Annotated in this window: 38 protein-coding genes and 1 pseudogene (1 of these 39 running past the window's edge); 11 read left to right on the top strand and 28 right to left on the bottom strand. The window is 73.3% G+C overall.

The window, feature by feature from the left end; translation table 11 throughout:
- The 5 genes in view from clpB to dnaK are tightly spaced (at most 47 nt apart) and all read right to left on the bottom strand, a layout consistent with a single transcriptional unit that may run on beyond the window.
- Window positions 1–210, bottom strand: partial view of an ATP-dependent chaperone ClpB gene (gene clpB, locus ACLE50_RS15305; protein ID WP_410944216.1) — the start only. Its footprint begins 2,424 nt before the window's first position; only the first 210 of its 2,634 coding nucleotides appear in the window; it begins with the start codon at window positions 208–210; its stop codon lies beyond the left edge, outside the window.
- A 1-nt stretch (window position 211) separates the two neighbouring features.
- Window positions 212–520: a chaperone modulator CbpM gene (locus tag ACLE50_RS15300; RefSeq protein ID WP_410944215.1), complete on the bottom strand. Its 309-nt coding sequence runs from the start codon at window positions 518–520 to the stop codon at window positions 212–214.
- A gap of 10 nt (window positions 521–530) precedes the next feature.
- Window positions 531–1,514 carry a DnaJ C-terminal domain-containing protein gene (locus ACLE50_RS15295; protein WP_410944214.1) on the bottom strand — a complete coding sequence of 328 codons (984 nt, stop codon included), beginning with the start codon at window positions 1,512–1,514 and terminating at the stop codon, window positions 531–533.
- Entirely contained in the window at window positions 1,514–2,083 is a 570-nt protein-coding gene (locus ACLE50_RS15290) for a nucleotide exchange factor GrpE (RefSeq protein WP_410944213.1), read from the bottom strand. The genes ACLE50_RS15295 and ACLE50_RS15290 overlap by 1 nt, the downstream gene beginning before the upstream one ends.
- Window positions 2,084–2,130: 47 nt before the next feature.
- Window positions 2,131–4,041 (bottom strand): molecular chaperone DnaK, encoded by a 1,911-nt coding sequence (gene dnaK / locus ACLE50_RS15285; protein ID WP_410944212.1) that lies wholly within the window; start codon window positions 4,039–4,041, stop codon window positions 2,131–2,133.
- Window positions 4,042–4,423: 382 nt separating this feature from the next.
- On the opposite strand from dnaK, the gene ACLE50_RS15280 reads away from it, so the two are divergent.
- Window positions 4,424–4,825 (top strand): histone-like nucleoid-structuring protein Lsr2, encoded by a 402-nt coding sequence (locus ACLE50_RS15280; RefSeq protein WP_410944211.1) that lies wholly within the window; start codon window positions 4,424–4,426, stop codon window positions 4,823–4,825.
- A 7-nt stretch (window positions 4,826–4,832) separates the two neighbouring features.
- Here ACLE50_RS15280 and ACLE50_RS15275 read toward each other — a convergent pair whose 3' ends face one another.
- The 4 genes from ACLE50_RS15275 to ACLE50_RS15260 form a co-directional block, all read right to left on the bottom strand.
- On the bottom strand, window positions 4,833–6,323 hold the full coding sequence (locus tag ACLE50_RS15275) for a SulP family inorganic anion transporter (RefSeq protein WP_410944210.1): 1,491 nt from the start codon (window positions 6,321–6,323) through the stop codon (window positions 4,833–4,835).
- A 129-nt stretch (window positions 6,324–6,452) separates the two neighbouring features.
- Window positions 6,453–7,682, bottom strand: a complete 1,230-nt coding sequence (locus ACLE50_RS15270; RefSeq protein ID WP_410944209.1) for an NAD(P)/FAD-dependent oxidoreductase — start codon at window positions 7,680–7,682, stop codon at window positions 6,453–6,455.
- The gene (locus tag ACLE50_RS15265) at window positions 7,682–7,876 is read right to left on the bottom strand and encodes a ferredoxin (RefSeq protein WP_410944208.1); all 195 of its coding nucleotides are present in this window, start codon (window positions 7,874–7,876) and stop codon (window positions 7,682–7,684) included. Before ACLE50_RS15265 ends, ACLE50_RS15270 begins: the two co-directional genes overlap by 1 nt.
- A 153-nt stretch (window positions 7,877–8,029) precedes the next feature.
- Complete coding sequence (locus tag ACLE50_RS15260) at window positions 8,030–8,674, bottom strand: TetR/AcrR family transcriptional regulator (RefSeq protein WP_410944207.1); 645 nt, start codon at window positions 8,672–8,674, stop codon at window positions 8,030–8,032.
- Window positions 8,675–8,869: 195 nt separating this feature from the next.
- Between ACLE50_RS15260 and ACLE50_RS15255 the strand changes: the two genes are divergently transcribed.
- Together ACLE50_RS15255 and ACLE50_RS15250 are read left to right on the top strand one after the other, a co-directional pair.
- Window positions 8,870–10,201: a cytochrome P450 gene (locus ACLE50_RS15255; protein ID WP_410944206.1), complete on the top strand. Its 1,332-nt coding sequence runs from the start codon at window positions 8,870–8,872 to the stop codon at window positions 10,199–10,201.
- A gap of 97 nt (window positions 10,202–10,298) precedes the next feature.
- Window positions 10,299–12,050 carry a GMC family oxidoreductase N-terminal domain-containing protein gene (locus ACLE50_RS15250; RefSeq protein ID WP_410944205.1) on the top strand — a complete coding sequence of 584 codons (1,752 nt, stop codon included), beginning with the start codon at window positions 10,299–10,301 and terminating at the stop codon, window positions 12,048–12,050.
- A 67-nt stretch (window positions 12,051–12,117) separates the two neighbouring features.
- Here ACLE50_RS15250 and ACLE50_RS15245 read toward each other — a convergent pair whose 3' ends face one another.
- On the bottom strand, window positions 12,118–13,323 hold the full coding sequence (locus ACLE50_RS15245) for an MFS transporter (protein WP_410944204.1): 1,206 nt from the start codon (window positions 13,321–13,323) through the stop codon (window positions 12,118–12,120).
- Window positions 13,324–13,487: 164 nt separating this feature from the next.
- Here ACLE50_RS15245 and ACLE50_RS15240 point away from each other — a divergent pair, with 164 nt between their 5' ends.
- Window positions 13,488–14,519 carry a 6-phosphofructokinase gene (locus ACLE50_RS15240; RefSeq protein ID WP_410944203.1) on the top strand — a complete coding sequence of 344 codons (1,032 nt, stop codon included), beginning with the start codon at window positions 13,488–13,490 and terminating at the stop codon, window positions 14,517–14,519.
- A gap of 39 nt (window positions 14,520–14,558) precedes the next feature.
- On the opposite strand, the gene ACLE50_RS15235 is transcribed toward ACLE50_RS15240, so the two are convergent.
- Window positions 14,559–15,662, bottom strand: a complete 1,104-nt coding sequence (locus tag ACLE50_RS15235) for a hypothetical protein (RefSeq protein ID WP_410944202.1) — start codon at window positions 15,660–15,662, stop codon at window positions 14,559–14,561.
- Between the two features lie 62 nt (window positions 15,663–15,724).
- On the opposite strand from ACLE50_RS15235, the gene ACLE50_RS15230 reads away from it, so the two are divergent.
- Window positions 15,725–16,402 (top strand): VOC family protein, encoded by a 678-nt coding sequence (locus tag ACLE50_RS15230; RefSeq protein ID WP_410944201.1) that lies wholly within the window; start codon window positions 15,725–15,727, stop codon window positions 16,400–16,402.
- A gap of 7 nt (window positions 16,403–16,409) precedes the next feature.
- Here ACLE50_RS15230 and ACLE50_RS15225 read toward each other — a convergent pair whose 3' ends face one another.
- The 6 genes from ACLE50_RS15225 to ACLE50_RS15200 form a co-directional block, all read right to left on the bottom strand.
- Entirely contained in the window at window positions 16,410–16,889 is a 480-nt protein-coding gene (locus ACLE50_RS15225; RefSeq protein WP_458788559.1) for an acyl-CoA thioesterase, read from the bottom strand.
- Between the two features lie 129 nt (window positions 16,890–17,018).
- Complete coding sequence (locus tag ACLE50_RS15220; protein WP_410944200.1) at window positions 17,019–17,582, bottom strand: hypothetical protein; 564 nt, start codon at window positions 17,580–17,582, stop codon at window positions 17,019–17,021.
- Window positions 17,583–17,690: 108 nt separating this feature from the next.
- Window positions 17,691–19,601: a serine/threonine-protein kinase gene (locus tag ACLE50_RS15215; RefSeq protein WP_410944199.1), complete on the bottom strand. Its 1,911-nt coding sequence runs from the start codon at window positions 19,599–19,601 to the stop codon at window positions 17,691–17,693.
- Complete coding sequence (locus ACLE50_RS15210; RefSeq protein WP_410944198.1) at window positions 19,598–20,332, bottom strand: FHA domain-containing protein; 735 nt, start codon at window positions 20,330–20,332, stop codon at window positions 19,598–19,600. Before ACLE50_RS15210 ends, ACLE50_RS15215 begins: the two co-directional genes overlap by 4 nt.
- A 124-nt stretch (window positions 20,333–20,456) precedes the next feature.
- Window positions 20,457–21,515 carry a methyltransferase gene (locus tag ACLE50_RS15205; RefSeq protein ID WP_410944197.1) on the bottom strand — a complete coding sequence of 353 codons (1,059 nt, stop codon included), beginning with the start codon at window positions 21,513–21,515 and terminating at the stop codon, window positions 20,457–20,459.
- 325 nt (window positions 21,516–21,840) lie between these two features.
- A complete protein-coding gene (locus ACLE50_RS15200) occupies window positions 21,841–22,272 on the bottom strand; it encodes a MarR family winged helix-turn-helix transcriptional regulator (protein WP_410944196.1) in 432 nt (143 codons plus the stop codon).
- Between the two features lie 80 nt (window positions 22,273–22,352).
- Between ACLE50_RS15200 and ACLE50_RS15195 the strand changes: the two genes are divergently transcribed.
- Window positions 22,353–23,759 (top strand): MFS transporter, encoded by a 1,407-nt coding sequence (locus tag ACLE50_RS15195; protein WP_410944195.1) that lies wholly within the window; start codon window positions 22,353–22,355, stop codon window positions 23,757–23,759.
- Between the two features lie 129 nt (window positions 23,760–23,888).
- Here ACLE50_RS15195 and ACLE50_RS15190 read toward each other — a convergent pair whose 3' ends face one another.
- Window positions 23,889–24,431, bottom strand: coding sequence for a hypothetical protein (locus ACLE50_RS15190; RefSeq protein ID WP_410944194.1), 543 nt, complete (start codon window positions 24,429–24,431; stop codon window positions 23,889–23,891).
- Window positions 24,432–24,574: 143 nt separating this feature from the next.
- Between ACLE50_RS15190 and ACLE50_RS15185 the strand changes: the two genes are divergently transcribed.
- Window positions 24,575–25,210, top strand: a complete 636-nt coding sequence (locus ACLE50_RS15185; protein WP_410944193.1) for a DUF3159 domain-containing protein — start codon at window positions 24,575–24,577, stop codon at window positions 25,208–25,210.
- Window positions 25,207–26,529 (top strand): MFS transporter, encoded by a 1,323-nt coding sequence (locus ACLE50_RS15180; RefSeq protein ID WP_410944192.1) that lies wholly within the window; start codon window positions 25,207–25,209, stop codon window positions 26,527–26,529. The genes ACLE50_RS15185 and ACLE50_RS15180 overlap by 4 nt, the downstream gene beginning before the upstream one ends.
- On the opposite strand, the gene ACLE50_RS15175 is transcribed toward ACLE50_RS15180, so the two are convergent.
- The 5 genes from ACLE50_RS15175 to ACLE50_RS15155 form a co-directional block, all read right to left on the bottom strand.
- Window positions 26,486–26,842 (bottom strand): TraR/DksA family transcriptional regulator, encoded by a 357-nt coding sequence (locus tag ACLE50_RS15175; protein ID WP_410944191.1) that lies wholly within the window; start codon window positions 26,840–26,842, stop codon window positions 26,486–26,488. The genes ACLE50_RS15180 and ACLE50_RS15175 overlap by 44 nt on opposite strands.
- Window positions 26,843–26,983: 141 nt before the next feature.
- The gene (locus ACLE50_RS15170) at window positions 26,984–27,790 is read right to left on the bottom strand and encodes an ABC transporter ATP-binding protein (protein WP_410944190.1); all 807 of its coding nucleotides are present in this window, start codon (window positions 27,788–27,790) and stop codon (window positions 26,984–26,986) included.
- The gene (locus ACLE50_RS15165) at window positions 27,787–28,875 is read right to left on the bottom strand and encodes a FecCD family ABC transporter permease (protein ID WP_410944189.1); all 1,089 of its coding nucleotides are present in this window, start codon (window positions 28,873–28,875) and stop codon (window positions 27,787–27,789) included. Before ACLE50_RS15165 ends, ACLE50_RS15170 begins: the two co-directional genes overlap by 4 nt.
- Window positions 28,872–29,831: an ABC transporter substrate-binding protein gene (locus ACLE50_RS15160; RefSeq protein WP_410944188.1), complete on the bottom strand. Its 960-nt coding sequence runs from the start codon at window positions 29,829–29,831 to the stop codon at window positions 28,872–28,874. Before ACLE50_RS15160 ends, ACLE50_RS15165 begins: the two co-directional genes overlap by 4 nt.
- Before the next feature lie 310 nt (window positions 29,832–30,141).
- On the bottom strand, window positions 30,142–30,579 hold the full coding sequence (locus ACLE50_RS15155) for a hypothetical protein (RefSeq protein ID WP_410944187.1): 438 nt from the start codon (window positions 30,577–30,579) through the stop codon (window positions 30,142–30,144).
- 173 nt (window positions 30,580–30,752) lie between these two features.
- Between ACLE50_RS15155 and ACLE50_RS15150 the strand changes: the two genes are divergently transcribed.
- From ACLE50_RS15150 to ACLE50_RS15140, 3 genes and pseudogenes are all read left to right on the top strand, one after another.
- Window positions 30,753–31,070 (top strand): hypothetical protein, encoded by a 318-nt coding sequence (locus ACLE50_RS15150; RefSeq protein ID WP_410944186.1) that lies wholly within the window; start codon window positions 30,753–30,755, stop codon window positions 31,068–31,070.
- A gap of 641 nt (window positions 31,071–31,711) precedes the next feature.
- A pseudogene (locus ACLE50_RS15145) lies at window positions 31,712–32,970 on the top strand (IS256 family transposase).
- Window positions 32,971–33,073: 103 nt separating this feature from the next.
- The gene (locus ACLE50_RS15140; protein ID WP_410944185.1) at window positions 33,074–33,676 is read left to right on the top strand and encodes a hypothetical protein; all 603 of its coding nucleotides are present in this window, start codon (window positions 33,074–33,076) and stop codon (window positions 33,674–33,676) included.
- A 471-nt stretch (window positions 33,677–34,147) separates the two neighbouring features.
- On the opposite strand, the gene ACLE50_RS15135 is transcribed toward ACLE50_RS15140, so the two are convergent.
- From ACLE50_RS15135 to ACLE50_RS15115, 5 genes are all read right to left on the bottom strand, one after another.
- Window positions 34,148–35,071 carry an iron-siderophore ABC transporter substrate-binding protein gene (locus tag ACLE50_RS15135; RefSeq protein ID WP_410944184.1) on the bottom strand — a complete coding sequence of 308 codons (924 nt, stop codon included), beginning with the start codon at window positions 35,069–35,071 and terminating at the stop codon, window positions 34,148–34,150.
- Between the two features lie 182 nt (window positions 35,072–35,253).
- Complete coding sequence (locus ACLE50_RS15130) at window positions 35,254–36,300, bottom strand: iron-siderophore ABC transporter substrate-binding protein (protein ID WP_410944183.1); 1,047 nt, start codon at window positions 36,298–36,300, stop codon at window positions 35,254–35,256.
- A gap of 58 nt (window positions 36,301–36,358) precedes the next feature.
- Window positions 36,359–55,624 (bottom strand): amino acid adenylation domain-containing protein, encoded by a 19,266-nt coding sequence (locus tag ACLE50_RS15125; protein ID WP_410944182.1) that lies wholly within the window; start codon window positions 55,622–55,624, stop codon window positions 36,359–36,361.
- Between the two features lie 33 nt (window positions 55,625–55,657).
- Complete coding sequence (locus ACLE50_RS15120; RefSeq protein WP_410944181.1) at window positions 55,658–55,873, bottom strand: MbtH family protein; 216 nt, start codon at window positions 55,871–55,873, stop codon at window positions 55,658–55,660.
- 78 nt (window positions 55,874–55,951) lie between these two features.
- Window positions 55,952–57,361 carry a lysine N(6)-hydroxylase/L-ornithine N(5)-oxygenase family protein gene (locus tag ACLE50_RS15115; RefSeq protein WP_410944180.1) on the bottom strand — a complete coding sequence of 470 codons (1,410 nt, stop codon included), beginning with the start codon at window positions 57,359–57,361 and terminating at the stop codon, window positions 55,952–55,954.
- Between the last annotated feature and the right edge of the window lie 310 nt (window positions 57,362–57,671).

Genomic DNA, 57,671 nt, shown 5'->3' with positions numbered 1-57,671 from the left:
GCGGTTCAGCTCGGTCTCGAGGTCGCGGGTCAGCCGTGCCGGGTCGGCCCCGGCCGCGGTCATCAGCCGCGGGACGAGGCCGTCGGGCTGCTCCAGCAGGGCGAGCAGCAGGTGCTCGGCGTCGACCTCGGTGTGGCCGTAGCGCAGCGCCTTGGTCTGCCCGTCGTGCAGCGCTTCCTGGGACTTCTGGGTGAGACGGTTGGGGTCCACGTCAGCCTCCGGTGCGTGGGCGTCGAGCGAGCTCGGCTTCGAGCTCGGAGATCCGGTCCAGCAGCTCGACGACGACGCCGAGTGCCGCGTAGTTGAGGTCGAGCCCGGCCCGCAGCCTGCGCAGCCGCCCGACGGCCGGGAGCTCGGCCATCGGGAACCACGGGTTCCCGGCCGAGTCGGTCACGTAGTCCACGAGGCCCAGCACGGCGAGCCGGCGCAGCAGCTCGGGGTGGACACCGGCCACGCGGGCGAAGGTCTCGAGGTCCAGGCGGTGCGCGCCGAGGTGGCCCAGGACGATCGGGTAGGTCATCGTTCCTCCTTCAGCGCCGGGGCTCGAACGTCGAGGTGGTCGAGAGCTGCTCGTAGAGCTCCCGCTCGGCCTCGGTCGGCTCGGACGGGACGACGATGCGGATCTCGGCGTAGAGGTCACCGGCCGTGCCGCGCGGGTTCGGGATGCCCCGTCCGCGCAGCCGCAGCTTCTTCCCGCTGGACGTCCCGGCCGGGACCTTGACCTTGGCCTCGCCGTCCGGGATCTCCAGGGCGACGGTCGTGCCGAGCACGGCCTCCCACGGGGCGACCGGCACGGTGACGGTGACCTTGCGGTCCTCGACCGTGTAGCGCGGGTGCTTGGCGAACCGCACGACCAGGTAGAGGTCACCGGCCTCGCCGCCGCCGAAGCCCTGCCCGCCCTGGCCGGCCAGCCGGATCCGCTTGCCCTCGGTGACGCCCTTGGGGACGTTCACGTCGATCGTCTTCGCGCCGTCCGGCCCGGAGAGCGTGATCGAGCGCTTCGTGCCCGCGTAGGAGTCCTCGAGGTCGAGCTCGATCTCGGCCTCCTGGTCGGCGCCGGGCATCGGGCCCCGGGAGCGCCGGCGACCGCTGCCGCCGAACATGCCCCCGAGCAGGTCCTCGATGTCGACGTCCTCGCCGCCGTAGTGGAAGGTGCCGTCGGAGAACCCGCCCCCGAAGCCCTGTCCCCCGCCGAAGCCCTGGCCACCACCGAAACCGCCGTAGCCGCCGCCACCGCCGAACCCGCCGCCTGCCTTGGCGCGGCGCCAGGTCTCGGCGTCGACGCCGTCGGGGACCGACCGGAAGTCGGGCCCGAAGTCGTCGTACTTCTTGCGGGTCTCGGGGTCGGACAGCACGTCGTAGGCCCCGGTGATGTCCTTGAAGGTGTCCTCGGCGCCCGGGTCCTTGTTGATGTCCGGGTGGTACTTGCGGGCGAGCTTGCGGTACGCGCGCTGGATCTCGTCCTGGCTCGCGCCCCGGCTGACGCCGAGTGTCTGGTAGTAGTCCTCTGCCATCAGCTCTTCTCCGCCGGCGCGACCGCCACGACGACACCCGGCGGCCGCAGCTGGTGGTCGCCGTCGCCGTAGCCGGTGCGCACGGTCTGGACGATCGTGTTGGGTTCCTGGCCCTCGGCGGCCGGGACGGTACTGACCGCCTCGTGCCGGGCCGGGTCGAACGCGGTGCCCGGCTCGTCCTCCCGGCGCGGGAAGCCGAGCCGGCCCAGCACACCGGACGCCTGGTCACGCACGGCCTGCACGCCCTCGACGATCGCCGTCGGGTCGGAGCCCGCGTGCTGCAGGGCGATGTCGAGGTTGTCCAGGACGGGCAGCCACTCCCGGGCCACCTTCGCCCGCTCCAGCTCACGCGAGCGCTCCGCGTCCCGCGCGGTGCGCTTGCGGAAGTTGTCGAGGTCCGCGGCGGCGGTGCGCCACTTCCCCTCGAGCTCGGCGACGCGGGCGCGCAGCTCACCGACCTCGTCGTGCTGCTCCCCGGTCGTGCCGGTGGTCGTGTCCGTGTGCTCCGCCCCCTCGGCCGGGCCGGGGGCCGGCGTGGCGCCGGCCCCGTCGGTGTTCTGCTCGGTCATGGATCCCGCCTGTCGGTCGTGCCGGTCTCGTGCTGCCGCTGCCGCGGTCAGGAGGTGGTGAACTCGGCGTCGACGACGTCGTCGTCGTCCGGTCCGTCACCGGGCTTGCCCGAGGAGCCACCGGCCGCGCCGTTGTCGGCACCACCCTGGGCACGCTCGGCCGCGGCGGCGGCGAGCCCGTGCAGGATCTGCTGCAGCTCGTCGGTCAGCGACCGGATGCGGGACAGGTCGGCGTCGGCACCCTGCTCCACCAGGGAGCGGGCGTCGGCGACCAGCGACTCGGCGCGGGCCTTCTCGTGCGCCGGGGCGGCGTCACCGAGCTCGCCGATCTCCTTCTCCACCGTGTAGGCGGCGGAGTCGAGCAGGTTGCGGGCGTCGACGTGCTCGCGCAGGCGGGCGTCCTCGGCGCGGTTGGCCTCGGCGTCGGCGACCATCCGGTCGACCTCGGAGGAGTCGAGGTTCGAGCTCTCGGAGATGGTGATGTTCTGCTCGGTGCCGGTGGTCTTCTCCTGCGCCGAGACGTTGAGGATGCCGTTGGCGTCGATGTCGTAGGTGACCTCGATCTGCGGCGTCCCGCGCGGTGCCGGCGGGATGTTCTCCAGCCGGAAGCGGCCCAGCACCCGGTTGTCGGCGGCCTTCTCGCGCTCACCCTGCAGCACGACGACGTCGACGGCGGGCTGGTTGTCCTCGGCGGTCGAGAACGACTCCTTGCGGCGCGCCGGGATCGTCGTGTTCCGCTCGATGACCTTGGTCATCACGCCGCCGAGGGTCTCGATGCCCAGCGACAGCGGGGTGACGTCGAGCAGCAGGACGTCCTTGGCCTCGCCCTTGATGACGGCGGCCTGGACCGCGGCGCCCAGCGCGACGACCTCGTCCGGGTTCACCGTCATGTTCGGCTCCTGGCCGTCGGTGAGCTTGCGGACCAGGTTCTGCACGGCCGGGATACGGGTCGACCCGCCGACGAGGATGACCTCGTCGATGTCCTTCGGGGTCAGCTTGGCGTCGGCGATCGCCTGCTCGACCGGGCCCTTGCAGCGCTCGACGAGGTCGGCGGTGATCTGGTCGAACGTCGACCGCATGAGGGTCACGTTGAGGTGCTTCGGCCCGGAGGCGTCGGCGGTGACGAACGGCAGGTTGATCGTGGTCTGGCTGACCGACGACAGCTCCTCCTTCGCCTTCTCCGCGGCCTCCCAGAGCCGCTGCAGCGACTGCGGGTCCTTCCGCAGGTCGATGCCGGTCTCCTTCTTGAACTCCTCGGCGAGGTGGTCGACGATCCGCTGGTTGAAGTCGTCGCCGCCGAGGTGGGTGTCACCGGCGGTCGCGCGGACCTCGACGACGCCGTCGCCGATGTCGAGGATCGACACGTCGAACGTGCCGCCACCGAGGTCGAAGACCAGCACGGTCTCGGCCTGCTCCTTGTCCAGCCCGTAGGCCAGCGCCGCGGCGGTCGGCTCGTTGACGATGCGCAGGACCTCGAGGCCGGCGATCTTGCCGGCGTCCTTGGTCGCCTGGCGCTGGGCGTCGTTGAAGTACGCCGGGACCGTGATGACGGCCTCGGTGACCTTCTCGCCCAGGTACTTCGACGCGTCGTCGGCCAGCTTGCGCAGGACCTGCGCCGAGACCTCCTCCGGCGAGTACTTCTTGCCCCGGATGTCGAAGCGCACCGTGCCGTCGTCGCCGGGGACGACGTCGTAGGACACGGTGTCGGACTCGGTGCCGACCTCGTCGTGGCGGCGGCCCACGAAGCGCTTCGCCGAGGACACGGTGCCCTTCGGGTTCATGATCGCCTGGCGGCGGGCGAGCTGGCCGACCAGCCGCTCCCCCTGGTCGGTGTAGCCGACCACGGACGGGGTGGTGCGCGCGCCGTCCGCGTTCGCGATGACGACCGGGTGGCCACCCTCCATGGCGGCGATCACCGAGTTCGTCGTACCGAGGTCGATTCCTACGGCCTTGCCCATGTTCCTGTCTCCCTTTCGGTGTCGCGTCCGTCGGCGGTGGGCGCGACCACGGGTCGTACGATTGATGTTCATTCCGGCGCCATCCCGGCGTCGGTGTGCGATGTGTGCGGCGAGGGCGGTTCCGGCAGGACCGTCCCGGATCGCCCCTGATCAGGAGGCGTCCCGGGCGGTGTCCGCACCGGGCGTCCGGCCCTCGCGGATCCCGGTCTACTGGGGTCCGTCATGGTCGTCAAGGCGGAGCGAACGCACCCTGTTCCCATTTCCTGGCATTTTGTCTCCGCAGACAAACCATTCTGTTGGCGCCCACATCGACAGCGTGCGACGCACTGGCGGACACTGGATCGCGAACGCTGCACCGACGGCCGTGGAGGAGGGCGCAGGCATGTGGCTCGCCCTCACCGACGGGACCCGGACCGGGGTCACCGGGCTCCTCGCCACCGCGGCCGGCTCCCCGGTCACCGAGCCGGTCGACGACCTCGACGGGGGGCGCGCGGACGTCGTCGTCGACTTCGCCCTGGACGGGACCTGGTACCGGATCCGGCTCAGCAGCGGCAACGCCGACCGGCTGCGTACCTCGCTCGCGCCGTACGTCGACGCGGGCCGGCACCGACCGGACCGGCCGGGTCCGGGGAGCCCGCGCACCGCGGACCGGCTGCGCGACCACAACCTCGAGGTACGGCGCTGGGCGCGGGTGCGCGGCTACGTCGTGTCGAGCCGCGGGCGGCTGCCGGACGCGGTCGTGCGGGCGTACTACGCCGGCGAAGGGCCCCGCGAGAGCGGGTGAGCACCGCTCAGTGGCCGGTGCCGAGCCTCCCGGCGAGCCGGTCGTGGCGGGACCGGCTGTCGTCGTTCATCCCGGTGACGGTGACCTCGATGCCGCGGGCGGTGTACTTCGTGGTGATCGCGTCGAGCGCGGCCACGGTGGAGGCGTCCCAGACGTGCGCGTCGGCGAGGTCGATGACCACGTGCGCGGGGTCGTGGGCGTAGTCGAAGGAGAAGACCAGGTCGTTGCTGCTGGCGAAGAACAGCTGGCCGCGGACGTGGTAGGTCTTGCGACCGCCGTCGTCGTCGAGCTCGGAGGTGACCTCGACCAGGTGCGCGACGCGGCGGGCGAACAGCACCGTCGCCACCAGCACGCCGACGCCGACGCCGAACGCGAGGTTCGAGGTGCCGACGGTGACCGCGACCGTCGCGAGCATGACGGTGGTCTCGCTCTTGGGCATCCGGCGCAGCACGCCGGGTCGGATGCTGTGCCAGTCGAACGTCCCCACCGACACCATGATCATGACGGCGACGAGCGCGGCCATCGGGATCAGCGCGACGAGGTGACCGAGCGCGACGACCAGGATCAGCAGGAACAGCCCCGCGAGGAACGTCGAGAGGCGGGTCCGCGCCCCGGACGCCTTCACGTTGATCATCGTCTGGCCGATCATCGCGCAGCCGCCCATGCCGCCGAAGAACCCGGTGACGACGTTCGCGACGCCCTGCCCCCACGCCTCGCGGGTCTTGTCGGAGTGGGTGTCGGTGATGTCGTCGACGAGCTTGGCGGTCATCATCGACTCGATCAGCCCGACCACGGCGATCGCGACCGCGTAGGGGGCGATGATCCGCAGGGTCTCCCAGGTGAACGGCACCGTGGGGATCCCGAGCACGGGCAGCGCGTCGGGCAGCGCGCCCTGGTCGCCGACCGTCGGGACGGTGAACCCGGCGGCCACGGTGACCACGGTGAGCAGCAGGATCGCCACCAGCGGCGCGGGCACCGCCGTCGTCAGCCGCGGCAGCCCGACCAGCACGAGGAGCCCGGCGGCGGTCAGCACGTAGACCAGCCACGGCTTGTCGACCAGGTGCGGCAGCTGCGCGACGAAGATCATGATCGCGAGGGCGTTGACGAAGCCGACCATCACGCTGCGTGGCAGGAACCGCATCAGCCGTGCGAACCCGCCGACCGCGAGCAGGACCTGCACGATCCCGCCCAGCACGACCGCGGCGAACAGGTACTCGACGCCGTGCTCGCGTGAGAGCGGCGCGACGACCAGCGCCACCGCGCCGGTCGCGGCGCTGATCATCGCCGGCCGGCCGCCGCAGATCGCGATGACCACGGCCATCGTGAACGACGCGTAGAGCCCGACCTTCGGGTCGACCCCGGCGATGATCGAGAACGAGATCGCCTCGGGGATCAGCGCGAGCGCGACGACGAGACCGGCGAGCACCTCCGTGCGCAGCACGCGGAACCCGGGGGCCCGGAGGCCGGACGGACGGGAGAGCAGGGCGGGGCGCGACATCGTTGCTTTCTGCGGACGGAGGCGGGGTGACGACCGCGGCGGCGGGGTCGCTGTGGCGCCCCAACTCTACCGCTACGTGAGAGATCGTCTCGCAGCGGTGCGTGCCGCAACCGTCACCGCGGTCCGCGCTCAGCCGACCCCGGCGAACTCCAGCGCCTCCTGCCAGGTCGCGCGCTTGTTGATCAGCTTGCGGTACTTCATGACCTGCGACGGCCGGTCGATGCACAGGCAGCCGGTGAAGCGGTCGCCGCGCCGGTAGAGCGCGAGGAACCGGTCGTCGTCGAGCTCCTCGGAGACGACCCGGATCTCGTCCGCGGCCGGGACCCCGACGAACTGGATGCGGCTGCCGTACCAGTCCGACCAGAAGTACGGGACGCCGGAGACCGGCTTCGCCGACTCCGGGTCCAGCGCGTTCTTCGCGGCGAGGGTGCCCTGCTCCTGGGCGTTGGTCCAGTGCTCCAGGCGCAGCACGTCGTCGTCGAACAGGGGGTGCGGGGCGTGCACGACGTCGCCTGCGGCGTAGACCCCGGGCAGCCCGGTCGCGAGCGTGGCGTCGCAGACGATGCCGCCGTCGCGCTCGTGCAGCGTGATGCCGGAGCCCTCGAGCCACTCCGTGCACGGCTTCACCCCGGTCCCGACGACCACCAGGTCGGCCGGGATCTGCTCGCCGTCCTCCAGCCGGACGCCGGTGACCTTGCCGCCGTCCTGCTCGATCCCGGCGACCTTCACGCCGCAGCGCAGGTCGGTGCCGTTGCGGTGGTGCAGCTCGGAGCAGGCGCGGCCGGCGTCCGGGCCGACCGAGCGGGTCAGCGGGACCGGCAGCGCCTCCAGGACCGTCACCGGCAGGCCGCGCTTGCGGGCGCCGGAGGCGACCTCGGAGCCGATGAACCCGGCCCCGACGACGACCGTGCGCGCACCCGCGTCGAGCGCGGCCCGCACGGCGTGGGCGTCGTCGAGGGTGCGCAGCGTGTGCACGCCGGCGACGCCGTCGGTGCCGGGCAGCGTGCGCGCCGCGGCTCCGGTGGCGATCACCAGGTAGGTGTAGGGGATGCGGGACTCGCCGTCCGGGCCCTGCACCAGCAGCTCGCTGCGCTCGGGGTCCAGCCCGGTCGCACGGGTGCCGAGCCGCAGGTCGAGATCCAGCTCGTCGGCCAGCTCCGCCTCGGACTTGAACACCGGGTCCTCGGGAACCTCGTCGCCGCCCTCGAGGAACGCCTTCGACAGCGGCGGGCGGTCGTAGGGCAGGTGCGGTTCGGCGCCGACGAGCGTCAGCGTGCCCTCGAACCCGGCGCGGCGGGCGGCCTGGGCGGCCCGCAACCCGGCGAGGGACGCCCCGACGACGACGAAGGCGTCGCCCATCAGTCGTCCTCGAGCGTCAGGGCGCCGGTCGGGCAGGAGTCGCACGCGGCCTGGGCCTCGTCGCGTGCGTCCTCGGGCGGGGTCTCGTCGAGGACGGTCAGCGAGCCGTCGTCCTGGACCTCGAAGATGTCGGGGGCCTCGGCCTCACACATTCCCAGGCCGGTGCACTTGGACTCGTCGAGAACGATGCGCATCGGGACACCTCCTCGTGTCGTGGCGGTACGCCGGTTCGGAGCCCGTCGGCCCGGGGCGCACGACCTGCGTGCACGCTCACCGTGCCGACTTGCAGTGCACGCACAATACGTGGAATTTGTGCACGGCGTCTACAGCTGAACGAGCGAAAACGGTCAGCTGTGACCGCTCTGCTGCGGCACCCGGGCGCGGACGTCGTCGCCGGACTCGGCAGCCGGGTCCGCGACCCCCGCCAGGTACCCGACCACCAGCTCGGCGATGTCGTGCGCGGCGTCGCCGACCGAGCCGCCGGGCCGGACGATGTGACTCAGCGCGAGCCGGACCGTCGACTCACAGGCCAGCCGGGCCGGCCCGGGCGGGATCTCCGGCCAGCGGCGCAGCACGGTGCCTGCCATCCGCGCGGACGCGTGGTCGACCACCGCGGCGCTGTCGCTGGTCAGCAGGGGCAGGAAGTCCGCGCTCTCCGCCCCGGTCAGCACGGTGACCAGCAGCGGGTCGGTCTCGGCCGCACGCAGCGTGGAGGACACCGCGTCCCGCCAGCCGGTCGCCGGGTCGGACGCGGCCAGGAAGACCTGCTCGACCTCGTCGAGGAAGCGCTCGGTGACCTGCAGGATCAGCGCCTCGGCGAGCTTGGGCTTGCTGCCGAACTCGTTGTAGACCGTCCGCCTGCTCACCCCGACCTCGTCGGCGATGGCCTGCATGCGCAGCCGCGCCCATCCGCCCTCGACGACGATCGCCGCCGCCGCGGCCAGGAGCTCCTGACGCAGCTGTCCGCGGACGCGCTCACCGAATGAGGTCACCCTTACAGAGTGACGACCCGGCGCGGGCTGCGCAACGTACGCACGCCCGAGCCGCTCCGGGAATGATGTGCACCACTTTCGATCTTCGTGCATCGCCGTCGGAAATGAACTCTGTGCACAGATTTCCAATCTTGTGCAGCATGTGCGCCCTGTGCCATCGTAAGTGCATCAGGCGTCGAGCAAGGAGGCACGGCGATGACCGATTCCGAGATGATCAGCAGCGGCACGGGGCTGACCCAGCACGCCAGCGGCAACCCGGACCGCCCGTACGACGAGATCAACATCTCGAGGCGCGAGTTCTGGGCGACCACCGCGGCCGAGCGGGAGAAGACCTTCGCCGTCCTGCGCGAGCAGCGGCCGATCAGCTGGCAGCCGCCCCTGGAGGACAACCTCCTGCCGGTCGAGGACGACTACGGCTACTGGGCGATCACCACCTACCGGCACCTCGTCGAGGTCACCCGGCGCAACGACGACTTCCTCTCCGGGCCCGGCATCGTCGGCGACAACATGCCGACCGAGATGCTCGAGTCGGCGCAGTCGATCATCGCGATGGACCCGCCGCGGCACACCAAGCTGCGCCGGCTGGTGTCGAGCGCGTTCACACCGAAGCAGATGCGCCGCATCGAGGACCGGATCAAGGCCAACGCGAAGCGCTGCGTGGACAACCTGATCGAGAAGGCCGAGGCGTCCCCGGACGGCCGCGTCGACTGGGTCTCCGAGTGCGGCGCGCTGCTGCCGATGCACAACTTCAACGACATGATGGGCGTCCCGGAGGGCGAGCGGGAGAAGACGTCCGCGGAGATGTCCACCCTCATGGCCTGGGGCGACGACGAGATCACCGGCTCGGACATGGAGCAGAAGTTCGGTGCCATGTTCCAGGCGCTGGTGTTCATGCACGAGCTGTCGGCGAAGACCGTCGCCGAGCGCCGGGAGAGCCCGCAGAGCGACCTGTTCACCGCGCTCGCCCAGGCCGAGGTCGACGGCGAGCAGCTCACCGACCACGAGATCGGCTCGTTCTTCGTCCTGCTCACCATCGCCGGCAACGACACCACCCGTCAGTCGCTGGCCCACGGCGTCCGGGCACTGACCACCAACCCCGAGCAGCGGGCGTGGCTGATGGAGGATCTCGAGGGCCGGGTCAACACCGCGGTCGAGGAGATCGTGCGCTGGGCGACGCCGATCATGACCTTCCGCCGCACGGCCGCGCGCGACACCGAGCTCGACGGCGTGCAGATCTCCGCGGGCGACAAGCTGATCATGTTCTACAGCTCGGCGAACCGGGACTCCGACGGCATCGACCGGCCGAACGAGCTGGACCTGTCGCGCAGCCCGAACCCGCACATCTCCTTCGGCGGCGGCGGGATCCACCACTGCCTGGGCAACCAGCTCGCACGCTTCCAGCTCCGGGCGCTGTTCGTGGAGCTGCTGACCCGCTGCCCGGACATCGTCGCCGAGGAGCCCGAGCTCTCGCCGGGCAGCTTCTTCCACGTCGTCAAGCGGATGCAGTGCACGCCGTTCCCCGCGTGAGCACCCACCGGGCGTAGTTCTCCCGCAACTCCGGACCACAGCTCCGGACCAGACCGTTCCGAACCGGACAGCGACCACCACCACGAGGAGCCACGTCATGGCGTTCTCCCCCACCGATGGCAAGCCCGACTACGACGTGCTCGTCGTCGGGTCGGGATTCGGCGGCAGCGTCACCGCGCTGCGCCTGACCGAGAAGGGCTACCGGGTCGGCGTACTCGAGGCCGGCAAGCGCTTCGACAAGGCGACGCTGCCGAAGACCTCCTGGGACGTCCGGAACTTCCTCTGGGCGCCCCGGCTGGGCTGCTACGGCATCCAGCGCATCCATCTGCTGCGCGACGTCGTGATCCTCGCCGGGGCCGGTGTCGGTGGCGGGTCGCTGAACTACGCCAACACCCTCTACCGGCCGCCGGCGGCGTTCTACGCCGACCGCCAGTGGTCCGGGATCACCGACTGGTCCGACGAGCTCGCCCCGCACTACGACCAGGCCGAGCGCATGCTCGGCGTCGTCGAGAACCCGCGGGAGTCCAGCGCCGACCGCGTCATCCGCTCGGTCGCCGAGGACATGGGCTGCGGCGACACCTACCACCGCACCCGGGTGGGTGTGCTGTTCGGTGAGCAAGGCACCCGCCCGGGCTCGACGGTCCCGGACCCGTTCTTCGGCGGTGCAGGCCCGGACCGCACGACGTGCACCGCGTGCGGGTCGTGCATGACCGGCTGCCGGGTGGGCGCGAAGAACACCCTGGACCGCAACTATCTGCACCTGGCCGAGTCCGCGGGCGCCGAGGTGCGGCCGCTGACCACGGTCACCGCGATCCGGCCGCTGCCCGGCGGCGGCTACGCCGTCGACACCCGCACGACCGGCAGCTCGGGACGCAGGGAGCGCGACCGGCACACGTTCACCGCGTCGCAGGTCGTGCTGTCCGCGGGCACCTACAACACCCAGCGGCTGCTGCTGTCCCAGAAGGACAACGGCAACCTGCCGGGGCTGTCGTCGCGGCTCGGGGTGCTGACCCGGACGAACTCCGAGTCGATCCTGTGCGCGAAGACCAAGGCGTCGAAGGGTGTCGACTACACCGACGGCGTCGCGATCACCTCGTCGTTCCACCCGGACGCGCACACCCACATCGAGCCGGTGCGCTACGGCCGCGGCAGCAACCTGATGGGCATGCTGCTGACCGCGCTCACCGACGGCGGCAAGCCGTACCCGCGGTTCCTGACCTGGCTCTGGACGATGATCAGCAAGCCGCGCAACCTCGGCTGGCTCTCGGTCCGCCGCTGGTCGGAGCGGTCGATCATCATGCTGGTGATGCAGACGCTGGACAACAGCATCACCGTCTCCGGCAGGCGCCGTTTCGGGCGGTTCCGGATGACCTCCGGCGGCGGGCACGGCGAGCCGAACCCGACGTGGATCCCGGCCGCGAACGAGGCCACCCGCCGGGTCGCCGACAAGATCGACGGCATCGCGGCGGGCTCGATCGGGGAGATCGCGAACGTCCCGATGACCGCGCACTTCATCGGTGGCTGCGCCATCGGGTCGTCGCCGGAGACCGGGGTCATCGACCCGTACCACCGGGTCTACGGCCACCCCGGCCTGCACGTCGCCGACGGCTCGACGATCTCGGCGAACCTCGGCGTGAACCCGTCGCTGACGATCACCGCGCAGGCCGAGCGGGCGATGTCGTTCTGGCCCAACGCCGGGGAGACCGACGCCCGGCCGCCGCTGGGGTCGGCCTACGAGCGGATCGACGCCGTCGCACCGGCGTCGCCGGTCGTGCCCGACGACGCGCCGGGCGCCCTGCACTCCCCCGTGGCACTGCCGACGCCGGCGGTGCGGGCACCCGCCTCCTGAGCCGCGCCACGCGAACGGCGCCGGGCTCCGACACGGGGTCCGGCGCCGTTCGTCGTTGCGGGGCCGGTCAGGCGCGTACCGGCTGCCGGGTCCTTGCCGCCGCCGTCCCGACGACGATCAGCACGAGCACCGCACCCAGCACCGTGCACAGCGGCACCAGCCAGCCGTGGGTCGCCTCGTACTCCGCGCCCAGTACCAACGGCCCGGTCGCCGCGACGAGGTAGCCGCCGCCCTGCACCAGCGCGGACATCCGGCGGTTCTCCACCAGGTCACGGGCGTGCCGCACGACCAGCGAGAAGATCACCGTGATCCCGCCGCCCTGCGCGGCGCCGCCGCAGACGCACCACAGCGCCCACAGTCCGGGGGCCAGCATCAGGCCGAGCGGCAGCGCCAGCCAGAACGCGCCGACGACCAGCACCACCACCCACGACGGGCAGGCACGCAGCAGGGCGGGCACTGCGAACGCGCCGACGATGGCCGAGATCTGGAAGACCGACGCGCTGACCCCGGCCGCCGCCGTCGTCATGTGCAGGGTCTCTGCGAGCAGCACGGCCAGCCAGGCGGTGACGCCGTAGTAGGCGAAGGCCTGCCCGGCGAACGCGACGGTCAGCCCCCACACCACGGGGCGCCGCCACCAGGCCGGGCCGGGCTCGGCGGTGTCGCCGTCGGCGGCAGGCTGCGGGCGCTGCTCGGGCAGGTTGCGGGTGGCGGTCCACCACACGACCGCGGCGACGACGGCGAGCCCGCTCCACGCGGCCAGCGCGAACCGCCAGTCGGTGACGCCTGCGAGCGGCGCGGTCAGCGACAGCGTCAGCATCGAGCCGATGTTCAGCGTGGCGGTGTAGGCGCCGAGCACCGGGCCGGACCGGTGCGGCAGGTCGCGGCCGATGACCACGGGCACCGCGACGTTGCCGACGGTGATCGCGGCACCGATCAGCAGGGTGCCGGCGATGGCCGTCGGCAGGCCGTCCAGCGAGCGCAGCACGATGCCCGCGACCAGCACCGCGAGCGAGACGAGCACCCCGCGGCCGAGGCCGGCACGGGCGAGCAGCGCCGACGCCGCCGGCGTCGCGAGACCGAAGCAGAGCACCGGCAGGCTGGTGAGCAGGCCGACGGTCGCGGCGTCGGCGCCGAGGGCGTCCTGCAGCTCGCCGGTCACGGCGGACACCGCGACGATCGGGCCGCGCAGGTTCAGGGCGAGCAGCAGGATCGCGGCGATCAGCAGCCCGGGAGCGGCCCGGCGGGCCGGCGGGGAGAGGTGCGTGGTGGACACCGCTGTCATCGTCCCGGCTCGCCCCTCCTCCCGCATCCGGTCGTGAGCAACGCCAACTTCCGACGGCGACCTCCCCCGGCCGCTCCCCCGCAGCGGGGTGATCGGCGTCACGCCGGTGACTAGCGTGAGGGCGTTTCTGCTGCCGCGGTGGGAAGGGGATACCGATGCGCGTCGGAGTACTGACCGGGGGTGGGGACTGCCCCGGGCTGAACGCGGTGATCCGGGCGCTGGTCCGGAAGGGCGTCAAGGAGCACGACGTCGAGTTCGTCGGCTTCCGCGACGGCTGGAAGGGACCGCTGGAGGGGCTCACGATGCCGCTCGGGATCGAGGAGTGCCGCGGCATCCTCCCCCGCGGCGGGACGATCCTCGGGTCGTCGCGGACCAACCCGTTCTCCGTCGACGGCGGCGTCGAGCGGATCACCGACAACCTCGCCGCAGCCGGCGTCGACGCGCTCGTCGCGATCGGCGGCGAGGACACCCTCGGGGTGGCGACGAAGCTCGCCGACCTCGGCGTGCACGTCGTCGGGGTGCCGAAGACGATCGACAACGACCTGTCCGGCACCGACTTCACGTTCGGCTTCGACACCGCGGTCAACATCGCGACCGAGGCGATCGACCGGCTGCACACCACCGCCGAGTCGCACCACCGCGCGCTCGTCGTCGAGGTCATGGGTCGCCACGCCGGCTGGATCGCGCTGCACTCCGGGATCGCCGGCGGTGCGAGCACGGTGCTCATCCCCGAGCAGCCCTTCGACATCGACGAGGTCTGCGAGCTGGTCAAGCAGCGCTTCGAGTCGCAGTTCGCGCCGGTCCTGGTCGTGTCCGAGGGCGCCGTCCCGGCCGACGGGACCGGGATGACGCTGCAGTCCGGCGAGCTCGACGCGTTCGGCCACGTCCGGCTCGGTGGCATCGGCGACCGGCTCGCCGCGGAGATCGAGCACCGCACCGGGGCCGAGGCCCGCGCCGTGGTGCTCGGGCACGTGCAGCGCGGCGGGACGCCGACGGCGTTCGACCGCTGGCTCGCGACCCGGTTCGGGCTGGAGGCGATCGACGCCGTCGCCGACGGCGAGTTCGGGGTGATGGTGGCGCTGCGCGGCGCCGACGTCGTGCGGGTGCCGCTGGTCGAGGGGACCGGTGAGCTCAAGCTCGTCGGGCCGCGGGAGTACGCGGCGGCGCAGGTGTTCTTCGGCGGCTAGCGCGGTCAGCGGTCGGGCAGGCTGGACCGGGCGGAGCACTCAGACCGGCGGCAGCGGCGGGGCGCCCTCGGCGCCGGCCGCCCGCCGGGCCACCGCCCGGAAGTCCGCGCGGACCGCACCGACCCGCGCGGGGTCGCCGACCAGCAGGGCGGCGAGCTCGTCGACCGTCCAGTGGACGACGACGCCGTGCCGGGCCAGGTAGAAGGCGACGTGCCGGATGCCCCACCGGTCGCCGTCGTCGAGCCAGGCGTAGCCGAGCAGCTGGCACAGCCACTGCGCGCTGCGCTGTTTCTGGTCCGCGCGCAGCACCGTCTTGACCTCGACGAGTGTGTCGCCGACGAGCAGGTCGGCCTCGGCCCAGCGCGGCCACAGCACGGGCGCGGCGTAGCCGAGTGCCTGCCCGGGCGGCGGGTCACCGGCCCAGGATCGCCACTGCGCCAGCGTGTCCGAGGTCGCGACGCGGCCGACGACGGCGGCCGCGTCGTCGACCACGGCGCGGGGTGCGAGCCCGCGCAGCTGCTCGACGCCCGGACTCCCGGTGCGGTCGGCGTAGGCCGCCAGCGGCCGCGGGACCGCGCCGGAGCGGTAGCAGTCCTCGCCGAGGGTCCACACGTGGTGGTCGCGGGCCAGGCCACGTTCGGTGTCGTCGTCGCCGACGGTGCCGGTCGGGGCGTCGCGGCGGCGCCGGTCGCGCTCGCTCGCCGCGAGGTCGGCGAGCACGGCGTCGCCCCACCAGCGCTCCGGCGGCGCGTGCCGCGGGACGGGCAGCGCGACCACGTCGCTCGGGGTCGGGTGCACGCCGAGCGCGACCGGGACCAGCTCGGGTTCCTCGGCGAGCACCGCGGCCTGCGCCGGGTAGCCGCCGGAGATCCGGTTCAGCGCCTGCGGCGAGGCGAGCCCGCTCGCGCCGAACCCGAGCAACGACGCGTACGGCGCGGCGTCCTGGACCAGCGCGGACAGCCGGCTGCTGACGACCTCCCCGACCTGCGCCCAGTGCCGGGCGCCGGTGGCGCCGTCGGGCCGCAGTGGCGTGACGCCCGCGGTGGCCCGCCCGAGTGCACGCACCGCGTCGCCGGTGCCGGGCAGGTGCTCCGCGCACCAGGCCGCGAGCACGCCGTCGCGCAGCTGTCCGGTGAACGACATGCTGCTACCTCTACCGGTTTTCCCGGCGACACGTGCGGCGGGCCGCCTCTAGGGTCGGCTTCGTGGCGCCGCTGATCAGCTTCCGGGGACTCGTCCTCGACGTGATCGACCCGGTGACGGCGGCGCCGTTCTGGGCCGGGACGCTCGGTCTGGAGATCGGCGCCGTCGACGCGCGCGGGGCCGTCCTGCACGGTGCGACACCGCAGCACACGCTGCGCCTGCTCGGCGGGGCCGCGCCGAAGACCGTCAAGAACCGGACGCATCTCGACGTGCGGGCGCCGTCGCTCGAGCCCTTCGCCGGGCTGCACCGGGTCACCGAGCCCGGCGCGCTGCCGTGGACGGTGCTGCAGAGCCCGGAGGGCGACGAGTTCTGTGTGTTCGTCTCCCCCGATGTCACGTCGCCGCAGCTCAAGGACCTCGAGGTCGACGCCGTCGACCATCACCGCATCGCCACGTGGTGGGCCGGGGTGTTCGGTGCCGAGGCGTACGCCGACGACGACGGCACCCAGGTCTACACCTACGTCCACGGGGTGCCCGGGGCGCCGTTCGAGGACATCGACGTCGCCCCGGTGCCCGAGCCGCGGTCCGCGCCGAACCGGCTGCGCTGGGATGTCTCGCCGGTCGGTGGCGCCGGCGCCGACGACCTCGTCGCCCGCGGCGCCACGGTGCTGGGGCGGACCCCGGACGGCACCCTGCTCGCCGACCCGGAGGGCAACGGCTTCCGGCTGCTCGACGGCTGAGCGGCGCTCAGCCCTCCGACTGCTCCGCCTCCTTGCGCAGCTGACGCCGGCGCTCCGCGTCCTTCCAGCGGCGCTTCTCCTCGTCGGTCTGCGGGTCGAGCTTGCGCACCTCGACCGGGCGCCCGTCCTCGTCGACGCCGATCATCGTGAAGTAGCAGCTGTTGGTGTGCCGCACGTGGTTGCGCTGGATGTCCTCGGCAGTCACCCGGATCCCGACCTCCATCGACGACCGTCCGGTGTAGTTCACCGAGGCCTGGAACGTGACGAGCTCCCCGATCCCGATCGGCTCGCGGAACACGACACGGTCCACCGACAGCGTCACCACGTAGGTCTGGGCCCAGCGGCTCGCGCAGGTGTAGGCGACCTGGTCGAGGAGCTTGAGGATCGCTCCACCGTGCACGTGGCCGGAGAAGTTCGACATGTCCGGCGTCATGAGCACCGTCATGGACAGGCGCTGGCGGTTGGCGTCGAGCACGGGGGTCCTCACAGTCGATGGTCTGGACCATGATCGTGCCTGATGAGCCACCGGGGGCGCGCCCCATACGCCGTTGTTCGAACGAGCCGGCTCCGGGCACACGCTCGGAGCCGGCTCGGCTCGCCTCGTCGTTCCGGGGCGCTACGCCTTGTGTGTGAGTGGGCCCGAACAGTCGGCGCCCTTACACAACTCGACGGTGATGGACTGCGGGCGGATTCCGCTGAAAGGCTCCCCGCTGAAGCCTCGCCTCTGGGACGCTACATTTCCGGTGTCACCGGAGAAGTTCGTGACGACCGGCCGGCCCGGCTTCTTGGGCTGGCTGCTCACCGTCCCGCGGAACGAGCACGAGACCAGCGGGGCGTCCTTCGGAGCGCCCGGAGGCTTCGCCGGATCGATCTTGAGAATCCAGTTGTTGCTGTAGCCCTGCGAATCGATCCCGCCGATCGTTCCCGTGCTGAGGACGAAGGCACAGCCTGCGTGATACGCCCACATCTTTCCCTCGAAGGTCGTGGTCACCCCGGTGCCTGGACCACCGGCAGCCGGCGCCGCAGTCGCCGTACCGTGCGTTACACCGCTCAGCAGCGCGACACCCGCCATCACCGCGGCCGCGGCCGCGCCCGCAGATCGTCTACGTAGTCTCATCATCATGATCTCCTCGATGCCCCTGTACCGGGGCTCGTTGCCCGGGTATCGCCAGGTGATCACGGCACGTCCGGGAGGGTTCCCGGACGACCACCGGCACGCTCCCCACCGCGGTCGCGGCCGCGGGGCGCGCGGGGTGCCCCGCCGCCGCGACCGGACCGTCTCTGCAGTTCAGAGGCGCTTCTGCGCGGTCGTCGCCAGCTTCGACGCGATCGCGCACAGCTGAGTCGCCGACCGGCCGCCGCCCTCGGCCTTCACCCGCAGCACCTCGGCGAGCTGGCGGCCGTTGGTGCCGTCGAAGTCCCGTTGCGGCACCTCGGCGTTGCAGGAGCTGCCGTCGTCGTCGGTGCGGACGTAGGCGACCCCGTCCGGCTTCTGCCCCTGGTCGGGGTGGTCGTAGCGGTCGAAGGAGACCTTCACCTGCACGCTGTCGTCGGTGCCCCAGTCGCACGACCAGCCGCCGAAGTCGCGGAACGGCTTCTTCCCGGCGGCGGGGATGTCGGTCAGGTCGGCGGGCTTCAGCAGGTCACAGGCGTCGGTGTTCCACAACGGGCTCGCGCCGGGCGGCGGTTGGCGACGCAGGATGCCGCCGCCGGCGAGCCGGGACGTCGCCGACGCGACGCCCGCGTCGGCCATCGCGCACGGGTCGAGCTGCTCGGCGGCCTTCTTCCCGTCGCGCTCGCCGGTGACGGTGATCTTCGCGCCGCCGGAGAGGTGGAGGTCGCGGTCGCAACTGTTGTCGTCGCGCGGCTTGCGCTCCAGGGTGGCCGCACCGAGCCGGGTGATGTCCCCGTCGCGCGGGACGTCGTTCTCGGAGTGGTAGCGGCTCACCACCGAGCCGATGTCGGCCCCCTGGGACTGGAGCGCCACCTCGCAGGACGCGAGGTTGCCGTAGTCGGGCAGCGGGACCGGGGTACCGAACCGGGCGAGCGACGCCGGATCGACCAGGCAGGGGTCGGCCGAGCGCTGGTCGCCGACGGTCAGCACGGGCAGCGGCACGGGCTCGCCGCCGGAGCCCGGTGGCGACGGCGCCGCGGCCTGCTGCTCACCCGGACGCCCGGCGCTCAGTGCCGCCACCACACCCCCGAGGACGACGAGCACGGCCACGACGGCGGCGAGCACCACCCACCTGCGCCGGCCCCCGGCCTGCGGGGTGGGCCGCTCACCCTGCTCACCCTGCGACGGCGGCACGGTGGCCTGGTCCGGTGCCGGCGGGTTCCGCGGCGGGGCCGGGGCGGGCTCGTCGTGGTCGGCGAGTGCCCACAGCCGCCGGGCGACCTCCGCCGCGGACGGCCGGGCCGCCGGGTCGGCCGCGGTCATCTCCGCGACGAGCTCGCCGAAGGACCCGCGGTCCTGCGGGTAGGGCACCGCGTCCTCGCCGGCGATCCGGCGGATCAGCGCGAGCGGCCGGTCGTCGCCCCAGCCGAACGGCGGTTCGCCCTCGGTGAGCACCCGCAGCGTCGCCCCGAGGGCGTAGACGTCGGCGGCCTCGCCGGGTTCGTCGCCGCGCGCCACCTCCGGTGCGAAGTACGCGGGTGTGCCCAGCGCGGAGCCGGTCAGCGAGTGGTGCCCGGCGAAGGAGGAGATCCCGAAGTCGGTCAGCTTGATCGGGCCGGAGTCGGAGACCAGGACGTTGCCCGGCTTGACGTCGCGGTGCACCACGCCGGCGTCGTGCAGGGCGGCGAGGGCCTCGGCGACCTGCGCCCCGATCCGCGCGGCGGCCGCCGGGACCATCGGGAACGACTCCTGGAGCACCGCGTCGAGGCTGCGGGCCGGGACGTACTCCATGACCAGCAGCGGCCCGGCCGGTCCCTCCACGACGTCGAACACCGACACGATCCGCCCGTGGTGGAGCCGCGCGGCCAGCCTGCCCTCGCGCCGCAGCCGTTCGGCCGGGTCGCGGCCCGCCGTGACGGCGGCGGACTCGACGCGGAGCTGCTTGAGCGCGACGTCCCGGTCCAGCAGGGTGTCCCGTGCCCGGAACACGATGCCCATCCCGCCGACGCCCAGGCACTCGCCGACGCGGTAGCGGCCGGCGACGGTCATGCCCTCGGCCAGGCCGGCGGGCGCGGCACCGGTCACGGGTGTTCGGTGTCCAGACGCTCGAGGTCGTCGGGCCGGATGCTCAGCGTGGCGATCAGCTCGGCGACGAGGTTGTCGTTGAGCTGGGTGCCCACCGGCGGCTCGACGTCGTCGGCCAGCAGCCCCCGCACGCCCGCGGCGGCCAGCCGCTCGCGCACGGCGCGGACGGTGTGCTCGGCGCGGCGCCGGGTCCACCCCGCACCGGGCTGGATGTGCTGCATCTCCTCGCCGATCTGGGTCCACGACTGCGGCACCGGGTTCGGGTCGTTCTGCAGGTACCGGCGGGCGAGGACGACACAGACGGTGTGCTCGGTGTCGTCGAGCGGCCAGCTGCGGACCAGCGTCTCCTGGTTCGGCGCGGGCGCGGCGACGTGGTCGGGGCCGCTGATCCGCAGCTCCAGGACGTGTTCGCGGTCGGCCGAGCCGAGAGCGAGCAGCTGGAGGTAGCCGGGCTGCAGCGGCACGGGGTCCTGACCAGCGTAGAGCAGGCGGCCGTCGGCGGCGAAGCGGATCGGGCGCTGCCCGGTCGCCTCGAGGTGCCACCTGCCGTCGGAGAACACCAGCCGGCCGTGGGTGCGGCTGACCCGCGGGTCGTCCTCACCGACACCGACGTGGACGTCGGGCCGGTTGCGCCCGAACAGCAGGACCCGCCCCTCCTTCGGAGGCATGGTGATGTCGCTCGTCAGCGTCTGCAGGTAGAGCGTGTGCTCCGCCGACCGACGATCGTCCACCCTGCTCCCTCCGGCACCCGGACCTGCGATCATCGGGAACAGTATCGGCTCGGCGCACCCCGGAGAACCACGATCCCGTTACGGCGCAGCGGCCGCCTATCTGACCGGCTGACCGGCGAGTGGCTCACCTCTCGGGCGGGGGCCCAAGCCGCCACAGCTGCAACCGTTCCCGCCGACGAGCGGCAGCAATCGGATCGTTGCGACTGACCCGCTCGTCCGATCGTGCTGCTGTGCATGGAGTTGCCTCGTCCAGACCGACGACGTGCAGACCTGTCTCCGCTACGAGTCCCGAGAGCTCCCCCTGCCTGCGAAGCCCCAGATGTTCGGCCAACGTGGACTGGAGAAGCCATGCTTCGCCGCCCGGCTTCAAGTGATCGCGGACCCCACGCAGGAACCGCCTGGACATGCCGCCGTGCCGGTCGTAAACGCCTGTCTCCACGGCGCTCCTGGGCGTCCCCGGGATCCACGGTGGGTTCATGACGACCAGGTCCGCTTTTCCCCGGGGGAACAGGTCACGTTGCTCGATGACGACCTGCCGGGACAGATCGAGCCGCTCGACATTGTCGCGGGCGCATTCGACAGCTCGTGACTGACAGTCCGTGGCGACGACCATACCCACCCCGCGAGCGATGAGAAGCGCGCTCAGGACGCCGGTCCCGGTGCCGATATCGAAGGCTGTCCCGTTCCCGTTCCCGATTCCAGGAGGCAGCGGCGCTCGGCCGACGAGGTCGATATAGTCCTGACGCGTCGGCGCGAAGACCCCGTAGTGCGGGCGGATGTGCGCGCCACCCAGCGACTTGATAGGAATGCCCTCGCGTCTCTGACGATGGACGTTCAGCACGCCGAGAAGTTCTTGAAGCGGGACCAGGACTCGCTCGTCGAGCTCGCCGTAGACCTCGCGAACAGCATCAGCGGTGTCCGGAGCCCGACGCAGCCGCAGATCGCCGCCAGGTTGGAGCTCGACGAGCAACGACCCCAGGATCTGCGCGGTATGGGCACGATGCTGCCGTCGCCGGTTGAATTCTTGCGCCACAGGCAGTGGCCGGTGTGATCTCCGCGATCGCCGTCGCCGTCGCATCGCGTCGAGCACCTGTAGTGCGACGTTGTAGTCGTCCCGCCACAGCATTCCGCACCGTCGTAGTCCGAACTCCACGGCCTGATCAGCGGTGAGTTCGGCGTCCACGACTCGGACGGAACGAGGATGAGGCCGGCCGTCAGCGGTGAGCCATCGGGCATGACGGACGGTTTCGGCTTCTGTCCAGGCCAGCATCGGCCCGGCGTGGTGCGCCATATTCGGGTTCCCCAAGCGGAGGGAGCCGCCTGTCCCGGGGCGCATCAGCAGCAAGAACTCGCTGCTCGAAAGAGGAGAACTACGCGACGCCGCCGGTCAGACGGCTCGCGAGCGGGTGTACGCGGCCGTCAGAACGACGACGCTCGCCAGACCACCGCTCCCATCACGCGGACGATGTTAGCGGAGCCGAGGTCGGCGCAGACTGTCGACTCGGCGCCTACCCGTCGGCGCGAGCCGCGAGCGCCTCCAGCGCCGGCAGCGCCTCCACCAGTGCCCCGGCGACGCCGTCGCCCAGGTCCTCCATCAGCTCGGCGACCCGCTCGGCGCGCCGGGTGCGGATCCGCTCACTGCGCTCCCGCCCCGCGGGCGTGGACTCCACCACGGCGGTGCGCTGGTCGTCGCAGCCCTGGCTGCGCACCACCAGCCCCTGGTCGGTCAGCTTGCCGACGATCCGCGACACCATGCTCGGGTTCATCCCCTCCAGCGCCGTGAGCTGCGACAACGACACGGTGCCGCGGGCGGAGACGATGTTGAGCACCGACGCCTGGGCGGGGCTGAAGCCCTCGGCCGTCGCGGCCTCGTTCAGCAGCCGGCCGATCTTGGAGATGGCGCGCCGCAGCCGTCCCAGGGTTTCGGCGTCCAGCTCCACGTCCTGCTCCTCATTTGATTGCTTGTTGGCAAGCAAGTAGCCTGCCGGGTACGCAGACACCCCGAGAGTAGGTCGCCCCCGTGCTTCGCCAGGGAACCCCCGTCCCCACCACCCCGGCGGATCCACCGCACGGACTGCACCGGCGGATCGTGTTCGCCGTCGTCGCCGCGACGCTGCTGATGGGGTCGATCGACCAGACCGCGGTCGCCGCGGCGCTGCCCGCGCTGCAGGCCGATCTCGCCGCGCCGCTGTCGTGGACCGGCTGGACGGTGTCGATCTACATGGTCGGCCAGATCATCGCCCTGCCGCTCGCGGGACGGATGAGCGACCAGTTCGGCCGGCGGCCGGTCTTCCTGACCGCGGTCGCGGTGTTCACGGTGATGTCGGTGCTGATCGGCCTCGCCCCGTCGATCGGGTGGCTCGTGGCCGCGCGGCTGCTCCAGGGGCTCGCCGCGGGCGCGTTCCTACCCTCGGTGACCGGCATCGTCTCCGACCTCTTCGGGCCCGACCGCGACCGGGCGATCGCGTCGTTCACCAGCATCCTCCCGATCGGCGCGATCATCGGGCCGACCCTCGGCGGCGTGCTGGTCAGCACGTCCGGCTGGCGGTCGATCTTCCTGGTCAACGTGCCGGTCGGCGTCGTCGTGTTCGTCGCAGCCTGGTTTCTCGTGCCGCGGTCCGCACCGACGCCCGGGGAGCGGGTCGACGGCGTCGGCGCAGGCCTGGTGGTCGCGCTGCTGCTCGGCGGCATGGTCGCGGTCAGCATCACCGGCAGCGGGTTCGGCGTGACGACCGAGCTGTCGCTGGCGGTGGCCGCCGGTGCGGTCGCGGTGCTCGCCGGGTGGCTGCTGCTGCGGCACCTCGGCCGCACCGCGAACCCGCTGATTCCGCTCGGGCTGCTGCGGGGGCCGACGTTCACCGCGCTCAACGTCGTCAACTTCTTCTTCGGCGTCGCCGCACTCGGGCAGGCCTCGCTCGTCCCCTGGTACGCGATCACCCGCTACCACCTGGACCCGCTGGTCGCGGGTGGACTGCTGACGTTCCGCGCCCTCGGGATGATCTCCGCGTCGACGCTGAGCGTGGTGGTGATCCGCCGGCTCGGGTTCCGCCCGCTGCTCGTCGCGGGCTCGTTGCTGGTCGCCGCGGGGCTCGTCGTCCTGGCCCTGCCCGCACCCGAGTGGCTCTCCCCCGCCGTGTGGATCGCAGTCTCCACCACCCTGACCGGGCTCGGGATGGGGCTCGGCGCGCCGGCGTCGAGCAACGCCGGGCTGCACCTGGCACCCGAACACGTCTCCGCGGTGTCCGGGCTGCGCGGGATGTTCCGCCAGTCCGGCGGGATCGCCGGGATCACCGTGCTGACGGCGGTGGTGTCGAGCAGCGGGGACCCGGCCGGGACGCAGGCGATCGGCTACCTGGTCCTCGCGGCGATCCTGCTGGCGTCGGTGCCGGTGATGCTGCGGCTGCCGAACATGACCGGCCGGTGGTGACGGCGGCTCCTGCCCGACCGGCTCTCACACCCCTCCGCCGCGGCGCACACCCCCGCGGGGGTTCGCACACCTGATATTTCGAGTGTGGGAACGGGCGGAGGGGTGTGCGGTCACCGGGCCGGGTGCGAGTCAGCTCGCGTTCTCCAGCAACGCCTGCATGCGCACCAGAACATCGCGCTGGGCCGGGTTGTACAGCTCCCGCGCCGCCGCGGCCGTCGTCTCGGCGAGCACCCGGGCCCCGCGCGGCGCGTCGTCGTCGGGATCGCGCAGACCCGGGTACGCACCGAGGACCCGGCGCACGTGCGGCGCCATCCGCTCGGCGAGGTCGCGCCGGACGTCCTCGCCGGCGTCGCCGGGCAGGTTGTCGAACTCGTCGTCGGTCGGGTCGCTCGGCCGGTGGCGCAGCAGCTCGCCGTAGACCGCGAGCTTGCGCGGCCCCATCAGGCGGGTCATGAGCAGCGCGAGCGACCGGTCCGCCTCCGACAACGACGCTCCCGACGCGGGCACCATGTCGGCCGGGAGCTCCGGCGTCGCACGGCGGTCGAGGATCGCGGTGAGCTCGACGCGCGCCCTCTGCAGCCGTTCGACGGTGGCGGCGAGCTCGGCGTCGAGGGCGCGCAGGGCGCCCGCAGGCTGGTGCCGGCCAGCTCGGCGATCTCCCGCGTGCTCCACGTCATGGGCGCGAGCCCACACCGTGCCGTCGCGGCACGGTCAAGCGAGTGGTGAGCTGGGCCACAGAACGGCGTCTCTCGCTTGAGTGTGCCGCAACGGCACGGCCTTACCTCGTGGCCATCACAGCAACGAGGGAGGACGAGATGACCATGACCGAGCCGAAGCCGAAGACCGACGACACCCCCACCGACCCGACCGTGCTCGACCAGATGGGCGGGGTCTCCGGGTTCGTCTACTCCACGGTCCCGGTGATCGTGTTCGCGATCGCCAACGCGTTCCTGTCGCTGCCGCTGACCATCGGCCTGGCGGTCGCGACGGGGCTGGCGCTGTTCGGTTTCCGGCTGCTGCGCCGGGAGCGGTTCAGCTCGGCGATCGGGAGCCTGGTCGGGGTCCTGCTGGCCTCCGGGCTCGTCGCCTGGACCGGGTCCGCACGCGACTTCTTCGCGATCGGGATCTGGCTGTCGCTGGCCGGCTTCGTCGGTGCGCTCGGGTCGGTGCTGGCCCGCAGGCCGTTCACCGGCTATGTCTGGAACGCCCTGCACAACAACGCCCACGACTGGCGCTCGACGCCCGCGGTGCTGCGCGCGCACGACCTCGCGACCCTGGCCGCGGCGCTGGTGTTCGGGTCCCGTTTCGTGGTCCAGCAGTGGCTCTACGTCGCCGAGGCCACCGGCGGCCTGGGTGTCGCCCGGGTCGTGATGGGGCTGCCGCTGACCCTGCTGGCCGCACTGGCCGCGGTCTGGGCGTTCCGGCGCAGCACCAAGGCACTGGTCCGATGAGGACGCTGCGGCGCAGCCCGGCGCTCTGGCTCGCCGCCTACGGGCTGACCCTGCTCGGCGGCGGGATGATGGCCGCGGTTCTGCCGCTGCTGGTCCTGCAGCGCACCGGTGACGTGCTGGCCGCCGGGGTGCTGGCGACCGTGACGACGACGGCGTCCGCGATGACCGGGCTGGTCTCGGGACTGATCGTCGACCGGTTCGACCGCAGGCTGGTGACGGTGGTCGCCGGCGTGCTGGTCGCCGCGGAGGTCGCGGGACTGGCCGTCGTCGACACGCTGTGGGGCCTGGACATGGCCGCGTTCCTGGTCCTGGGCACGTTCGGCGCGATCGTCCGGGTGCCCGCGATGACCGCGCAGGAGGTCCTGCTGCCGGCGCTGGTGCGGCTCGACCCGCGGCCGGGCCGGCTCGACCGGCTCGTCGCGCTGCGGGAGAACCTGTCCAACATCCTGCTGCTGGCCGGGCCCGCGATCGGCGGCGTCGCCGTCGCCGTCGCCGGACCGCCGTCGGTGGTGCTGCTGATGACGGCGTCGACGAGCCTGCTCGCGGCGTGCGCCGCCGTGTTGCTGGACCCGCGGGCCGGGCGCGTCGAGACCGTCGACGAGCCGACCGCCCCGGCAGGCGCGCTGCGGCGGGCCGGGCTCGACCTGGCCGCGTCGTGGCGGTTCCTCGCTCGGAACCGGCTGGTCCTCTCGGCCACGCTGGTCTCGGCAGTGCTCGTGGCCGTGATCGCGACTCTGCAGACGACCGTGCTGCCCGCCTACTTCGTGGAGCAGGACCTGGCGGCGCTGACCGGGCTGACGCTCAGCGCCCTCGCCGCCGGCGGCGTGGCCGGCTCGGTGGTCTACGCGACGCTGCTCGACCGGGTACGACGAAGGACCTGGTTCGTCATCGGGATGCTCGGCTTCGGTACCGGGTTCGCGCTGGTCGGGAGCCTGGCGTCACCATGGCTGGTGCTCGGCGCGGCCGCACTCGTCGGGTTCACCAACGCCCCGGTCGGCGCGGTGCTCGGGGTGCTCACGATCGAGGCCACTCCGGACGCGCTGCGCGGACGGGTGCTGGGTGCGCAGAACACGCTGCTGCTCGCCGCGCCAGCGGTGACCGCGGCGCCGGTGGCGGCGCTGGCGTCGTCGTCGGGGCTCGGGGTCGCCGGAGCCGTGCTGGCCGCGGTCGCGGCGGGGACCGCGCTGGTGGCGCTGGTCGTGCCGGCCTTCCGGGATCTCGGGGAGCCGGAGCCGGCGGAGCCGCCCGCGCGGCCCGACGGTGTCGCGCTCGCCCTCAGCGCGCAGTCCGGCGGCGCCGCGGACGCGACGCGCAGGTGATGCACGTCCGCACAGCGGGCAGTGCCTCCAGCCGCTCGGCGCCGATGACTCCCCCGCACTCGGCGCACCGTCCGTAGTCGCCCGCGGCCATCCGCTGCGCCGCCCGGTCCAGCTCGTCGCGCTCCTCCTCGGCCGCAGACAGCAGCCCCTGCAGCTGGGCGCGCTGGACGGCGATCGTGACGCCCTCGGGATCGTGCTCGTCGTCGGCGCTGCTCAGGGACTGGTCCTCGACGAGCGAGTCCAGCGCACGGCGCAGCGACGCGACATGGTCGGCGGAGCGCTCCCGGGCGGCGGCGAGGGCGGTGGGGTCCATCTGTCCAGGATGCCGCCGGGCACCGACAGTTCGCGTCAGGCCGTGGGCCCGCGACGCGGTCGCCGCTGCGTCGCCAAACCGACCAGACCCCCGATCACCGTGGCCGGGGACGCCGGTCCCCCGGTGGCTGCCGTCTGGCAGCTACCACGGCTTCACTCCCCGGATCTCGCGCCGGGGCGGGCGGAACCGGACGTGAGGCAGCCCGGTATCGGTGTCGGGCACGACCTCGGACCGGACGCCGTAGACCTCGCGGACCATGTCCTCGGTGATCACTTCTGCGGGTGAGCCATAGGCGTGCAGGTGTCCGTCGTGCAGCACGGCGACGTCGTCGCCGTAATGAGCGGCGAGGTTCAGATCGTGCAGTGCTATCACCGCGGTGGCGCCGCCGTGGCACGCCGCGCTCAGCACGTCGAACTGGTGGCGCACGTCGAGGTGGTTGGTCGGCTCGTCCAGCACGATCAGCCGCGGGTTCTGGGCGAAGGCCCGCGCGATCACGACCCGTTGTCGTTCGCCGCCGGACAGGGCCCGGTAGGAGCGATCGGCGAGGTGCTCGACGCCGGCCGCGGCCAGGGCGGCGGCAACAGTCCGGGCGTCGTCGGTCTCACTCGACACGAGCAGCCGCTGGAACGGCGCACGCCCCATGCCGACGACCTCGCGCACGGACAGGTCGAACTCGGCACCGGGAGCCTGAAGGACGGCGGCCACGTGGCGGGCGAACTCCCGGGCGGAAAAATCCGCGGTGGGGCGACCGTCGAGCAGGACCGTGCCGCGCCGTACGGGCAGGATCCGCAGCAGGGCGCGGAGCAGGGTCGATTTGCCGCTGCCATTCGGGCCTACCAGGCACAGCGTCCGCCCCGGCGCGACGGTCAGCGACACGTCGTCGACGACCGTCCGCCCTGCGAGATCGACGGAGAGGTCGGTGAGCACGACACCGGCCGGTTCCCTCATCCGCTGCTCCGTGTGCCACGACGGGCCTCGCGCCGTACGAGCCACAGGAAGAAGGGACCGCCGCACAGCGAGGTCAGCACCCCGACCGGCACCTCGATCGGAGCCGCGACGGTACGGGCGGCGATGTCGGCCCAGATCAGGAACGAGGCCCCGGTGAGCGCCGCGGCGGGGAGCAGGCGGCGGTGGTCGCTGCCGACGACCATCCGGACCGCGTGCGGGACGATCAGCCCGACGAAGCCGATCGGTCCGGACACCGCGACCAGTACCCCGGTGACCAGAGATGTCAGCACGAACATCCACGCCCGGAAGCGCGCCACGTCGAGCCCCATCGTCGAGGCCGCCTCGTCCCCGACGAGCAGCAGGTTCAACGACCGCGCCTGGGTCAGCAGGAGTGAGACACCGATGACGACGGCGATCGCGGGCAGCCACAGCAGGTCCCAGTTCGCCCGCCCGAGCCCACCGAGCAGCCAGGAGAGCACCTCACGGGCCACGTCCGTGCGCGGCGTTGTGATCAGCAGGAGGCTGGTCAGCGCGGACAGGACATAGGCGACCGCGACCCCGGAGAGCACGAGCCGGGTCGGGGTGACCTGTCCGCCCGACCGGGACATCGTGTACACGACCAGCAGCGCCCCCAACGCCCCGAGGAACGCCGCGAACGGGGTGGTGAGGCCGAGCACCGCCGGAACGCCGGCGACGATGACGAGCACCGCCGCGACCGACGCACCGGAAGAGACTCCGAGCAGGAACGGATCGGCGAGCATGTTGCGCACCAGCGCCTGCAGCGCCGCACCGACGACCGCGAGCCCGGCACCGACCACGACCGCGAGCAGCACACGCGGAAAGCGGCTCCGGGTCACGATGACCTGCACGAACGGCGGTCCCGTCGGCTCGATCCGTCCTCCGGTCACGGCCGCGGCGAAGGTGGACCAGACCTGACCGGCGGGGATCGTGACCGATCCCAACGACACCCCCGCCGTGATCGAGACGGCCAGAACGACCACGAGCACGACCAGCACTCCCGACTGCCGCCACAGCGAGCCGGGTGCGAGTTCGACGTCCAGGGTGCGTGCCCCGGTGTGCGTCACCGGAACCGGTCAGGGTGCAGCGCGCGGGCCAGCGGTTCGACCGCCTGCGGCGGCCGGACACCCACCACACCGTCCTGCAGGGTCATCGTGACGAACCGCTGATCGCGGACCGCCGGCACGCCGGCCAGCTCCGGGCGCGCGAGCAGGAACTGCTTCTTCGCCTCGACTCCGCGCCTGTCGCCGCCGTAGTCGTAGATGATGATCACCTTCGGCGCCCGCTGCGCGACCTGCTCGAAGGACACGTCCCCGAAGAGCCGATCCAGGTCACCGAACACGTTGCGCCCACCGGCTCTGGAGATCACGTCGTTGCTGATCCCGCGACCGCCGGCGGTGTAGGCGGTCTCCTCGCCGCTGTCGTAGACGAACACGCTCACCGGCGGCACTCCGGCGACCCGGGCGGTGGCCGCGTCGACCTGCCGCTGCAGGTCGACGACGAGGGCCTCGCCGCGGTCGGGGACGCCGAACATCCTTGCGACCGTGCGGATCTCCGACCAGACGGTGTCCATCGTGACGGGTGAGGTGCAGGCCTCCGTGTTCTGATAGGTGGCGATCCCGGCCTGCTGGTAGGTCTCCCGGGCCGTCCCCTTGTCGGCGGAGAACGCCGACTTGTAGCCGCCGTAGACCAGGTCCGGCTGGGCGCTGAGAACCTGTTCGAACGACGGGCTCTGCTCGGCGAGCTGCGGCACCGAAGCGTTCGCGGCGGCGAACTGCGGCAGGTAGGGGTTGTCCGGGTAGGCGGTACCGACCATCGACCGCTCCAGCCCCAGCGCGTACATGATCTCCGCCGGGTGCTGGTGGATGGTGACGACCCGCTGCGGGGGAGCGTCGAGGCGAACCTCGACCCCACAGTTGTCGATCGTCAGCGGGAACCCCGGCGCCGCGCCGGCGGCCGGTGGAGCCTTGGCGGAGGGCGACGCGGCGCATCCGGCCGAGAGCGCCACGGCCGCGAGCAGCACCCCGCGCCTCGTCAGCGGGCCCGTCCGTAGCCACCGATCGCACCCGACCGGACCGGTGGTCGTCTGAGAACCCGACACCGTCGCCTCCCCTGCACTGCACACGTAGTCGGGGGACGAACTCTAGGGACGGGCAGAACGCATGAGCAAGTGTTCAGCTTTTGTCGGGTCGGTCATACCGTCCAGGTCCGCCAAGGGCCGGTGGGATACCTCCCCCGGGGCCAGAAACGCATAGTCGACCACCAGCGAGGCCACCACGACGGTCATGTTGTTGCCGGAAGCAGGCAGGTGGGCGAGCGGGTTCACCACAGCGTCAGGCACCGGGGCCGTGGGAGCGCTGCGGGGGCGCCCCGCAGGCGATCAGGAGCACGACCAGCATCGCCAGCAACACGCCGACCAGCTGGTAAGCGGGCAGGAACAGGTACCCGAGAGCCGCGGTCGAGCTGTTACTGGTGAGGATCCGGACATCCATCAGGACTCCCCCGACCGTGCTGAGCACGCTGTAGACCAGCGCCGTCCACCACAACTTCCCCCGGTGACGCCCGAAGGCCAGCGCCGACGCGACCAGGGCATGAGGCAGCACTGCGAAGCCGAACATGAACAAGGAGAACGGGCCCAGCAGCGACGCCGCTCCGTCCCGCCACGGTTGGGCGGACCAGATCAGGGCGGCCACGGCGACCGCCGCCCCGATGGCGGGCACGAGCAGCGCGATCGTCCAGCGCGGCGTGGGAGTGGTCTGTGTGTCCGTCATCCGATGCATCGTGCGTGTCGTCGAGGGCGGCGCGCATGGGCGGAACTACGGAGCCCCTCGTCGGGAGGCGCCGCGGACCGCGCGGCCGCAGGCGATCGTTCCGGACGCCGCTTCCCGAACGTTGCGACGAACAGCGTCATGACACGCCCTCCGGCTCTCGGCAGAATCGGTTCGTGAACGACGCCCTGGACGCGGAGTGGAACGACTACGAGGACGCGTGTGAACGCCTCGACCTGTGGCGTTGGAGCTGCGGTCACGACGCCGCCGACACCCTCGAGCGGCAGCTCTACCTCGCCGAACAACGGGTCAAGATCCGGGACACCGCGATCAACGCCTCGAGCCGGCTCATCGACGCCGCCTCCCAGGACCCCGACATCGACCCCGACTGGCTCGCCGACGTGCTCCGACACCACGAGATCCTCGTGAAGGAACGTGAGGGCGACCAACGCCTGCTGGGCCAGATCGAGCGGGACCTCAGGCCCCAGCGGTGACGTCACGGTTCTGTGTGCGACCGGATCCTGCCAAGAGAAGTTGCTGGGCCGACTCCGTAGAGCGGGCCCGGAGCCTTCTGAGACCCCGCGGGCCGTAGCTGGAGATGAGTCGTGACACCGAACACCGACGGCATTCGTGTCACGAGCCCGTCGGCCGACCGCGCGCCGGACCACGAAACCCCTGGTCGGACCATGGAGCGGGCGACGGGAATCGAACCCGCGTAGCCAGTTTGGAAGGAAGTTCGCGGCTCTCCTCCGGCGCCTCTACCTGCGACAACAGCTGCTTTACCGGGAGCTGAGGCATCCGGGACAACACCGTTCACCGACATCTCGTGTCACACGGCGTGTCACGCTCGGCCGCAGTGTCTGCTGGATCCTGGCGGCGCCGCGCAACTGACCCAATTCACAGGCAATGACGTCAACGCTGCGCACACCCGCCGCCACGAACCTGGCGAGCGGATCAACACCGAGCTGGAAGATCCGGTCCCAGTCGGGCCTGTCAGAAAGATCGTGTGTGGGCCGGTGATCCGGCAGGCTGAAGCGGCAGCTTCGGCCTGGAAGGATCATCGTTGACCGACAACGACACCACGGCGGAGACCGCTGCCGATGACCAGCACCCGACGCAGGCGGCGGGCTTGGACGTGCAACTGGCCCAGGAGTTGATCGAGAAGGCCCGGCGGTCGGGGGCCTCACTGGTCGGCCCGGACGGCCTATTGGCCGGGGTGACCCGCACGGTCTTGCAGACCGCACTGGACACCGAGATGACTGAGCACCTGGGCTATGAACCCGGCGACCGCTCCGCGTCGCGCGACAACAACCACCGCAACGGGAGCTCGCCGAAGACGGTGCGCACCGAGGTCGGGCCAGTCGAGCTCAAAGTTCCGCGGGACCGGGCGGGGACGCTCTCGCCTCAGATCGTGCCCGAGCACGCCCGCCGGGTCGAGGGCTTCGTCGAGGGCTTCGACGAGGGCTTCGACGAGGCGATCATCAGCCTGTACGCGAAGGGGCTGACCACCGGCGAGATCGCCGCCCACCCGGGCGAGATCTATGGCACCAGTGTGTCGCGGGAGCTGGTTTCGAAGGTCACCGACAAGGTCGTCGAGGAACTCGTCGCCTGGCAGAGCCGGCCTCTGGACCGCGTGTATCCCGTGGTGTTCGTCGACGCGCTGCACGTCAAGATCCGTGACGGCCAGGTCGCCAACCGACCGATCTATGTCGTACTCGGCATCAACTGCAAGGGGAACGAGACGTGCTCAGGATCTGGGGCGGCACAGGCGGAGAAGGCGCCAAACACTGGACGGGCGTGCTCTCCGAACTCCGTAACCGCGGTGTCGCCGACGTGTGCATCGCGGCCTGCGACGGGCTCAAGGGCCTGCCAGCGGCGATCTCCCAGGTCTGCCCCCTGGCGACGGTGCAGCACTGCGTGGTGCACCTGCGGCAGTGGATGGCCGTCGACGACGTCCATACTGGCCGCGCCGAAGTCCTAAACTCCGGCGAGCAGGCCGAGCTGGTCGATCTGCGCCGCCGCAATCGGACACTCGAGGCCGCGGTCGAGATCCTCAAACCGGCCTCGGGGCACTTTGCGCGGGAGTGCGCCCTCCCAACCGTCGGACCTCTAGGACGCTCGGCGCGCCCTTCGGGGCGAGTCATTCCGCCAGGCGTGGCTCGCATCGACCAGATCACTGCCACCAACGAGGCATCCCGGCGTACCCGCGCCACGCCATGGGTGCAGGCCGAGCCCGTCCTGAGCCGAGGGCGGGATCGTGCCCCACAAGACCGTCGCCACGCCGATGCGCAGGTCCAGGCTGGTCGGGCTTCTATTGCAGCACACCGCCGAACAAGCGCCACCAGCGGACACAGTCACGAATTCGGTCAAACCCGACTTATGTCAACGCCGTAAGTGAGTCAACGACCTAGCCGTGCCCCCGACCTGAGGAGTGGGATTCCATCCAAGATGAACTGTGCAAAACGAGGTGGCGCCCCCAAGGAAACGAGTTGAGGCAATGAAACAGGCAGACTCAGCAAACAGGCGAGAGGCGCGGGCAACACTAATTGCCGCAGCAGTGGCAGCTCTTGCGGCGATAGCTTCAGCCATCATCCAATTCGACGCGTCCAAGGGCCAGTCGATAGACGCCACAGCCAGGGATATTAGAAAAGAAAGAGGTGACGCTTATTTTGAACTGCTCAATAAAGAGCAGACTGGACGAGGCTTGGTAGAACAATTGAATCGGCGCCTGACATTCTACTCGTCAGGAGAGCCACGGATACACTACCCTGGTCAATCGAACAGCCTCCTCAGCACAAGCTTGACGATCGATGAGTACCGCGAGGTACGGTCGCTCGTTGCTCCGATCCGAGCGTCGATTCGAGAGATCTCAGCCGCAGCATCCAGAGTCGAGATCGTCGGACCAAAAGACAGTTCCGACCGCGCCAAGCAGCTATCAGCGGCCTACGGTGGTCTAGAGAAGTACTTGTCAGCAGTGGAGGAAGACGACACCCAGCAAGATGTAGCCGAATTAAACGGTCAGGTCGATCAGATTCATCTATCAACCGACCAGTTTACCGCTACCGCACGCATCGCATACAGTGAAGTCGCACCGAATTAGAGGGTCTTGCGTCGACCGGCCAAGCTAAAGTCTTGAGGCGCGGGTTTGCGCCGTCTGACACGTCACGGTGAAGCTGGCGCGAATCCGAGATCGTCGGATTGATTGGCTGCCTCGTCAGGGCTCATTGCGCGTCGGTAGCGATGCACGGCTCGAGTCGAGACGTTGAGACCCGAGGTAGCGACAGTCTCCCTCCTAGTCGTCGAATGGTTCGGCGAGCACGGTTCCGACCACGGGTCGCGTCGCGGCCGGGAAAGATCCCGACCAGATTCGTGCGGCGCCACCTGCGACACCGAGAACGCAGCGCCCCTTCGACCGTGGCCACCTCAATCCGGCCCCCACAGGCGGAGTGGTCAAGGCCGTCATGGGCGTCGTCGCACCCGTCCGTACTGGTGGCGCGCCGCCTCTCCGGTGACGACCACCCCGGCCCGGCGTCGACAGGGCCGGGCCGGAGTGACGGACTCAGGACGGCACTCAGGACGACGGAGCCACCGCGGGCGGAGTGGTCGCGGGGTTGCCGTCGAGCACGGCGTCGAGCTGCGGCGGCAGCGCGTCGAGCAGCCGCGGCAGGCTGAGCACAGTGATGTAGCCGGTCATCGGATCCAGGTTGTTGCGGCCCTCGGAGGAGATGTAGAGCGCACGCCCCTGCTTGACCACCGGACCCTGGGCGTAGCCGGGGCTGGACTTGATCGCCGCCTCCTCACCGTCGGCGAACGTGACCCAGACGATGCCGTCGACGTCGAGCAGGTCCGCCCGCTCCAAGCTGATGTAGGAGCCGAACTTGTCCCCGGCGAGACGGTCGAACTCCGCCGGCACGGTCATCCCGAGCTCGGTCAGCAGCTCTCCACGCGGATCCTTCGACGAGTAGACATACCACTGCTCCTTGAACCAGCCGGCGGTGATCACCTTCTTACCGGCCCACTGCGGGTGCGCAGCCTTCGTCCGGTCGATCTTCGCCCGGACGTCGCCGATCATCTGCTCGGCCCGCTCCGAGCGGCCGAGCGCCTTCCCGACGATCCGGGTCTGCTCGTCCCACGGGATCCCGTAGTCCTGCACACCCTGCGGCTGGGCCACGGTCGGAGCGATCCGGGAGAGCAGGTCGTAGTCGGCCTGCGTCAGACCGCCGTACAGGCTCAGGATCAGATCCGGCTTCAACGCCGCGACCTGCTCGACCGGAACAGTGTCTGCCGTGGGCAGAACGGCCGGCAGCGGGGCGGAACCCAGCTTCTCCTTCGCCCAGGGCCACAACGCACCGGGATACTCGCCGTACCACTCGGTGGTACCGACCGGGACCACGCCGAGCGCCATGACCGGGTCCTGATCGGTGTACCCGAGCGTCACCACACGCTTCGGCTCGGCCGGGATCTCGGTGGAGCCGAACTTGTGCGCAATGGTCACCGGAAACGCACCCCCGGCCCCGGACGACGCCCCGCCCGACGACTCACCGGACCCGCACGCCGCGAGCACCCCCGCCAACACCACCGCCGCGAACGCCGCGCCGGTCATCCGCAGCCGGCGTGACACCGGCGCGGTCCCCATTCGTCTCATCGCCTTCTGGCGCCGTGCCGCCGGCCGGACACTCAGCGTGCGGGGCCGACGGCCGGCTCGGTCGGGACCGGTGTCGCCGGGTTCCCGTCGGCCGCGGCGGACAGGGCCGGGACGAACGTGTCCAGGACGTAGGGCAGGCTCAGCGGGCTGTTGAACGACAGCGCGCCGGACCACTGGCCCCGGAGCTCGTCGAGGAAGATCGCGCGGCCCTGCTGGACGTTGCGCAGCTGCCGGTACAGCGGCTGCAGCCGGGTCGCCTCGGTCGGGTTGTTCGTGGGCCCGATCAGGATGGCGACGTCCGTGTCCAGGAGCGCGAAGTTCTCCGGGCTCAACGACGCGAAGAACGCGCTGTCCGCGGTCGCCTTGGAGTCGATCTCCGGCGGCACCCGGAAGCCGAGTGCGGTGAGGAAGCGCCCGCGCTGGTCGGTGGAGGTGTAGACGCCGGGGTCACCGGTCAGTCCACCGTAGACGATCGTCTTGTTCTGGAACTCGGGGTGCGCGGCCTTGGCCTGCGCGATCCGGCCCTCGACGTCCGCGGTGATCCGGGCGGCCTCGTCCGGCTTGCCGAGCGCGGCGCCGGTCTGCTTGAACTGCTCCTGCCAGGACAGCGCGTAGTCCTCGGTGTTCGGCGGCGCGTTCACCGTCGGCGCGATCTGCGACAGCTTGTCGTACACGGCCTTGTCGGTCGTGGAGTAGACGTTCAGGATCAGGTCCGGGTGCAGCGCCGCGATCGCCTCGAGGTTCGGGCCGTCCGCGGTGGCCACGATCTGCGGCGTACTGCCCGCCGCGGCCTGCTCCGCCCACGGGCCGCGGCCGTTCGGGTAGCCCTCGAACCACTGAGCGACCCCTACCGGCTTGACGCCGAGCGCCAGCGCGAAGTCCGCGTCCCGCAGCCCGACCGTCACCACACGCTGCGGAGGCGCTGGGACCGTGGTCGAGCCGAGCTTGTGCGTCACCGTGGCCGGGAAGCCCGGCGACGCTCCGCCGGATCCGCTGGACTCGGATCCGCCGGTACCGCACGCCGCTCCCGCGACGAACAGCACCGCCGCCAGGAGCCCCCACACCAGTCTTGCCCGCACCAGCCACACCCGCTCTCGTCGAAGACAGCCGATCCTGAAGTCAGGACAGCTTCACTAATCAGTCGAACTCCATCAACGGCCGGATAATCTTCTCCAGCGCAGCCCGCCACGCGTCCGCGATCGCCCCCACCCGGTCCGCGTCCGGGCCGCCCGCACCCGCCGTCCACCAGACGAGCAGGCGCGGCCCGTCGGCCCGGTCCGCCGTCCGCGCGATCAGCGAGAGCCGGAACGGCGAGGGCCGCTCGTCACCCCACTGCGCGAACACCTCATCGGCCTCCGGGGCGGCCGCCCACGGCGTCGCCGAGGGACGGGCGAACCGGCCCTCGTAGTTGACGTAGACGAGCGGGTCGGGCGCGTCGTCCAGGTGCGACGACAGGTGCCGCAGCACCCGGTAGCCGACGCCGCCGCCCGGCACCGCCCGGACCTGCTCGGTCACTGCCCGCGCCGAGCCGGCCGGGTCGAGCCCGGTCACGTTCAGCGCGACCGGGGTCAGCCCGCCCAGCCAGCCGACCGTCCGGGACGCGTCGCCCGCGTCGGGGACGTCGTCCCGGCCGTGCGCCTGCAGGCCCACCACCAGCGGCGACCCGACAGCGTGCGCGAGCGCCGCGAGCATCACGTGGTCCGGCCCGGCCGGGCCGCGGAGCACGGCGGCGGTCAGGTCGGCCGGCAGCGTCCGGCGCACGGTCACCGGCCGGCCAGGGCCCGGCGGACGGTCCCCGCCCGGGACCGGGCACCCGGCGGCGAGCAGCTCGCGCCAGTACGGGGCCTCCGGCTCGTGCGCCGGCACGGTGGCCGCCAACCCGCGGGCCCACCCGCGGTACGGCAGCGGCTCCGGGGCCGGGGTGTCGCCGCGGGCGGCCGACGCCAGGTCGTCCAGCAGCACCCGCCAGGACACCCCGTCGACGACGGCGTGGTGCGCCACGAGCAGCAGCCGTCCGGGTTCGCCCTGGCCCGCGTCGAACCAGACGGCGCCGAGCATCCGCCCGGCCTCCGGGACGAGCCCGGCGGCGAGCTCGTAGGCCTCAAAGAGCACGGCGGCCCGCAGCCGCGCGTCCGGCCAGCCGCGGGCGTCGACCCGCCGCACCGGCGGCCCGTCCGGCGGCGGCACGTGCAGCGCGCCGGTGCCGGTGTCGAGCCGGGCGCCCAGCACCGGGTGCGCGGCCACGACGGCCGCCAGTGCGGCCGTCACCTCGCCGTGCCCGGTGCCCGCGGGCGTCTGGACCAGGACCGGTGACCCGAACCCGTCCACCGCGCCCGGCGTCGCCACCAGGTCGGCCAGTGCCGGGGTCGGGGGCGCCTCGCCGAGCGCGGCCGACGGGTCGACGGGCGCAGCGAGCTCCGGGTCCGGCTCGCCCAGCTGCGCGGCGAGCGCGGACACCGTCGGCCGGGCGGTCACCGCGGCCGGGGTGAGGGCGTGGCCCCGCGCGCGCAGCCCGCCGACCAGGCGCATCACGACGAGGCTGTCCGCGCCGAGGGCGAACAGGTCGTCGTCCGCGCCGAGGGAGGACAGGCCCAGCAGGTCCGCGACGAGATCGGCGACGAGCTGCTCGGCGGCGGTGGCGGGCGGGCGCCCGGCCGTCGTGACGTCCGGCTCCGGCAGCAGGCGGCGGTCCACCTTCCCGGACGCGCCGGTCGGCAGGTCCGCGTCCAGCACCGTCACCGTAGCCGGGACCATGTAGTCCGGCAGCGTCCCCGCCAGAGCCTCGCGCAGGGTGCCCGGTTCCAGGCCCGGCTCCCCGACGACGTACCCGTCGAGCCGGGCGGTGCCGCCGGCCCGCCGGACCGCGACCGCCGCCTGCGCGACGCCCGGCTGCGCCCGCAGCGCGGACTCGACCTCGCCCAGCTCGATCCGGAAACCGCGGATCTTGACCTGGTCGTCGGCGCGGCCGAGGTGGACCACGACGCCGTCCGGGGCCCACCGGGCCAGGTCACCGGTGCGGTACAGCCGGCCGGGACCGAACGGGTTCGCCAGGAACCGCTCCGCGGTCAGCCCCGGGCGCCCGAGGTACCCGGCGGCCAGCCCGCGGCCCGCGACGTACAGTTCGCCGACCGCACCCGGCGGCAGCGGACGCAGGAAGTCGTCGAGCACGTACACACGCGTGTTCGGGTCCGGCACGCCGATCGGCACCGGGCCCGGACGGTCCGGCCGCGCGTCCCACAGCGTGGAGTTGACGGTCGCCTCGGTCAGCCCGTACGCGGCGAACAGCCGCAGGTGACCGGCCCACCGCCGGATCAGCTCCGGCGGCACGGTCTCGGTGCCGACGAGCACGACCAGGCCCTCGGGCAGCGTCGCACCCGACGGCAGCGCGGCCACCAGCGCGGGCGGCAGGATCGCGTGCGTGACGCCCTCGTCGGCGATCAGGTCGGTGAGCTCGCGCCCCGCGGTCCGGGCCCCGTCCGGCGGCAGCACCAGCCGGGCACCGCTGCACAGCGCCATGGACAGCTCGAACACGGTCACGTCGAACCCCTGCGACGCGAAGTGCAGCACCCGGCTGTCCCGGTCCACGCCCATCCGGTGTTCGGCCGTCGCGACCAGGCTCGGGATCCCGTCGTGCGGCACCACGACGCCCTTGGGGCGGCCGGTGGAGCCGGAGGTGTAGATCACGTAGGCGGGGTCGGCGGCACCGATCGGTGGCATCGGCGGGGCGGGCGGATGCTCGTGCGCGGCGTCCCCGACGTCGACGACGGGGCACCCCGCCACGGTCGCGGTGCCGCGGACCAGCGCGAGCCGGGCCCCGGAGTCGTCGAGCATGTAGGACAACCGGTCCGCGGGCAGGTCCGGGTCCAGCGCCAGGAACGCGGCGCCGAGCCGGGTGGTGGCGACGGCCGCCGCCACCGACTCCGGCGAGCGCGGCACCAGCAGCGCGACGACGTCCCCGCGGCCGACGCCGTGCGCGTGCAGCAGCGCGGCGATCCGCTCGACGAGGTCGCCGAACCCGGCGTAGGTGAGCGTGCCGTGCGGCCCGGTGACCGCGACGGCGTCCGGGCGTTCGGCGATCCGGCGGGCCACCATCCCGGGCAGCGTGTCGCCGGGCACCTCGACCTCGGTCGCGTTCCACTCCCCCAGCACCCGCGCCCGCTCGCCGGGATCCAGCACGTCGACGGCGGAGAGACGGACGTCCGCGTCGTCGGCCACCGCGCGCAGGACGCGCTCGAACCGGGCGGCGAGACCCTCGACGGTGGCCCGGTCGAACAGGTCACGGGAGTACTCGAGCGTCACCGACATGCCGCTCCCGTCAGGACCGTCCGCGGTGTCGCCCACGTTGACCGAGAGGTCGAACGTCGCGACGCCGCGGTGCACCCGGACCGGCCGGGCGTCCACGCCGTCGAACGACGGGGCCTCGCCGGCACCCGGCAGGTGCACCACCATCACCTGGAACAGCGGGTGGCGGGCCGCCGCCCTGGCCGGTGCGACGGCGGACACCACCTGCTCGAACGGCAGGTCCTGGTGGTCGAACGCCTCCAGGTCGGTGGCCCGGACCCGGTCCAGGAGCTCACCGAACGTCGGGTTGCCGGACAGGTCGGTACGCAGCACGAGCGTGTTCAGGAAGAAGCCCACGGTCCGGTCCAGGGCCGGGTCAGCGCGGCCGGAGACCGGGGTGCCGACCGGCACGTCCGTGCCGCCGCCGACGGCGCCGAGCAGGACCGCCGTCGCGGCGTGCACCAGCATGAACACGCTCACCCCGCGGGCCGCGGCCACCGCCCGCAGGCGCCCGGCGAGCGCGGCGTCCAGCATCACGTCGACCTCGTCGCCCGCGTGGCCCGGTTCGGCCGGGCGGGCCCGGTCGTAGGGCAGCGCGAGCTCCTCCGGCGCACCGGCCAGCCGGTGCGTCCAGTACGCGGCCTGGTCGGCGCCGACCCGGTCCAGCACGTCGCGCTGCCACAGGGCGTGGTCGTGGTACCCGGCCCGGAGCGGGGGCAGGTCCCGGTCGGTGCCCGCCCGTCGCGCCGCGTACGCCGCGGTCAGGTCGTCCAGCAGCGGGCCGGTGGACCACTCGTCGGTCGCGACGTGGTGCACGACGAGCAGCAGCACGGCCTCCTGGGCGCCGTCGGCGCCGTCGACGCCGAGCCGGAGCACGTGCACCCGCAGCGGCGGCTCCCGGTCCAGCGCGAACGGCTCCCGCACGGCCGCGGTCAGCTCGGCGTCCAGGGACTCCTCGGTGACGGCGCGCTCGATGACCGGGACGGCGTCCGGCTCCAGCAGCCGCGCCACCGGCTCGCCGGCGGCGTCCGTCCCGACGACCGAGCGCAGCGCGTCCTGCCGGAGAACGAGGTCCCGGACGGCCGCGCGCAGCGCGTCCACGTCGAGCGGTCCGCGCAGCCGGAACGCGAGCGGGATGTGGTAGGTCGGGTCCTGCGGGCGCAGCTGCTGGTGCATCCACATCCGGCGCGCGGACGCCGGCAGCGGCACCACCTCGGGGCGCGGGACCGGCACGAACGCCGGCCGGTCGGACACCTCGGGCCCGTCGGACCGGTCGAGCAGTGCGAGCAGCCCGGCCGGGGTCGGGGCGTCGAACACGGCCCGCAGCGGTACCCGGGCGTCCCGCTCGGCGCCCAGGCGGGCGACCAGCCGGATGGCGGTCAGCGAGTGGCCGCCGAGGGCGAAGAAGTCGTCGTCCGGTCCGACCGCGTCCACCGGCAGGTCCAGCACCTCGGCGACGGCGGCACACAGCCGCGCCTCGGCGCCCGGCCGTGGCGACCGCCCGCCGCCGCCCGCGGGCGTCGCGGGATCCGGCAGTGCCGCCCGGTCGAGCTTGCCGTGCACGGTGACCGGCATCGCGTCCAGCTCCACGACGGTGGCCGGCACCATGTGCTCGGGCAGCGTCGCTCGCAGCCGTTCCCGCAGGTCTCCGACGTCGCCGGCGCCGCCGCCCGGCACCACGTACCCGACGAGACGGTCGCCGCGCAGGTCGGCGACGGCCCGCTCGACGCCGTCGCAGGCGGCCAGCGCCGCGGCCACCTCGCCGAGCTCGATCCGGAACCCGCGCAGCTTGACCTGGTCGTCGGTGCGCCCTAGGAACTCCACGACGCCGTCCACGCGGCGACGGGCCCGGTCACCGGTCCGGTACAGCCGCTCCCCCGGGCCGCCCGCCGGGTCCGCGACGAACCGGGACGCGGTCAGCCCGGGGCGGGCCAGGTAGCCGTCGGCGAGCTGGACCCCGGCCAGGTAGAGCTCGCCGGGCACGCCCGGCGGCACCGGAGCCAGGTGCGCGTCGAGGACGTGCAGCCGGGTGTTCCAGACCGGACGGCCGATCGGGACGTCGCCGATCCCGGGGTCGACGACGGCGAACCGGCTGACGTCGACCGCGGCCTCGGTGGGCCCGTACAGGTTGTCCACCGGGGCGCCCAGCACGTCCAGCGCGCGGGCGGACAGCGGCCCGCCGAGCGCCTCCCCGGAGCAGACGACCTGGCGCAGGCTCGCGCACCGCCCCGGCCCGTCCAGCGCGGTGACGAACGCGTCCAGCATGGACGGGACGAAGTGCAGCAGCGTGACCTGCTCGGACTCGATCAGCCCGGCCAGGTACTCGGCGTCGCGGTGCCCGTCCGGCGCCGCGACGACGAGCACGGCGCCGCAGGTCAGCGGCCAGAAGAACTCCCACACCGAGACGTCGAAGCTGGCCGGGGTCTTCTGCAGCACCCGGTCGGCGCCGGTCAGCCGGTAGGTGTCCTGCATCCAGGCGATCCGGTTCGCGATCGCGCGGTGCGACACGACCACGCCCTTCGGCTTCCCGGTCGACCCGGACGTGTAGAGCACGTACGCGGACGCCTCGGGCGGCGGCGCCGGCCGGTCCGCGCGCCCGGGATCCGCCGCGCTCTGCGCGGCGGCCATGTCCTCGACGGTCAGCACGCAGGCCGGGCGGGCGTCGCCGAGCATGAACTCGACCCGCTCGTCCGGCAGGTCGGTGCCCACCGGGAGGTACGCGGCACCGACCCGGTGCACGGCGTGCAGCGCGACCACCAGCTCGGCCGAGCGGGGCAGCCGCACCGCCACGACGTCCCCGGGCCGGACACCGCGGTCGTCCAGCAGGGCGGCCGCCTGATCGACGCGGGCGTCCAGCTCGGCGTAGGTCAGCCGCAGCGCGCCGTCGTCGGCGACCAGCGCGGGCGCGTCCGGCGTGCGGGCGACCTGCTCCGCGAACTGCTCGGGCAGCGTCGCGTCCGGGACCGGGTGGACGGTGTCGTGCTCCGCGGCCAGCGTCGCGCGCTCGTCGTCGGCGAGCAGGTCGACCAGGCCGAGCGGCCGGTCCGGGTCGTCGGCGACGATCTCCAGCAGCCGGGCCAGGCGTCGCACCAGCCGCTCGCCGGTGGCCGGGTCGGTGCGGTCGGTGGCGTGGTCGAGCACCAGCGTGACGGCGCCGGTGTCCTCCTGTTCGACGGCCGTGACGTGCAGGTCGAACTTCGCGTGCCGGACGTCGTCGTCCAGCCACCCGACCGGCAGCCCGAACAGCTCGCGGCGTTCGGACCCGGGGCGGCGGTGGTAGCCGCTCATCACCTGGAACAGGGGGTTGCGCCCGGCCGCGCGGGGTGGCGCCAGTGCCTCGACGACGTGCTCGAACGGCACGTCGGCGTGGTCGAACGCGGCCAGGTCGGTCGCGCGGGTGCGGCTGAGCAGCTCGCCGAACGACGGGTCCCCGGACAGGTCGCTGCGCAGCACCAGCGTGTTCACGAAGAACCCGATGCTCGCGCCCATCGCGTCGTCGGAGCGACCGGCCACCGGCACGCCGAGCGGGATGTCCTCGCCCGCCCCGAGGCGGTGCAGCAGTGCTGCGGTGGCCGCGTGCACGAGCATCGACATGCTGACCCCGCGCTCGGCGCACAGCGCCCGCAGCGGCTCGACGACGGTCGCCGGCAGCGGCACCACGGCGCGGGCGCCGCGCCCGTCGCGCACCGCGGGGCGGTCTCGGTCGGTCGGCAGCTCGATCTCCGTCGGCAGCCCGGCCAGCGCGCTGCGCCAGTGGTCCAGCTGCCCGTCCGCCACGGCGTCGAGCAGCTCGCCCTGCCAGAGCGTGTAGTCCGCGTACTGCACCGGCAGCGGCTCCCAGCCGGGTGGGCGGCCCGCCGCGCGGGCGGCGTAGGCGGCGTCCAGGTCCGCGAACAGCGGCCCGTCGGACCACTCGTCGGTCGCGATGTGGTGCAGCACCAGGACCAGGACGCACTCGTCCGGCGCGACCCTCAGCAGGGTCGCGCGCAGCGGCACGTCGACGGCCAGGTCGAACGGGACGGCGGCCAGCGCGGCGACCCGCTCGCGCACCGCGTCCGGCGCGCAGTCCTCGACCTCCAGCAGTGTCCCGGCCCGCGGACGCACGTGCTGGTACCCGACGCCGTCGTGCTCGGCGACGGTGGTGCGCAGGATCTCGTGCCGATCCGCGACGTCGGCCAGCGCGGCCGCGACGGCGTCGAGGTCCGGGGTGCCGTGCAGGCGCAGCGCGAACGGGTAGTTGTAGGCGACGGCGGCCTCGCCACCGAGGCGGTCCACCAACCACAGCCGCTGCTGGGCCGGGGAGAGCGGTACCCGGTCCGGGCGCGGGCCGGGTTCCAGTGCGGGCCGCGACGGGCCGGTCCCCCCGGCCGCGCCCCCGACCCGTTCGGCCAGCTCGGCCACGGTCGGGGCCTCGAACAGATCCCGGATAGCCAGCTCGGCGCCGAGCGCGGTCCGGGCGCGGGACACGATCCGGGTGGCCAGCAGCGAGTGCCCGCCGAGCGCGAAGAAGTCGTCCCCGGCGCCCACCTCGCCGACGCCGAGCACCTCGGCGAACAGCGCGCAGAGCGCCTCCTCCACCGGGCCCTCCGGCGGGCGCGTCCCGCCGACGACCGGGGCGTCGGCGGCCGGCAGCGCGGCCACGTCGAGCTTGCCGTTCGGCGTCAGCGGCAGGTCGTCCACGAGCACGAACGCGGCCGGTACGAGGTGCGACGGCAACGCGTCGCCGAGGTCGGAGCGCAGCGTCGCGACCAGCTCGGCGCCCGCCCGGGCGGCGCCCGGGTCGTTCGCCTGCGCGACGCCGTCGCGCGGCCGGTAGACCCCGACCCAGCGCGCCGGGTCCGCGCCGGCGCCGACCACGACCTCCAGCTGGCCGGGCTCACCCCAGGTGACCGCGACCGGCGCCTGGCCCGCGGCCGGGTCCTCCTGACCCGTCGGGTCGCCACCGGCCCCGAACAGGTCCTCCTGCTCGGGCCCGTCGCCGCCCAGGCGCCGGTCCGGCACGCCGACGACCCGCACCGGCCCGTCCGGCAGGGTGCCCGACCAGGGCACCGTCGGCAGCCCGGCGACGTCGACGACGTCCGCCGCCGGGTCGTGCAGCACCACGTCGTAGCGGTGGGCGGTCAGCTCGTTGCGGTACCGGCCACGCTTGGTCCGTACCGACACCGGCACCCCGAGCCCGGCGAAGAACTCGGGGGCGAGCAGCAGCTCCTTCTCCAGCGCGACGGCGCGCTCGACCGGCGTCGGATCCGAGCGGGCGGCCAGGTTCTCGGCGTGGAACGCGGCGAGCGTGCCGAGGTGGCGCACGTCGCCGACGACCACCCGACCGCCGGGCTCGAGCAGGCCCAGCGCCCCGTGCAGCACCCGGGCCAGGTAGTCCGCCCCCGGGAAGTACTGCACCACCGAGTTGATCACGATCGTGTCGAAGCGGCCGTCCGGCAGGTCGTGCGCGGGCCGCACGGACAGCTCGACGTGCAAGAACCGGGGGTCGCGGGCGAGCTCGGTGCGCAGCTTCGCGACGATCGGCGCGGCCAGGTCGGTGCCGACGTATGCCTCGGCGTCCGGGGCCAGCTCGCCGAGCAGCAGCCCGGTGCCCACCCCGATCTCCAGGATCCGCTGCGGGCGCAGCTCCCGGATCCGCCGGACCGTCTCCGCGCGCCACTCGCGCATCTGTTCCAGCGGGATCGGTTCCCCGGTCGCCGAGGAGTCCCAGCCGGAGAAGTCCTCGGCGAACACGGCGGTCGGGATCCGCCGGTACTCGTCGGCGTAGATCTCCTCCCACTCGCCGAGCTGGGCGGCCTCGACACCCGCGCGGGCGTCGTCGGTGGCCGGGGCGGGCACGACGTAGGCGACCAGCCGCACCGCCCCGGTGCCCGGCTCCGCGGCCGCGACGACGGCCGAGCGGGCGACGCCCGGGTGCCCGTCCAGGTGCGCCGCCACCTCGCCCGGCTCCACCCGGTGACCGCGGATCTTGACCTGGTCGTCGGTCCGGCCGAGGTAGTCCAGGATCGGGCCGCGCTCGTCGTCCCAGGTCCCCGGCCTGCACCGGACGAGGTCGCCGGTGCGGTACATCCGCCCGCCCGGCTCGCCCGGGTCCGCGACGAACCGCTCCGCGGTCAGGCCCGGCCGGTCCAGGTAGCCGCGGGCCAGGCCGGCCCCGGCGATGTACAGCTCGCCGGGCACGCCGTCGTCGACCGGCGCGAGCCACGGGTCGAGCACGACGGCCCGGGTGTTGTGCACCGGCCGCCCGACGGTCGGGGTGACCGAGTCGTCGGTGCCGCCGCCGAGAGTGTTGATCGTGTACTCGGTCGGACCGTAGAGGTTGTAGCCGACCGTGCCGTCGTATTCGCGCAGCCGATCCCACACCGCGGTGGACACCGCCTCGCCGCCGAGCATGACCAGGCCGGGCACGTGCCCGTCCGGGTCCAGCAGTCCCTCCTCGAACAGCGCGGCCGCGTAAGTTGGGGTCACGTTGACCACGTCGACCGCGTGCGTGTGGCAGTGCCGGACCAGCGCGTGCGCGTCGCGACGCAGCTCCTCGTCGCAGACGTGCACCTCGCCGCCCTCGACCAGCCAGAGCAGCTCCTCCCAGGACATGTCGAACGCGAACGACACGGTGTGCGCGACCCGCAGCCGCCGACCGCCGGCCGCGGCCAGCGCCGGGCCGAAGATCTCCGCGCGGTGGTTGCGCTGCATGTTCGTCAGCCCGCGGTACGGGGTGACCACGCCCTTGGGACGCCCGGTCGAGCCGGACGTGTGGATCACGTAGGCGGGGTGCTCCAGCCGGTGCGGGTTCGACGCGGCGAACACGCCCAGCTCGTCGGAGGTCAGCGGGTCGCCGTGGCGGTGGTCCGCCGGGTCCACCCACGTCAGCGCGGTGCCCAGCCGGTCCGCCACCTCGCGCGTGGCGACCAGCACCGCCGGGCCGGTGTCGTCGAGCAGCTCGGTGAGCCGCTCGGTCGGGTGGTCGAGCTCCAGGGGCTGGTACGCCGCGCCGGTGCACAGCACGGCGAACAGCGCGACCACCGAGTCGACCGAGCGGGGCAGGCCGAGCGCGACGACCCGTTCCGGGCCCGCCCCGCGCTCGTGCAGCGCGCGGGCGAGCCCGTCCACCCTGGACTGCAGCTCTGCGTAGGTGACCCGCTCGTCGCCGCAGACGACGGCGACCTCGTCGCCGACCAGGGCGCTGCGGGAGCGCAGCAGGTCGGCGACGGTCTCGACGCCGATCTCGGCGGTCCGTCCCGATCCGCCGTCCGCGGACCCGGCCGCGCCCGCGGTGCGGGCCAGCGTGGCGACCGCGTCGTCGACCCCGGAGGCGAGCGCGTCGACGATCCGGTGGAAGCGGTCCAGCAGGGCGTGCGCGGTCGTCTCGTCAACGACGTCCGGCCGGTACTCGAGGCGCACGTTCAGCCGGGTTCCCGGGTGCACGAGCAGCACGACCGGGTACTGCGTGGCGTCGACGGCGTGCGAGGCGACGATGCCGTGCCGTCGCTCGAACGCGGTGAACGTGTCCTCGGCGACGAAGTTCTGCAGCACGAACAGCGTGTCGAACAGCTGCGGGTGCCCGGTGGCGCGCTGGATCGTGCCGAGGTCCAGGAAGTCGTGCTCCATCAGCGCGACCCACTCGTCGCGCAGCCGCGCCGCGAGCGCGTGCGCGCCCTCCTGCGGGTCGAGCGTGACCCGCACCGGCACGGTGTTCAGGAACAGCCCGATCACCGTGTCGAGGCCCTCGACCTCGTCCGGGCGCCCGGCCACGGTGGTGCCGAACGCGACGTCGGTGCGCCCGGCAACCCCGGCCAGCGCGAGCCCGAGCGCGCCGGTGAGCAGGCTGTTCAGCGGGACGCCGGCCCGTCGCGCGACGGCGTGCAGCGCGGCGGTCCGCTCGGCGTCGGTGTCCCGGCGCAGCTGGCGCGGCAGCGCGCCGTCCGGCGTGACCGGGCCGTGCGCGACGATCGTCGGCTCGGTGAACCCGGCGAACGCACCGCGCCAGGCGTCCACCGCGGCATCCCGGTTGCGGTCGGCGAACCAGCGCAGGTAGCGACGGAACCCGTCGCCATCGGACGGGACGTCCTCACCCGCGTACAGCGCGAACAGCCGGTTGATGATCAGCTCGCGGGACCAGCCGTCGCAGAGCAGCAGGTGGTAGTGCAGCAGCAGCCGGTCGCGGCCGGGCCCGCCCGCGTCGCGCAGCACGGTCAGGCGCAGCGCGGGCGGGTCGGCCAGGTCGAACGGCACCGTGCGCTGCCGGGCGGTCTCGGCGTCCGCCCCGTCGGCCGGGGTGGGGAGCTCGGTGACCGCGGCGGCGACCCGCTCGTGGCCCGGGCGGGCGACGAACTGGACCGGGGCGTCCAGGCCGTCGTCGGTGAACCCGGCACGCAGCGTCGGGTGCCCGTCCAGCAGCGCGCCGAGCGCGGCCCGCAGCCGGTCGACGTCCAGCCGGTGGTCGAGATCGAAGAGGTTCTGCACGGTGTAGACGTCCGCGGCGCCCGCGGTCAGGCCGGCCTGGAAGAACAGACCCTCCTGCAGCGGCGAGAGCGGCCACACGTCGGCCACCGGCATCCCGGCGGTCGCGACGACCCGCGCCAGGCCGTCGTCGTCCAGCGCCACCAGGTCGAGGTCGGCCGCGCGCGGGGGCACCGCGTCTGGCCCGGCCGCGGCCAGCTCGCGCAGCGCGTGGGCGAACGCCTCGGCGAACGCGTCCGCGTCGTGGGTGGACAGGTCCGGGGTGTGCGTGACGGTCGCCGACAGGGACGGGCCGTCGGCGGTGTCCGTGGTCACCGCGTTGATCTCCAGCGGGTACGGCGCCCCCATCGCCGGGTCCGGCCGGGCGGTGATCGCGTCGCCCTCCGGGGCGGGTGCCCAGTCCCCGCGGTGCGCGACCCCGACGCGGCCGAGGTAGTTGACCAGCAGCTGCGGCTCGGCGCCGCGTTCCAGCGCCGCGGCGGCGGCGACGTTGCCGTAGCGGAGCATGCCGTAGCCCGCACCGCCGTCGGGCGCCGCGCCCGCGCGGTCGTGGATCTCCCGCACCACCGGACCGGCGTCGGTCGCGGCCGGCAGCCGCAGCGGGGCGATCGCGGTGAACCAGCCCAGCGTCCGGGACAGGTCGACACCCGGGGCGAGCTCGTCACGGCCGTGCCGTTCGAGGTCGACGAGCAGCTCAGCGGGCGCGCCGCGCATCCGGCCGGCGGCCGCGGCCAGCGCCGCGAGCAGCACGTCGGTGACGTCGGCGCCGGCCGCGGCCGGGATCGTGGTGAGCAGCGGGCGGGTCTCGTCGACGCCGAGGGTGACCGTCACCCGGCGTGTCTGCCCGACCGTCGCGGGTGTGGCTGGGCCGTCGAGCAGCCCGGCGCCGGGGGCGAGCACGTCCGTCCAGTGGTCGAGCTCGGCGAGCCGGGACCCGCTCGCGGCCTGCTCGGCGACCAGCCGGCCGAACGCGCGCAGCGACGTCCCGACCGGTTCCGGCGCGTCGCCGGACCAGGCGTGGGCGAGGTCGTCGAACAAGATCCGCCAGGACACGCCGTCGACGGCGAGATGGTGGACCACGAGCAGCAATCGGCCGGGCCGGTCGCCCGCGTCGAACCAGACCGCGGCCAGCGTCGTCCCGGCGTCCGGGTCCAGCCGGTCCGCGGCGGCGTCCGACTCGGCCGCGATCCGCGCCCGCAGCGCGTCGCCGTCCAGGCCGCGGGCGTCCACCCGGACCGCGGCGTCCACCGGACGCGACGGCCCGATCTCCTGCGACCACACGCCGTCGGCGTGCCGGTGCAGGCGCAGCCGCAGCGCGGCGTGCCGGTCGCACACCGCCTGCAGCACCGACGTCAGCCGCTCGGCGGTCGCCTCCGCCGGGGTCTGCACGAGCATCGCCTGGTTGAACCGGTCGATCGGCCCGCCCCAGCCGGCGAACCGGGTCACGATCGGCAGCGGCGCGACGTCGCCCTCCTCCGACGTCACAGCCGTCACGTCCGCCGTCACGTCCGCACCGACCGGCTCCGGCGCCGGTCCCGCCGCCGCGGCGAGCCCGGCCGGGGTGCGGCGCAGGAACACCTCGCGCGCGCAGACCGGCACCCCGGCGCGGCGCGCGCGGTTCGCCAGCTGGATCGCGACGATGCTGTCCCCGCCCAACACGAAGAAGTCGTCGTCCACGCCGACCCCGGGCAGGCCCAGGACGTCGGCGAACACCGCGCACAGCGCCTCCTCGCGGGCGTCGCGGGGCGCCGTCGCCGACGTGGCCGCCGCGAAGTCCGGCGCGGGCAGCGCGCGCCGGTCCAGCTTCCCGTTGACGGTCAGCGGTAGCTCCGGGACTCCGACGACGGCGGCCGGGACCATGTACTCGGGCAGCCGGGACGCGAGCCCGTCGCGCAGGACGGACGGGTCCGCGTCGCCGACCACGTACCCGACGAGCATCGGCCGGCCCGGCTCGTCCTCGCGCAGCACGACCGCCGCACGCTCGACGCCGGAGGCGGCCAGCAGCGCCGTCTCGACCTCGCCGGGCTCGATCCGGTGCCCGCGCAGCGACACCTGGTCGTCGCCGCGGCCGAGGAACTCCAGCGTGCCGTCCGCACGCCACCGGCCGAGGTCGCCGCTGCGGTACATGCGCGTCCCCGGCGCGCCCCACGGGTCCGGGACGAACCGCCCGGCGGTGAGGCCCGGGCGGCCGAGGTAGCCGCGGGCCAGCTGCGTCCCGCAGACGTGGATCTCCCCGACCACGCCGGCCGGGACCGGCCGCAGCGCGGCGTCCAGGAGCCGGATCCGCAGGCCGGGCAGCGCGTCCCCGACCGGCGAGCCCCCGCGCTCGGTGTCCGCCTCGGTCAGCTCCAGCACGGTCACGTGCACGGTGGTCTCGGTGATCCCGTACATATTCACCATGCGCGGGGCACCGGGACCGAACCAGCGGCGCAGCCGTCGCGGGTCGAGTGCCTCGCCGCCGAACACGACGTAGCGCAGCGCGAGCCCGTCCGGGCCGGTGTCCGCGATCCGGGCGAACGCCGACGGCGTCTGGCTCAGCACGGTGATCCGCTCGGCGGCCAGCAGAGCGCGGAACGCCTCCGGCGAGCGGACGGTCTCGGTGTCCACCACGACGACCCGCCCACCGGTGGTCAGCGGTCCCCACAGCTCCCACACGGAGAAGTCGAACGCGGCGGAGTGGAACAGCGTCCAGGCGTCGGTGTGGTCGAGCTCGAAGCACCGCGCCGCGGCGTCGAGCAGGCCGAGCACCGCCCGGAACGGGACCGGCACGCCCTTCGGACGGCCGGTCGAGCCGGACGTGTAGATCACGTACGCGACGTCCTCGGGATCCGGCTCGCCGGACCGGGCGGGCGCCGACGGTGCCGGGTCGGACGCCGGGTCGTCGACCAGCAGCACCGGCAGGTCCGCGGGACCTGCGAGGTCCACACCGGACTCGGTGAGCAGCAGCACCGGCTTCGCGTCGTCGAGCACGTAGGAGATCCGGTCGGCCGGGTGCGCCGGGTCCAGCGGCAGGTACCCGGCGCCGGTGCGGGTCACCGCCAGCAGCGCCTGCGCCAGCCGGGCGGTCCGCCGCAGCGCGACGGCGACCAGCGTGCCCGGCCCGGCGCCGCGCTCGGCCAGCCGCGCGGCCAGCTCCGCGGAGCTCCGGTCCAGCTCGGCGTGGGTCAGCCGCTCCTGCCCGGCGACGACGGCCGTCGCGTCCGGGTGCTCGGACGCCATCGCGCGCACCCGCCCGGCGAGCGTGCGGATCTTCCCCAGCGGTACCGGGGACGGTGCCGCGAGCGCGCGGGACCGCTCGTCGTCGTCGAGCACGTCCAGCGCGCCGACGTGCACCGACGGGTCCGCGACGACCTGTGTGAGCACGGCCGCCAGCCGTCGTCCGATCGCCATCGCGTCCGGCTCGTCGAACAGGTCGGCGGCGTACTCCACCAGCCCGTGCAGCGCGCCGGAGCGCTCGGCGGTGCGCAGGTGCACAGTGAGGTCGAACTTCGCGGTGGTCCACGGCAGCGGCTCCGGCGCGGTGCGGGCGCCGGCGAGCGCGAAGCCGGAGCACTCGTCGCCGTGCGAGACCACGAGTGCGGTCTGGAACAGCGGGTGCCTGCCCGGCACCCGGTCCGGCGCGAGCGCGTCCACCACCCGTTCGAACGGCACGTCCTGGTGCGCGACGGCGGCCAGGTCGGCGTCCCGGGCCCGGTCCAGCAGCACGGCGAACGCCGGGTCGTCGCCGGTGTCCACGCGCAGCGCGACGGTGTTCAGGAAGCACCCGACGACGCCCGCGAGCTGTTCCACCGGCCGGACCGACACCGGTGCTCCGACGACGACGTCCGGGTCCGACCCGAGCCGGGCCAGCAGCGCCGCGAGGGCGGCGTGCGCGGCGGAGAACAGGGTCGCGCCGCGGCCGCGAGCCAGCCGGGCCAGGCCGTCGGCGACGTCGGCGGGCACGGTGAACGCCGCGACGCCGCCCGCGCCGGACGGCTCGGCCGGCCGCTCCCGCGTGGCCGGCAGGCCCGATTCCCCCGGTGCGCCGTCCAGCACCGCACGCCAGTGGGCGAGCTGGGCGTGCGCCCGGCTCGCGTCGTCGTCCGGCGCGCCCAGTTCGGTGGCCTGCCAGTCCGCCGCGTCGACGTACCGCACGGCCGGTTCCGGCAGGTCCGGGGCCGCACCGGCGACCCGCGCGGCGTAGGCGGCGGTGAGGTCGTCGCAGAGGATGCGGACCGACCACTCGTCGACGGCGACGTGGTGGAACACGAGCAGCAGCACGTGCTCGTCCGGCCCGACCCGCAGCACGGTGGCCCGCACCGGTACCTCGACGTCCAGCGCGAACCCGGTGCCGGACAGCTCGGCCAGGCGGGCGGCGACGCCGTCGGAGGGCACGTCCTCGACGTCCAGCGGCACCGCGATCTCGTCGCGGATCCGCTGGTGCGGGACACCGTCCGGCGCCGGGAGGACGGTGCGCAGCACCTCGTGCCGCCCGGCCAGGTCCGCCAGCGCGCGGCGCAGCGCGTCCACGTCCAGCGGCCCGCGCACGCGCCAGGCCATCGGCACCAGGTAGGCCCGGTCCGCCGTGGTGGCGCCGAGCTCGGTCTGCGCCCACATCCGCAGCTGGGCCGGCGAGAGCGCCGGTTCCTGCGGGGACTGCCCGCGCCGCGGCGCAAACGACCGGACAGACGACCCGGAGCCCGCGGAGCGGGCGGCCACCGCCGCGACCGTCGGCGCGGCCATGATCTCCGGGAGGGTCAGCTCCCCGCCCAGGACCGCCCGGGCCCGGGTGACCAGACGCATCAGCGACAGTGAGTGCGCGCCGGCCGCCAGCAGGTCGTCGTCCGGGCCGACCGGGACGCCGAGCACCTCGGCGGCCAGACCGCACAGAAGTTCCTCCGCGGGCGTGCGCGGCGGGCGCCCGTGACCGGCCGGCCGGTCCGCGGCGCCGGGCGCCGGCAGCGCCGCACGATCGATCTTGCCGTTGAGCATCAGCGGGATCTCCGGCAGCACGACGACGGCGGCGGGCACCATGTGTGCGGGCAGCACGTCGGCGACCGACGCGCGCAGCGTGATCGGGTCCGGGTCGTTGTCCGGGTCCGAGCCGACGACGTAGGCCGCCAGCAGCACGTCACCCGGGGTGTCCTCGCGGCGCGCGACCACCGCCCGGTCCACCGACGGGTGGGCCAGCAGCGCCGCCTCCACCTCTCCGGGCTCGATCCGGTGGCCGCGCACCTTGACCTGGTCGTCGGCGCGGCCGAGGAAGTCCAGCTCGCCGTCGGGGGTCCAGGCGACCAGGTCGCCGGTGCGGTACATCGTCGCCCCGGGCGTCGACGGGTCCGCGACGAACCGCTCCGCGGTGAGTCCCGAGCGGTTCAGGTAGCCACGGGCCACCCCGTGACCACCGAGGTACAGCTCGCCCGGCACGCCGACCGGGACCGGGGCCAGCGCGGCGTCGCGCACGGTGGCGGTGACGCCGGGGTCGGGACGTCCGATCGGGACCGCGCCGGCGCCGGCGCGGCACGCGCCGAGCGTCGCGTTCACGGTCGTCTCGGTCGGGCCGTAGGCGTTGAACATCGTGCGGCCGGGCGCGTGCCGGGCCACCAGCTCCGGGGAGACGCGCTCGGTGCCGGCCAGGAACGTCAGCCCATCCGGCAGCTCCACACCGTCGGGCAGCACCGCGAGCAGCGACGGCGGCAGCACCGCGTGCGTCACGCCGTGCGCGTGCAGGTGGTCGATCAGCGGCGCGTCCGGCACCCGCAGCGCCGACGGCGTGACGACGAGCCGCCCACCGCACAGCAGGCCCTGGCACAGCTCGAAGAACGCGACGTCGAACGCGGGCGAGGCGAACTGCAGCACGACGCTGTCCGGGCCGACGGCCATCCGCCGGATGGCCGTCGCGACGAGCTTCGCGGTGCCCTCGTGCGTGACGACCACGCCCTTCGGGCGTCCGGTGGACCCGGACGTGTAGATGACGTAGGCCGGGTCGTGCACACCGGCCGGACCCGCGCCGACGGGTTCGCCTATCGCGTCCCCGACCGGGATCTCCCCGTCCCGCTCGCCGACGACCGCGACCGGCCCCGCGTCGGCGAGCATCGCGTCGGTCCGCTCGGCGGGTGCGTCCACGTCGAGGGCCAGGTAGGCCGCGCCGGACAGCATCGCGCCGACCAGTCCGACGACAAGCTCGGCGGAGCGGCCCAGCGCGACGGCGACGGTCTCCCCCGGCCCGGCCCCGTGCGTCGCCAGCGTGCGGGCGAGCGCACCCGCCCGTCCGGCCAGCTCGGCGTAGGTCAGCGCGGTGTCGCCGTCCACCAGCGCGACCGCGTCCGGACGGCGGCGGACCTGCTCGTCGAACAGCTCGCCGAACGTCGCGGGCGCGCGTCCGACCGGACCGCCGTCGCCGAACCGGGCGAGTGACGCGTGCTCGGCGGGGTCCAGCAGGTCGACCCGCCCGAGCGGCGCGCGGGGATCAGCCAGGCACGCGTCCAGGAAGCGGCGCAATCGCGCGGCGTGCGCGTCCAGCTCCGCGTCGGTGACCGCGCCGGGCAGCGCGAGCAGCGCGACGGTCACCGTCGCGTCGTCCGGGTACAGCTCGACCAGCAGGTCCAGGCCACCGCCCGGTCCGGGGTGCACCAGCCGGGTCCGGCCGCTGGTCCCGCCGAAGGACGCCGACGGCCAGCTCAGCACGTTGATCCCGGTCCCGAACGCCTCCGCGGGCGCGGTCCGCACGCCCCGCTCGCGCAGCAGGTCGACGGCCCGGGTCCGGCCGTGCCGGGCGATCCCGGACACGGCGTCGGCGACCGGGGCCACCAGGTCGGCGAGCCCCGCGGTGCGCGGTACGGCCACCCGCAGCGGCAGCACCCCGGAGAGCATCCCGGGCACCGCGGGCTCCCCCCGGTGGCGCCCGCTGGTCGCGAGCCCGGCCAGCACGTCGTCCGGTCCGGCGACCCGGCGCAGGTAGGCGGCGAGCGCCGCGACCAGCAGCCGCGGCGCCGAGGTGCCCAGCTCGCCGGCCAGGGCCGTCCACTCGCCGTCGGTCCAGGTCAGTGTCCGCCGCCGGCGGGCCGCGGTGCCGGACCCCGGCGCCAGCCGGGCAGCATCGGGCGCCCCGGCGAGCGCGTCGCGCCAGTACCCGGCGTCCGCGTCCGGCGCACCGTCCCCGGTGAGCAGGTCCGCGGGTGACCACTGCGGCGTCGCCGGCGGCTCCCCGGCGTACGCGCGGGCCACCGCGTCGACGAGCACGCGGAACGAGACGCCGTCCAGCACCGCGTGGTGGCCGTGCAGCAGCCAGGTCCAGCGGTCCGAGCCGCGCCGGATCAGCCGCTGCCCGGCCAGCGGTCCCACGGCCAGGTCGTACGCGGCGGACAGCGCGGCGTCGATCTCCGCGTCGGCGGCGCGGTCCGGGTCGGGCGCGTCGGCGACGTCCACCACCTGCAGCTCGTACCCGGACGGGGGCACCGGAACCTGTCGCGGGGTGCCGTCGGGGCCGTCGACGATCCGCACGTGCAGCGTCCCGGCCGCGGCCAGGACGCGGTCCGCCGCGTCGGCGAACCGTGCCGGGTCGAGCGGGCCGTCGAGATCGGTCCGCGCGCCGATGTGGAACCCGTGGTCGTCGGGGCGGAGTCGTGCGGCGAGGACGATCTCGGTCTGCGCGTCGGTCAGCGGGAACCCCTCGGCGGGCATGGCCGTCCTCTCGGTGTCGTCTCGGGGAGGTGGTCAGGCGCCGTCGACGCGGCGGGCGAGGCTGCGCGGCCGCATGTCGGTCCAGTGCGTCTCGACGTACTCCAGGCAGGACGCCCGGTCGTCCGGTCCGTGCGCGACCTCCCACCCGTCCGGCACCGGGACGAACGTGGGCCACAGCGAGTACTGGCCCTCCTCGTTGACCAGCGCGTGGAACGTGCCGTTCTCGTCGTCGAACGGGTTGGTGGACACGGTGCCTCCTGGCGGCGGTGCGGGACGGGTGTCGTTCGGGTCAGTGGGGTATGCGCCGGTCAGCGCGCTCGGCGCCGGTCAGCTCGAGGCGGCGGCGGCCGTTCCGGCCGGGTCCGCGCCGGGCGTGCCGGCCGGATCCGCGGCGGGCGCACCCGCCGGCTCCGTGGTCACCGGCGTCCCGGCGATCGATCGGGCGATCTCCCCGGAGCGCACGGCGACGTTGGACAAGAGCGTCGAGGAGATGCCGTGCGTGTGCTCGGTCGGTCCCTGCACGTAGATGCCCGCCGTGACCGGGGTGCCGTCGGCCAGGGTGTGCGTGCCGACCCGGTAGTCGCGGCGCACGTCCAGCCGTCCGGCCACGTCCCGCCCGCACGCCTCCGGCAGACCGCCGCCGAGCAGCCACAACGGGTCACCCGGCTGGTATCCGGTGGCGTACACGACCACGTCGGCGGTGATCACCTCTCGCTGCCCGTCGATCAGCGACTCCACCGCGAGCTCCACCCGGTCGTCCAGGTCCACCACGTCGGCGACCCGGGACACGTTGCAGAACTTCAGCCGCTCCTCGCCCGCGACCTTCTCGTGGTAGTGCCGCCGGTAGAGCTCGTCGATCAAGTCCGGATCGACGACCGAGTAGTTCGTGTTCGCGTGGTAGCCGAGGATCATCTCCTTGACCTGGTCCGGCGCGGTGTAGAAGTCGTCGACGGCGGACGGGTCGAAGATCCGGTTGGCGAACGAGCTGTCGTCGGCGGGGCTGTAGCCGTAGCGCGCGAACACCGCGTAGACCTCGGTGTCGGGGAACGTGCGGTGCAGGTAGTCGACGGTCTCCGCGGCGCTCTGCCCGGCCCCGACGACGGCAAACCGCTGCGGCGCGGCGTCCTCCAGCTCCGGGGCGCGGAACATCAGGTCCCGGTTGTGCCAGATCCGCTTCCCGACCGTGATGCCACGCGGGAGGGCGGGCGATAGGCCGGTCGCGAGCGCGACGTTGCGGGCTCGCACCCGCGCCGTCCGCCCGCTCGCGAGCCGGTACGCGATCTCGAGGCACGAGACGGCCTCGGCCCCGTCGCGCACGGGCAGGATCTTGACGACCTCGGCGCCGTAGTCCACCTGGTCGTCGAACCGCGCCGCGGCCCACTCCAGGTAGTCGTGGAACTCGCGCCGGGTCGGGAACGCGCTCCCGTAGTTGATGAAGTCGACGAGCCGGCCCTGGTCGTGCAGGTAGGACAGGAAGGAGAAGTCGCTGGTCGGGTTGCGCAACGTGACCAGGTCCTTCAGGTACGAGACCTGCATCGTCGCGTCGTCGATCAGCATCCCGCGGTGCCAGCCGAACTGCTCCTGACGTTCGACGAAGCGGGCGCTGAGACGGTCCCGCGGCGCGGCGCCCTGGTTGTACTCGGCCAACGCGATTGCGAGCCCGAGATTCGACGGACCGAACCCGACCCCGATCACGTCGACGACGTCCTGCTGGTCCGGTGGCATCGAGTCGACCATCGGTGTCCCCTCTGCGGTGCCATGCCTCACATTAGGCGAGGCTAACTGGACCACAGATGAGGCCGCCTTGGCCAGACGGTCGCACGATTTGAGACGAGGCGTCCGGCGATTGCGTCGCGAAATCGCCTCGCGTCACGACGACGTCCGCCCGAAACGGTGTCGACGCGTCGAGCACGGGGCGACCTAGGGCGTGTCTCCCAAACTGGTGGATCGGGGTGCGCGATGCTTGATCGGTGTCGCGCACTGCTGTCCTGACCGACGCTCAGTGGGCCCGTCTGGCCCCGTTGCTGCCCTCGTCGGAGGGTCGTCG

Origin of the sequence: Pseudonocardia phyllosphaerae (assembly GCF_046546475.1) — a bacterium.
GTDB lineage: Bacteria > Actinomycetota > Actinomycetes > Mycobacteriales > Pseudonocardiaceae > Pseudonocardia > Pseudonocardia phyllosphaerae.
The sequence above is the reverse complement of the archived record's forward strand: the minus strand, read 5'-3'. Positions and strand labels throughout refer to the sequence as shown.

What these genes read in the sequence shown, in the direction of transcription:
- ACLE50_RS15115 (WP_410944180.1), bottom strand. Translation starts at nt 57,361, where the DNA reads ATGGTCGACTCGATGCCACCGGACCAGCAGGACGTCGTCGACGTGATC.
- ACLE50_RS15235 (WP_410944202.1), bottom strand. Translation starts at nt 15,662, where the DNA reads ATGTCGTTCACCGGACAGCTGCGCGACGGCGTGCTCGCGGCCTGGTGC.
- ACLE50_RS15140 (WP_410944185.1), top strand. Translation starts at nt 33,074, where the DNA reads ATGAAACAGGCAGACTCAGCAAACAGGCGAGAGGCGCGGGCAACACTA.
- ACLE50_RS15265 (WP_410944208.1), bottom strand. Translation starts at nt 7,876, where the DNA reads ATGCGCATCGTTCTCGACGAGTCCAAGTGCACCGGCCTGGGAATGTGT.
- ACLE50_RS15295 (WP_410944214.1), bottom strand. Translation starts at nt 1,514, where the DNA reads ATGGCAGAGGACTACTACCAGACACTCGGCGTCAGCCGGGGCGCGAGC.
- ACLE50_RS15180 (WP_410944192.1), top strand. Translation starts at nt 25,207, where the DNA reads ATGAGGACGCTGCGGCGCAGCCCGGCGCTCTGGCTCGCCGCCTACGGG.
- ACLE50_RS15270 (WP_410944209.1), bottom strand. Translation starts at nt 7,682, where the DNA reads ATGGGCGACGCCTTCGTCGTCGTCGGGGCGTCCCTCGCCGGGTTGCGG.
- ACLE50_RS15240 (WP_410944203.1), top strand. Translation starts at nt 13,488, where the DNA reads ATGCGCGTCGGAGTACTGACCGGGGGTGGGGACTGCCCCGGGCTGAAC.
- ACLE50_RS15170 (WP_410944190.1), bottom strand. Translation starts at nt 27,790, where the DNA reads ATGAGGGAACCGGCCGGTGTCGTGCTCACCGACCTCTCCGTCGATCTC.
- ACLE50_RS15185 (WP_410944193.1), top strand. Translation starts at nt 24,575, where the DNA reads ATGACCATGACCGAGCCGAAGCCGAAGACCGACGACACCCCCACCGAC.
- ACLE50_RS15275 (WP_410944210.1), bottom strand. Translation starts at nt 6,323, where the DNA reads ATGTCGCGCCCCGCCCTGCTCTCCCGTCCGTCCGGCCTCCGGGCCCCC.
- ACLE50_RS15125 (WP_410944182.1), bottom strand. Translation starts at nt 55,624, where the DNA reads ATGCCCGCCGAGGGGTTCCCGCTGACCGACGCGCAGACCGAGATCGTC.
- ACLE50_RS15290 (WP_410944213.1), bottom strand. Translation starts at nt 2,083, where the DNA reads ATGACCGAGCAGAACACCGACGGGGCCGGCGCCACGCCGGCCCCCGGC.
- dnaK (WP_410944212.1), bottom strand. Translation starts at nt 4,041, where the DNA reads ATGGGCAAGGCCGTAGGAATCGACCTCGGTACGACGAACTCGGTGATC.
- ACLE50_RS15300 (WP_410944215.1), bottom strand. Translation starts at nt 520, where the DNA reads ATGACCTACCCGATCGTCCTGGGCCACCTCGGCGCGCACCGCCTGGAC.
- ACLE50_RS15250 (WP_410944205.1), top strand. Translation starts at nt 10,299, where the DNA reads ATGGCGTTCTCCCCCACCGATGGCAAGCCCGACTACGACGTGCTCGTC.
- ACLE50_RS15155 (WP_410944187.1), bottom strand. Translation starts at nt 30,579, where the DNA reads ATGACGGACACACAGACCACTCCCACGCCGCGCTGGACGATCGCGCTG.
- ACLE50_RS15255 (WP_410944206.1), top strand. Translation starts at nt 8,870, where the DNA reads ATGACCGATTCCGAGATGATCAGCAGCGGCACGGGGCTGACCCAGCAC.
- ACLE50_RS15280 (WP_410944211.1), top strand. Translation starts at nt 4,424, where the DNA reads ATGTGGCTCGCCCTCACCGACGGGACCCGGACCGGGGTCACCGGGCTC.
- ACLE50_RS15175 (WP_410944191.1), bottom strand. Translation starts at nt 26,842, where the DNA reads ATGGACCCCACCGCCCTCGCCGCCGCCCGGGAGCGCTCCGCCGACCAT.